The organism is Cognatundibacterium griseum, from assembly GCF_014284195.1.
GTDB lineage: Bacteria > Pseudomonadota > Gammaproteobacteria > Burkholderiales > Burkholderiaceae_D > Undibacterium > Undibacterium griseum.
This window is the reverse complement of sequence record NZ_JACOGC010000010.1, coordinates 1-57,371: the sequence shown is the minus strand read 5'-3', so window position 1 is coordinate 57,371 and position 57,371 is coordinate 1. Positions and strand designations below refer to the sequence as shown.

Here is a 57,371-nt window from a genome sequence, read left to right as displayed (position 1 = left end):
AAAAAATAGCAGGCTTCTGATTCCTTTATTCATTTCCTTATTGATTGTCCGCATACTTCCTCCCTTTAATCTTTTCGAAGATCGCTCTTCCTCTTTGCTGCAATTGCATTTACTGCTTGAATTATTTGCGGTGATTGTGGCGATTCTGATTGCAATTGTTTCCTGGTATGAGCATGAAATGCGTGCGCATTCAGACTCGGCTGTTTTGTTGATTGGTTTCAGCACGGTGGCGGTTGTGGATCTGTTGCATGCGTTGACCTATGATGGGATGCCGAAACTGGTCACGGAAAATTCGACTCAGCGCGCTATTTTTTTCTGGCTTGCCGGGCGGACATTGGTGTTGCTGACATTAGCATTGCTGGCTTTTCAGATAAAAATCAAAATCAGTAACTGGCTTGGATTGCTGCTCGCAGGCGGCTGTGCTGGCGTGATTTTTTGGCTTGGAACTTTTGAAATCAGCAATATGCCGGTTTTGTACGTTAAAGGTACTGGCGTGACGGGACTGAAGTCGGCATATGAATACACCTTATTAGGATTCGATGTTTTGCTGGCAGGAGTCTTTATCTGGGGTGCAGACCAGCGGGAACCGGCGCGGAATAATGCATTTGCAACGTCATGTTTGATCATGGCCTTAGGTGAAGCGGTTTTTTCTAACTACCTTGCACCCTCTGATTTTTTGAATAGTTTCGGGCATTTTTATAAAGTACTTTCCTATTATCTTCTGTACCAGAGTGTCTTTGTTTCTGCGATCAGGCAGCCCTACCAAAAAATTCGTGAAAGTGAAGAAAGATTCAGGGCGTTAACGGAATTATCGGCGGACTGGTTTTGGGAGCAGGATGAGCAGCTTCGTTTCAGTCAGATTTCAAAAGGGGTTTCTCCGGCTTTTTATCAATTTCTGATCAGGGTCCGGCCGTGGGAAATTGATGCGCTGATTCCTGTGAACTTTGAGTGGAGTGATTACCGGATGAAGTCGTCGCAGAGAGAATCTTTTAAGGATTTGATCTGCAAAATCGAGAAAAATAACGAGATTTATTGGATATCCTCCAGCGCAAGCCCTGTCTGCGACGAGCATGGCCAATTTTCCGGATATCGTGGCGTGACCAGTGATATCACCAAGCGAAAAATGTCTGAACTGCAAATTGAATTTCTGGCATATCATGATCCGCTGACGGCGCTTCCAAACAGGATTATGTTGCAGGATCGATTTGAACAGTTTAAATCGTATGCAATCACGAAAAAGGTCAAACTTGCCTTGTTGTTTTTGGATCTTGACCACTTTAAAAAAATTAATGATTCGTCTGGGCACGATATCGGCGATGCGATGCTGAAGGACGTGGCCAGACGTCTTGAAGAATGTGTGCGTAAGATTGATAGCGTCGCCAGAATCGGCGGAGATGAGTTTTTAATCCTGATTCCCGATCTGACTAAAACGGAAGACGTTGTGCAGGTGGTTGAGAAGATTATTGAAAATCTGCAAAAACCTTTTTACGTAAATCACCGGGAATTAACCACATCCGCTTCTGTCGGGATTTCAATTTTTCCTGATGATGCCGAGAATTTTGACAGCCTCAGAAAAAATGCGGATATCGCGATGTATCGCGCCAAAGACGCCGGGCGGAACATATACCGGTTTTTTGATGATGACATGAATGCAGATGCATCGAATTATATGGCGTTTCGTAATGGCTTAAGGCATGCCATCGAACGTCAGGAACTGGTGTTGCATTATCAGCCTCAGCTTGATCTGCATACAGGAGAAATTGTCGGCGTGGAAGCGCTGATAAGATGGAATCATCCCGAAATGGGGATCGTTTCCCCTGCAAAATTTATTCCAATTGCGGAAGAGAGCGGCCTGATTGTTCCGATTGGTGACTGGGTGCTGAGAGAAGCCTGCAAGCAGGCAATGATATGGAACCAGATAGCTGGATATCGCATACAGATGGCGGTGAATTTGTCCGGAGTTCAATTCAGGCGCGGTGATGTAGAGCAATCTGTATTCGCCGCACTGGATGAAACCGGGCTTGATCCTGCTTTGCTGGAACTTGAGCTGACTGAGTCCATCCTGATACAAAATGCAGAACATGCGCTTGCTTGCGTGAAACGCCTGAAGTCACGGGGTATCAAACTATCTATTGATGATTTTGGCACAGGCTATTCAAGCCTTTCTTATCTGAAGCGTTTTAATATTGATAAACTGAAAATTGACCAATCGTTTGTGCGGGAGCTGAATACGAACGGAAATGACGCCACCATTGTGCGGGCGATCGTGCAAATGGCACATGGCTTGAATCTGGTGACAATTGCAGAAGGGGTGGAGGAGAGTGAAGTCCTGGAGACTTTACGCTCCTTCGGTTGCGATCAGATCCAGGGGTATCTATTATCGAAACCATTGTCTGCAGCAGAACTTGAGAAATTCATGTCTGCATATATCGCCAGCCATCAGGAAGAGGTAGCTTCTGCCAGCTGAAGCAGGTTGACTCACATCAATAATTATTGATGGATTTCCGATAATATATCGACATACTGCATACTTATTTTGACATCATGATGGCAATGACTTTTCCTGAGTGGCTGAGCAATTTATGGACTCCCGCCAAAAATAAGACAGAGAAAATCACTTGCTATCATTGCGGGGAGAAATCCTTTCCCAAAAAAACGCTTTATGTGGTTTTTAACGGGACAGAACAACCTGTCTGCTGCCATGGTTGCCTGGCAGTTTTAAAGACCATCGAAAAAAATCACTTAATTCCCGAGTATCTGCAGACAAAAGCAGAGCGGGAAATGGAATAGATTGTGGATGCTCAGGGCACTAATCAAATTAATCACCACATGCCAAATCGTCACGACGAAAAAGACTTTTTAGAACATGAGAAACTGAATTTGTCCGGTATGCATTGTGCAGCTTGTGTGCAGCTGATTGAATTCCGTCTAAAACAACTTGCTGGCGTACACAGTTTCAGGATCAATGCTGCAAGTCACAAAGCCGACGTATCGTGGGAATCAGGCAAGACCAGTCTCAAAAACATTCTGGAAGCTATTACTCAGCTTGGGTATGGGGCATTTCCCCTGGCTCAGTCGGATAGCGAGCAGGAGCGGCAGGGAAAAAAGCTGGCGCTATGGCGTTTGTTTGTTGCTGGTTTTGCCATGATGCAGGTCATGATGTATGCCTTTCCGGCGTATCTTGTACCGGTACCGCAGATTGATGGTGATCTGACTCCCGATCTGGACAAACTTCTGAAAATTGCCAGCATGGTGATCGCCGTCCCGGTAATGGGATTTTCTGCCCTTCCTTTTTTTCAGTCGGCCTGGCGGGATATCCGCAACCATCATGTCGGGATGGATGTTCCGGTTTCTCTGGGTATTTTGCTGACGTTTTTTGCCAGCGTCTGGGCTACATTTAATGGCGGTGCTGTCTATTATGACTCAGTAATCATGTTTGTTTTTCTCCTGCTGGGAGCGAGACTGATTGAGGACCGGGTACAGAAAAAAACCACGGCTGCCTTGCGCATACTGACCGAATTGAGCCTGGTAAAGGCGCAGCGATTGCCAGATTATCCCGCTTCAATGCGGATCGAAGAGGTTGATGCAGACCAGTTAGCTGCCAATGATGTGTTGCTCATCACTCCCGGGCAGAATATTCCTGCAGATGGCATTGTTCTGGAGGGTAGCAGCGACTGTGATGAGGCGCTCATGACGGGTGAGTCTCAGCCCGTTGCAAAGACTGCGGGTGATGAACTGATCGCCGGGGCGATGAATGTCGGCGGCAGATTGATCATGCGGGCAGACAAAACAGGAAATCAGACTCGCTTGTCGTCATTGATTGAGATGATGGAAACCGCTGCGACTGAAAAGCCACCGATCGTCTTGCTGGCCGACCGACACGCCAGCAGATTCCTGACCTTGATTTTACTGATCGCGCTTATTACAGGATTAGTCTGGGCATATATCGAGCCTTCACGCGCACTTTGGATTGCGATCAGTGTGATTGTCGTCACTTGTCCTTGCGCGTTGTCGCTGGCAACTCCCGGTGTTATGTCTGCTGCTATTGGATTGATGGCAAAAAATGGTGTACTGATTAAACATGGCAAGGCAATTCAGACTTTATCCAAAGCGACTCATATTGTTTTCGATAAAACAGGTACGCTGACTGTTGGCAAGTTACGTTTGTCAGACACTATCCATCTCAGCACACAGGATGAATTGCTGGCAGAGAAATTAGCTTTTCTGCTGGCATCGGGTTCTTCGCACCCGGTGGCGCGGGCAATTGCGGATGGCCTTGCAAAACATGCCGGTGCTGTATCGGACATGGAGGTCACCGGATTACGGGAAATCGCAGGTGGCGGCGTGGAAGCCTGTGTGAATGGACGCGTTTATCGTTTGGGAAGTCTGGCATTTGCTGAAGCAATGAACCATCTCCCTGTCATACTTGCGGAAAATTTAAAGAACAGAACTATTTCTGTTTTGACAGAAGCCAGCAGTAATTTATTATTGTTTGCGCTGGAAGATGTGCTGCGGAATGATGCCGTCGACGCCGTTCATCAGCTTCAGCAATCGGGAAAAAAAGTGATGCTGATGTCTGGCGACCGCCGGGAAACCGTTGAAGAGGTAGCCGAGCGTTGCGGTATCCACGATGTATGGGCTGAGCGTAGCCCTGCTGATAAATTTGCCCAGATCAGGCAACTTCAGGAAGCGGGAGCCATTGTCGCAATGGTTGGTGATGGTATGAATGATGGTCCTGCACTGGCGCTGGCCGACGTGGCCGTGGCGATGGGGCAGGGCGCCCCCATTTCTCAGACACGCAGTGATTTGCTGCTAGTCTCCAATCGTTTGAGTGATCTGGTTTTTGCCTTCCGCATAGGCCGCCAGTCATTTCGCCTTATCCGTGAAAATCTGGCATGGGCGATTCTTTATAATGTGATTGCAATCCCTGCTGCGGTGGTCGGCTGGCTGGAACCATGGCATGCAGCTTTAGGAATGTCGCTCAGTTCATTAATTGTGGTACTCAATGCGTTGCGCTTATATCTTTTACCCCAGCCGGAATATGCAATGGCTGCTGATCAGACCTGAATATGGACATCTTGTATTTGCTTGTACCTTTAAGTTTATTGGTTGTCTTTGCTATCGGGGCAGTATTCTGGTGGGCCATCAGCCATCGCCAGTTCGATGAACTCGATCAGGAAGGGCAGCGTATCGTGGACGATGTTGATGGCTGACATCTGATTTTTGTTGATGAAGCTCAGGTATTTTTGCGGATAAAATCTGCAGCCTGTTGTAAATTTTCTTCCGTCAGGCGAGCCAGCTGAATGCACGTCGCATGGGGAAATTGCACAAAATTTCTTCTGATCGATTTATTGTAAGCAGGGTCATAGTGGAGTTGAAGTAAATCGGTGACCAGCTTCTCGATGGTGCCGGCATGTGCCCATTCTTTCCATTGCTGGATTTTCTCTTTGCCATGCAAATGCGCCAGATAGTCGAGCTGCCGATTGAGTTTCTCAGGTTGCTGAATAAAGTGTGGGTAATCTTCCATCAGAAACTGAACACGATATTCAATCGATGGTTCCAGTGAAATACAGGCAGCTTCCCTGATATTTGTCATGATGGATTCCGGTACGCGAAGATTACCCACCTTTTTACTTTCGGCTTCGACATAAACTTTTTTTGTTTTATCGAAGGTTCTGAGTTTTTCCCATAGCAGCGTTTCAAAATATTTTTGAGAGGGCTGTTTTTGACTTGGAATATCTCCCAGCACGGAACCTTTATGGCAAGCCAGTCCCTCCAGATCAAGCACCTGTTCTCCCATTTTTTCCAGACAATTTAGTAACCGACTTTTACCACTTCCTGTTGGGCCGCACAAAACACGCCACTGAATACCGTCCACCAAGCCTGCTAACTGTTGATTAACCAGATTCCGGTATGCCTTGTAACCACCGTCAAGTTGCGTTACGGGCCAGCCAATTTTCGCCAGTATGTGTGCCATAGAGCCGCTGCGGTTGCCACCTCGCCAGCAATAAATCAGGGGCCGCCACTCGCGGGGTTTCTGCGCCAGTGTCGTAGCAAGATGCTTGCTGATATTCATTGCAACCAGGCCGGCACCCAGTCTTTTCGCTTCAAAGGAACCGACCTGTTTATAAAGCGTTCCAACCTGAACCCGTTCCTCATCGTTCAAAACTGGGCAATTGATTGCACCGGGCAAATGATCTTCAGCGTATTCAGAGGGACTCCTGACATCTATGACGGTATCAAAATGCGCTAATTCGGGGACGACTTGGTCGATAGTGGAAATTGCAGGATATTTCATAGCTTATTTTTTAAGTAAGGGCTGCAGTTGCCCCCATATGTTTTGCAAAATAATTGGATGTGCTGCTGCCACAGGGTGAATTCTGTCAGGTTGAAATAGTTGATTATTATTTGCAACAGCTTCGAGTAAAAACGGCACCAGCCGGATTTTCTGTTCCTGCGCAAGCTTCTGATACATCGAGAAAAATTGTTGGGTATATGTTTTTCCGTAATTCGGCGGAACCTGCATTCCGGCAAGCAGCACTTTTGCATTCTGATTTTTTGCGTTAAGAATCATGGTGCGGAAATTGTCTTCAGTGTTATTGAGCGGTAATCCTCTCAATGCATCATTTCCACCCAGTTCGATAATCACAATATCGGGATGATGCTGATTTAACAGGTCCGGTAAGCGATTTTTACCACCGATGGATGTTTCACCGCTGATGCTGGCATTAATGACTCTGGCAGGTATTTTTTCTTCTACCAGTTTTTTTTCTAACAAACTGACCCAACCTTGTCCGCGTGCAAGACCATATTCTGCAGATAAACTATCCCCCAGCACCAGAATTGTTTTTGATGCAGAATAAGCGTCACTAATCACTAAGAATGAAAAAAGCAAAAACGACACTTTGAACAAGTTCAGAGTTATCCGGCGAACAGACAGAAAAGAATTCATGGAACATCCTATGCAAGCAGCAATTACAGTGAGTGGCCTGAGCAAGCAGGTTGAGGACGCATCGGGACATCTCACTATTTTGAATGGTATCGATTTTACAGTGCAGCCGGGAGAAACGCTTGCAATCGTCGGTGCATCGGGATCAGGTAAATCCACTTTACTTGGCATACTCGCAGGTCTGGATACGCCCAGCAAGGGGACTGTTCTGCTGGATGGCATCGATATTTTTACCCTGAACGAGGATCAGCGTGCAAAATTTCGCAAGGATAAGCTGGGTTTCGTTTTCCAGTCCTTTCAATTATTGGCGCATCTGACTGCCCTGGAAAATGTGATGCTTCCTTTGGAATTAAAAGGAGATAAATCCGCAAAAGAAAAGGCTGAACAAATGTTGACACATGTCGGCCTTTCTTCCAGGTTGCGTCATTACCCTAAATTTTTATCTGGCGGCGAGCAGCAGCGAGTGGCGTTAGCGCGTGCATTTGTCACTGAGCCGCCTTTACTGTTTGCTGATGAGCCGACTGGCAGTCTTGATGCCACAACGGGGGAGGCGATTATTCAACTGATGTTTGCACTGAACCGTGAACGCAATTCAACATTGGTTTTAGTCACGCACGATATGTCTATCGCTGAGCGTTGCGGCAGAATACTCACGATTACTGCGGGTCATTTATCCGAAGGTGATTCCGGTAGCCGGAGGTGAACGATACTCAGGCTGGATTATATGCCTGGTCCAGCGGGCAGGAAATTAGTTTTCCGTCATCATACAGCTCAAGCCAGCCACCTCTTGGATTTGCGGAGTCATAATCCCAATCCGGTAACACCAGTCTGCGGTAACTGTCACCGGCGTGTTCAGCTGGCCGGTGTGTGTGACCATGGATCATCAGATCGGCTCCGGCAGATTGAACGAGCCTTGCTATCGCATCCTGATTCACATCCATGATTTGCATACTTTTTTTCTGTTGCTCAGCCTGACTGCTTGCGCGCATTCCTTGCACCATAGATTTTCTTTGCTCCAATGGCAGCGCTAAAAAATTGCGCTGCCATTGAGCATGACGAACCTGCTGACGGAAAGCCATATAGTCAGTGTCATCAGTGCACTCCGCATCACCATGGCATAAAACGATTTTATGTCCTGCTGCCTGTAGCAGATATGGTTCCTGGAGAATTTCTGCGCCAGTTACCCTTGCGAATTCATCTGAAATCAGAAAATCCCTGTTCCCTGCCATAAAATAGATGTTGGTACCGCTGTTTTTTAATTTTTGCAGTGTTTCAACGATGTGCCGATGATATGGATCGCCAATATCATCGTCGCCGATCCAATATTCGAACAGATCTCCAAGAATAAACAGCATTGGTGTCTTGGGCGCATGTTGGTGGAGGAAGTCCAAAAAAGCAGCGGTTGTTAAGGGCTGGGTGGGACTGAGATGAATATCAGAAACAAATAACGCAACCGGCTCCGGTTGCGTTATTTTCAGGGAAGAATGCAGAGGTGTTGCCATCAAAAATAATCAGACGATTTCTGCTTTTTCGATGACGACATCTTCGACAGGCACATCCTGAAACATGCCTGAACGGGATGTTTTGACGCTTTTAATTTTATCGACAATTTCGGTGCCTTCGCTTACACGGCCAAATACGCAATATCCCCAGCCATCTTGTCCCGGATAGTCCAGGAAACTGTTGTTAGCAGTATTGATGAAGAACTGAGCGGTTGCCGAGTGTGGCGCACCTGTACGGGCCATTGCAATGGAGTAGCGCTCATTCTTCAGACCGTTATTGGCTTCGTTGTCAATCGGTGCCTGAGTCTCTTTTTGATTCATGCCAGGCTCAAAGCCGCCGCCCTGAATCATAAATCCATCAATCACGCGATGGAAAATCGTGCCTGCATAATGCCCCGCCTCCACATATGCCAGAAAATTGGCGACAGTTTTTGGGGCTTTTTCTGCGTTCAGCTCGATTTTGATGGTACCTAAATTTGTGGTCAGGATGACAGCCATGATGGTCCTTGTTGAGTAGTAGATAATTAAAAATGTAGTTATTTTATTACAGTCGCAGATTGAATAATGATCGGCTTTTGCGGGACGTTTTGCATCATATACGCATCGCCTGTTGGGACGGACTTGATTTGCTCTACAACTTCCATTCCTTTGATTACTTTGCCGAAAGGTGTGTACCCCGCAGTGGCGATTAACGCTTTGCTTCGCGGTGCTTTGACCATATTGCCACGATAATTAAATTCAACAGGATCACCTTCTGGCAATATCTGATGATTCAGAAAGTCATTATCTCTCACATTAATAAAAAACTGCGCCGTTGCTGAATTGGGGTCTTCTGTTCTTGCCATCGAAATCGTGCCCAGATCGTTCTTCAGGCCTTTTTCCAATGCTTGTGCAGCCTCCAGAGGAATCGGTTTACGGGTTGGCTTTTCTTTCATGTTTTTATCGTAACCACCACCCTGAATCATAAAATTATCAATGACCCGGTGAAAAATGGTTCCTTTATATTGGCCTGCTTTGACGTAGGATAAAAAATTTTCTACTGTTTTTGGCGCAGCATCCGGGTATAACTCAACAACAATTTCCCCTAAATTCGTTTTGATTGAAACCTTCGGAAAGCTCTGTGCCATCGACTGTCCGGGAAGCAGTGTGATTGTCAATGCCAGAATAAGTCCGCTTAAAAAAGTTTGCATAAATAAACCTTTCAGACGTTAATTTCGAAAATAATGCGCCATTTGGACGCTTCTTTGATCCAGTACTGACGCTTTCTATTACTTGATTTTATTTTTCCGCTCAGTGTTTCCTGGGTAAATGTACTGACAATCATTTCATCGTTGCCAGGGTAGCGAAAGTGTGTAATATCGCGCAATCTGATGACGGGCGTACCCCCGTCCGACCCCGTCTTCTGTTTTATGAACCAAGAGTTCAGCGTATCGCCTTGCATGGTCTTAAAGTTACGTGAATAGTTTGCCAGAATCCGGTTCATATTCTGGCTTTCCAGATCCAGGCGCCAGTCTTCCAGTAATTTATTTGCTAATTGTTTTTCTGCATTTGCTTTTGCTGCATGAATGAACTCAATCTGTTCTGCGATGATGACTGGAGTTTTTCCGATATCAACGGAAGCGGCAATTTTCAAAAAATCTGGATTGGTCAAAACTACACAACCATCCGAAGCCAAAGGGGGGCGGCTAAAACTGGTGGATGGCACGCCATGCAGCCAGATACCTGAGCCACCGCGGCCGTTGACCTTATCCCAGTCATTCGGATAGTTCAAGGGGAGTGCTCCGGGGCCATAAAAATCCGGCAATTTGCTTCCGGACAAATGGCTTGTGATGTAATAAACCCCGATCGGTGTTTTTTGATCACCTTCTTTGAATTTGTTTATACCGAATTTCCCGTGACTGACGTAATGATCGCTCAGTAATTTCAATTGCCCCGCATCATTCTCATACAAATATAACCGGGACTTCTTCGCGTCCACCAGAATAACCTGTTTCTGATCATCGCGAAGCTGGAGTACAGGGCGCGGAATCAATCCGGGAGCCGGTTTTTCTCTGAACGCATGAATTCTGGCTGCAGCTTCGTCACGCAATTCTTTTAATTTTTCACCTTGTGCCGCGCTGAACCCTGCACCGAAACTGGTAACCGGGCGCGTATGCATTAATAGCAAGTCTCCTTTAATGAGCTGGGCCAACTGGAAGTTAGGGTAAGCCTCGGTCAGCTCATCAATTTTTGTTTGTGCTAATTGTAATTTGTTCTCAGAGAGATTTTGATATACCTCAATCAGCAGCATATCGGGATTCACTGATGCTGCGCCAGATTCAGCCGGAATAATTCTGGATGAGCGCATCTTCGTCGCAGCATTGGCGACGGATGTGATGAAAGGGAGAATAGTCAGGCACAAAAAAAGGAAGAAAGCACCTGCCTGCCTCGAGTTCTTTCTGAGACCCGAAGTCATCATAAGCACAGCGGAAAACATCAGCTACCCGCGCGCTCCTGCTTGATGAGCCACTTTCCATCCTGTTTAATCATGAGAATGGTTTTGCGGCTATTCGCAGTCAACTGGTCGGAAGTATAAATCTGGCGAAATTTCACGGTGGCACTATTACCATCCAGGCTTACTTTCGGCGTTTCTATTTTTACGCTGATTCTGCCTTTGCCCTCAATCCGGTTTCGGCGTTCTTCTGCCCATGTTTTTCTTGATTCACCTTTGGGTGTTTGGAAATCTTTTGCGTAATGGGCGAGATAGGCATTGGTGTCTTTGTTGCTCCAGGCTTTGGCCCAGTTTTCGATTGCTTTGATTACCTCGTCATCTTCTTTATCCTGAGTTTGTTGGGCCTTAGATTTAGAAGCGCTGGCTGTTTCAACTGACTTCGCGGTTTCCGGTTCAATCTTCTCTATTTTGTTGGTGACGGCAGATTTTGGCTGCGCAGCAAGCTGAGCCACTTGTGTTGCAGGAGACGGATTGTTTTTGGGATTCGTTCCACCCGTAGTATTCCCAACCAGATTACGAACCAATGTCAATTTTAGCTTGGCCGTTGTATTTCCTGAATCAAGCTGTAACGCTTTGTCGTATGCCTGGCTGGCCAATTTTGCGTACACGTCGCCCAGATTTTCGTGTGCTGTCCCATAAGTAGGATTGGTGCGGATTGCCATTTCCAGTGACGCACGTGCCTTATCATATTGTCCGGAAGACGCATACAGCACCGCAAGGTTGTTATATGGTTCTGGCAACTCCGGATAATCGTCTGTGAGCTTCATAAAAACATTAATCGCTTCAGTCGTTTTGTTCTGTTCCGTCAGAATCAACCCTTTCAGAAAACGCATCTGAGCGTCTTTTGGACGAATTGCCAACGCGGCATCTACCTTTTGCAAAGCTTCAGAAGTTTGGCCGGATCGCAGTAATTTTCCAATATCCGCAGCATCGTCAGCATATGCAGCCACTGATAAAAAAGCGAAGGAGAGACTGGAAATGATAATAATTTTTTTTAAAGTCTGGCGCATGGTGTTCGAGCTTAGAATTATCTGAGGTTGACTGAACAGGAAGGCAGCAATGGTATACTAAAACTGGTACGGCATCATCTTATCAAAGATGTGCCCATCTTGGTTTCGTTATCCGGGAACATATCTGCTTTCAATAGTTTTATCAGATGAAAAATATCCATAATTGGTGACATATACTGATGGGTGTTGTTTCTGCAGGTAATTAAAAATAACCGGTCGTGCTTTTCTTGACTGTGAGTAAAAATTCTGCTTTGAATTCTGAGAAAAATAATACTAAAACTGGACAGAGTGACTGGTTTTGATATTTAATCTGCCCCGTTCTGATATTTTTCCGAGAATTTGCACACGTAGTCGGAATTTTTATCTGGTGATGTCTTGCTTTGCATCCTTGTCACACGCATCGCGCCGCCATGGCGGCAGCAAATGCTCTGCATTGGCACTGACGAGACAGGAATATTTTTAACTCGTGTGGACTTAAGGAGGCACGATGACTAAAACGACATTTTTGAGCTTTGAGCAACCAATTGCCGAGCTTGAATCCAAAATTGAAGAATTACGCTTTGTCCAAGATGATTCAGCGGTGGATATTTCAGAAGAAATAGACCGGCTGTCCAAAAAGAGTCAGATGCTGACAAAAGATATTTACGCAAAGCTGACTCCCTGGCAGGTTTCCCAAATATCGCGACACCCACAGCGGCCATATACTCTGGATTATATTAACCAGATTTTTACTGATTTCCATGAGTTGCATGGTGATCGTAGTTTTGCGGATGACTTGTCTATTGTGGGCGGCCTGGCTCGGTTTAATGGGCAATCCTGCATGGTAATTGGTCATCAGAAAGGACGCGACACCAAAGAACGTGCTTTGCGTAATTTCGGTATGCCAAAACCGGAAGGCTATCGCAAAGCGATGCGTCTGATGAAGCTGGCTGAGAAATTTGATATCCCGGTATTTACCTTCATTGATACAACCGGCGCATGGCCAGGCATTGATGCGGAAGAACGGGGACAATCCGAAGCAATTGGACATAATCTTTATGTCATGGCAGAACTGAAGGTGCCTCTGATTGCGACAATTATCGGTGAAGGTGGCTCTGGCGGCGCGCTGGCATTGGCTGTCGGGGATGCAGTTCTGATGTTGCAATATGCAACGTATTCAGTGATTTCGCCGGAAGGTTGCGCGTCCATTCTTTGGAAAACCTCGGATCGCGCTGCTGACGCGGCAGAGGCTCTGGGATTGACTGCGCACCGTCTCAAGGCAATGGGGCTGATCGATAAAATTATCAATGAGCCTTTAGGCGGGGCACATCGTGATCCGAAACAGATGTGCGCACTGGTTAAGCGCGCATTGGCAGATACCCTTCGCCAATTTCAAGGCGTTAAGACCAAGGATCTGCTTAGCGCCCGTCATGAGAAACTCATGAGCTATGGCAAATTCAAGGAAACCAAGATTGCCGAATGAAATCGGATCCTTATCGTAGTCATTTGCTCCAGCGTTTTACCAAAGAACTGGACTTTTATTTTGATCAACTGAAAGTCCTGCCCCCTCAGCAGGGCATAGCGATTGCTTATAGCGGTGGTCTTGATTCAACAGCATTGCTGCTTTTAAGTAAGGCTTATTGCCAGCAACGACACATTCCCCTGCATGCAATTCATGTCCATCATGGTTTGAGTCCAAATGCAGATGCATGGCTGACACATTGCCAGTCAATGTGCAATGTCCATGGGATTCATTTCCATTCCAGGAAAGTGAATCCGGAAAATATTGCCGCCACTGGTCTCGAAGCAAGTGCAAGAGAAGCGCGTTATCGTGCGTTGGGAGATATTTGCAATTCACTCCAGATATGTCACGTAATGACTGCGCATCATCTGGATGATCAGGCAGAAACTTTGCTGATGCAGCTGCTCAGGGGATCCGGTGTAGCTGGAATGTCGGGCATGGATTGTTTTAATTTTGCCCCATCTTTGCTGGGGACGCCGGACTTGATGCTAATGAGGCCATTGCTTGCCGAAACAAGGGAAAACCTTGAAGAGTGGGTCCGGGCAAGCGGTGCTTCCTGCATAAATGATGAATCAAATTCGGATACGCGTTTTTTGCGTAACGCACTGAGACATCAGGTGATGCCTGTTTTAGAGAAAATCTCTCCTGGTTTCCCCAAACGAATTGCAAGAACAGCTTTGCACATGCGTTCAGCGCGGAAGTTAATTGATGATTTGGCAGAGAAGGACTTCCAATATTGCCATACTGAAAATGTTTTGCTTGTTCCCAAACTCGAATCCTTGAGCGTGGAGAGAGCAAATAACGTATTTCGGTTCTGGTTGGCGCAATTGGATTCAAAAATGCCGACAACATCTCGTTTGAATGAAATTCGCAAGCAATTGTTTGAAGCACGTTGTGATGCAAAAATTACTGTATATCACGACAATCTCGCATTTCACCGTTATCAGGACAGGATTTATATTGTTGCGTCGATCTCCCGGGCAGAAAAAGAGCAAATTCCTGAGCTTCATTTTCGATGGTCAGGAGAGCCTTCACTGGATTTTGATCAATTTGGTGGAACTCTTTTTTTCAACAAGACAGATTATGGGCTGGAGCCCGACTGGCTCAGCCAGCAAATGCTGACATTGCATTTGCGACGTGGTGGCGAAAAACTAAAGCTGGCTGAAAACCGTCCAACCCGCGACATTAAAAATCATTACCAGTCAATGAAAATTCCATTTTGGGTCAGAGAAAGGCTGCCTTTCGTTTCTTTGAGAGGGGAGCTACTATTCGCCGCAAATGTTGGAATGCAGTCGAGTTACTGTCATTTTTCTGAAGGTAACCGGATTCAATTAGAATGGATCGAATATAAAACGACTGAAAGAGCAATGTGCAATGGATAAGATATTAAGACAGATCGTACTTGATACTGAAACAACAGGCCTGAGCCCCAGAGATGGAAACCGTATTATTGAAATTGGGTGTGTTGAGCTAATCAATCGTAAGCTCACTGGAAATAATTTCCACCAATACATTAATCCTGAGCGTGATTCTGAGGAAGGCGCATTGGCTGTTCATGGACTGACGACAGAGTTTCTGCGTGATAAGCCTAAATTCAGTGAGATTGCGGCCGAATTTCTGGCATATGTCAAAGATGCTGAGGTCATCATCCACAATGCACCTTTTGACCTGTCATTTCTGAATGCAGAATTGAATTTACTAGGGCTAGGCAATTTTTCTGATCACATTGACACTGTTACGGATACCTTGGTTCAGGCGAAAGAACTTCATCCTGGAAAGCGTAATTCCCTTGATGCTTTGTGTGATCGCTACGATGTTTCTAATTCTCATCGTAAATTGCACGGGGCGTTGCTGGATGCGGAATTATTGGCAGACGTATTTCTGGCGATGTCGCGAGGGCAGAACAGTTTTGAAATTGAGTTGCCGGAAGACGAACCTAAAATTATTGAAGAAACTGTAATCATTGATGTTGATTTGTCAGACATTATTGTTCAATCAGCTACTGCTGAAGAGCTTCTTGAGCATAATGCGGCATTAAACGGACTTGATAAGCAATTAAAAGAAAGCTGCATTTGGAGAAGTGAAAAAATATCTCCTGTTTAATCAAACCCAGTCAATTCCCCCCTTCGTAAATAGCGACGCGAAAATTCATAAATTTTCTTTTTGTCAATTTTTATGAATTTGCGCGTTGTCGCTTTCCCACACCAAAGCTAAAAAACTTAAATTCCAAAATAAAAAATTAAAGTTTTTTGAGACTTTGCCGTTACAGAATGTAGGAAAAATATTTTTGAAAATTTTTTCCGAAAACCCTAAAGTTCTGAATTTTCATGCCGTTAATGGTTATATCGCAGACACAGGTTTATGGATTTTTTTATCTAACCTGTTGATTTTAAGTGGTTTTTAAATTTGAAGCGCAAATCTTCAAATTATTTAAATTGCAGTGTATTTTTTTGTGATTTCTAATGTTTATTGTCTCGTAAGATTTTGTCTTACGGGATTCTTCCTGTTTTTCTGAATTAAAATCCCTCGTCCCGCCTATATCGATCAATTTTGTGCTCACTCACAATCTGTCTCATCGGCAACAAACGTTGCCCGGGAAATAGACTGGAGGGTACGAACATGACACAAAATGACATGATGGCTGAAATCCGCGATGCTAATTTGAGCTATCTGATGCTGGCTCAACAAATGATCCGTGCGGATAAAGCAACCGCCATTTTCCGACTTGGAATCGGTAAAGAAATTGCCGATTTGATCGAGGGGCTGAATAATTCGCAAATTCTGAAACTGGCAGGATCAAATATGATGCTGGCTCGGTTTCGTTTCGAGGACAGCTCAATTCTGTGTATGTTGACAAACTACAATAAAGAACGTGCGCTCGCTCATTCTCATGCTGCCATTTTAATGGCCGGTCAGCCTGTTGAAGAAATCCATTAATTCAACGTTTAATGATTGATGACAGGAGTTTAATATGGCTGGCAAAAGTGTTGTTAATGAAGCAAATGAAATTCAATTAGCGATTGAACTGGTCAATCTCGGAGCCAGACTGCAACTGCTCGAGTCTGAAACATCCCTGTCTCGCGAGCGATTACTGAAAATCTACAAAGAATTAAAAGGAGTTTCGCCGCCAAAAGGAATGCTGCCATTTTCAGCGGATTGGTTCACCACCTGGCAGCCGAATATTCATTCTTCTCTCTTTATGAATATTTATAAGTACCTGAACGATCATGCTGAAATATCGGGAATCGATGCAATCATTAAAGCGTATCGTCTTTATCTTGAACAGGTGGGATGCTCGCAGCCCGATGAAGCGATATTATCTTTGACCCGTGCCTGGACGTTGGTGCGTTTTTTTGAAGGTAAAATGCTAACTTTTGCAAAATGTTCTGAGTGTGGCGGGCATTTTGTTGCACATTCACTTGATTTGAATAATCATTATCAATGTGGTCTTTGCCATATGCCATCCAGGGCAGGGAAGACGAAAAAAATTAAAGAAACAGCTACTGATTTAGAAATGGTGGCTTGATATGTAGCGGAGGTTTGTTTGGATTTGTTGTCGCGAGAGTATCAAAAGAAAACTCAGTCTCAGAATATTGCCCGTTTCGTTATTATGAAAGCCATGATTATACAAATCATGGCTTTTTTATTTGCATTTTTTCTACTTTTTCTCTTGAAGTATCAATTTGCTCAGATATTCATCACATACCCGGTTTTTTTTCTTCCTTCATTATTGTCTTTGTGGTTTTCCATTCGATCCAAACTCGAATGGTGGTGGCACATACTGAATTTCATTTTTCCGGTTGCTTTGATATTTGCGCTTTATATGCAGTTATCTCCTTTGTTCAGTTTAGGTATTTTCTTTGGACTATTTTTAATTTTTGGAGCCACCTTGATGACAAGGGTTCCATTTTTTCCTTCTGGTAAATACTTGCCATACGAAATTGTAAAGATCATTCCAGATAGAGCGGATATTCGCTTTCTCGATATTGGCAGCGGTTTTGGAGGATTGAATTTTCAACTTAGTACGTTAAGAAGCGAATGGAATTTTTACGGGATTGAGGTTGCCGTTTTTCCATGGCTGTATAGCATGCTCAAATCAAAATGCTACCCGCATAGAAATTTCGAATTTCATTTTGGGCGATATGAAAATTTAAATTTTGAAAAATTTAATGTTGTTTTTGCTTATTTGTCCCCGATTGTCATGCCACAAATTTGGAAAAAGGTGCAAGATGAGATGCAACCGGGGAGCATATTTATGAGCTATGAATTTGCGATAGAGGATGCTGTTCCAGACATTAAAATCAGGTTAGAAAATGACGATCGTGTTTTGCATGTCTGGTATTTGTAAATATGTTGTGACTTCAGAAGTTTTTTGAAAGAAATATATATCAGTCCCTCGATTTACATCAATTTGTAATGAATCCTATGGAATGGACTGATATGATTGGCGTAAGATATTTAAATATAACTTTCCAATCGAGGAGTGTAATTCCGTGTTAGTCATCGTCGGCTATATCGTGGTACTGGGTTCAGTATTTGGCGGCTTTGTTATGTCAGGCGGTCACCTGGCTGTTTTGATTCAGCCATTGGAGTTGCTGATGATCGGTGGTGCCGCCATTGGCGCCTCCCTGGTTGGGAATAACGCAAAAAGTTTAAAAGCGACACTCAAAGCACTTCCTGCCGTTTTTAAGGGTTCTAAGTACAACAAAGCCTTGTATATGGAATTGATGACGATGCTGTTTGATGTGCTGACAAAAGTCAGGAAAGAGGGCTTGATGTCTATTGAAGGTGATATTGAAAAACCTGAAGAAAGCCCATTGTTCAGCAAATATCCGGCCATCGTTCATGATCATCACTTGATGGAATTTCTCTGTGACTATTTGCGTCTGATGGTATCTGGCAATATGGACGCCTTTCAAATCGAAAATCTGATGGATAACGAGCTCGACACGCACCATCATGAGGGCGCTGTTCCTTCTCATTTTATTGCAAAGCTGGGTGATGGTTTGCCTGCGTTTGGTATTGTTGCTGCAGTCATGGGCGTCGTTCATACGATGGAGTCCGTCGGTATTCCTCCGGCAGAATTGGGGATATTGATTGCACATGCGCTGGTGGGTACTTTCCTGGGTATTCTGCTGGCTTATGGTTTTGTCGGCCCTTTGGCCGGTTTGCTGGAGCAGCAACTCGACGAATCCTCAAAAACTTTTCAATGCATCAAAGTGACGCTGCTGGCAAGCCTTAATGGTTATGCGCCGGCATTGGCCGTAGAGTTTGGACGCAAGGTTCTGTACTCTACGGAGCGTCCGGCTTTTGCTGAACTGGAAGACCATATTAAACAATCAAAATCTAAATAATTGAATTGTTAGGCTTTTAAATGGCAAATGAAGAATTACGGCCGATCATCGTCAAGCGGATCAAAAAAGTAGCCGGCGGCCATCATGGCGGCGCCTGGAAAATTGCTTACGCTGATTTCGTTACCGCAATGATGGCGTTTTTTCTGTTGATGTGGCTCTTAGGTTCCACTGCAAAAGGGAATCTGCAGGGAATTGCTGAATATTTTCAAACTCCGCTCAAAGTGGCTATGGCCGGAGGGGATGGCAGCGGAGATAGTTCCAGTGTTATCAAAGGTGGCGGGAAAGATTTGAGTTTGCGTGAGGGGCAGAATCGCAAAGGTGACATTGAGGCGCAGCGAAAATCCTATAATCTGCAGGCAGCGGAAGCCGCACTGGCTAAGGCTGACGCTGAAAGATTGAAGGGTTTGAAAAGTAAAATTGAGGCTGCGATTGAGTCGAATCCAACGTTAAAACTCTATAAAAAACAGTTGTTGCTTGATATTACAACAGAGGGGCTGAGAATTCAGATGGTTGATGAGCAAAATCGCCCTATGTTCGCTTCTGCGAAAGCAGATCTGCAACCGTATACCAAAGAAATTCTCCATGAAATTGGCAAAGCATTAAACGAAGTTCCCAATAAAATCAGTTTATCTGGACATACGGATTCGGCACCCTATGGTATGGGGGAAAAGGGATACAGTAATTGGGAGTTATCTGCTGACCGCGCGAATGCTTCAAGAAGAGAGCTCATTTACGGTGGTATGGATGAGGCTAAAGTGCTGCGTGTAGTCGGCTTGTCTTCGTCCGTTCTGTTCGATAAACAAGATCCGCTCAATCCTATTAATCGACGTATCAGTATTATTGTCATGAATAAGAAAGCAGAAGAGTCTGCTTCTCAGGATGGTGGTTCCGTCGAGGTGGCAAGTCAGCCAAATGCTGAAACTGAAGTTTCTGTTAAGCAGCCTGGTAAGTAATGCATGATGAATGGCGCATCAGTGATAAAACTGAACGAATAGGATGCTGAGATGTCCCCCAAAAAAATGCTAGGGTCTCACGTAAAGCAGTTGTTATCAGGGGTCTCTGACCACGGGAATGCGCATTTGTCTGAAGTAGAGACTGACTTGGCTCAAACTGCTCTTTTGTTGGGGGAGGCGATTGAGAAACTGGGTATGAGTTTTCTCTCGTTACATTCTGCCGTTTTGAAAGAGCAGGATGAAATTAATCTGATTATTGATACGGGTTCAATCCCTCCTGAGAGTATTGAGCGAATCAGAACAATCCAGAGCGAGATTTCTCAGCATGTCAATGCAGCCGTGACTTGTCTGCAATTCCAGGACTTAACCAGTCAGTTAATTTCAAGAACACTGCAAAGATGTAATGGTCTGAGAGAGGTTTTGAGTACGCTCGGTGTCGTCGGAAATGATATTTCACATGATGCGCCCAGCGGTGATATTGAATCCCTTCTGAAGGAAACAACTCTGCGTCTTGAAAGACAAAGCGTTGATTTGCAAAACCTGCTCAGGAAGGCCGTTCATCAAAAGCATTTGGACAGCGGTGATATTGAACTATTTTAGTCTGTAACAGTGTTATGGATATATTGCGTTTTATTCGAAAAACGGAGTAATTATGGCTAAAACAATTTTAGCGGTGGATGATTCTGGTTCCTTGAGGCAGATGGTGGCGTTCAGTCTGAAGGCTGCCGGATATCAGGTTATTGAGGCGGTTGATGGGCAGGATGGCCTGGAAAAAGCCAGGATACAGGTCGTTGATCTGGTGTTGACTGACCAAAATATGCCACGGATGGATGGGCTGACTTTGATCAAATCACTGAGAGGCCTTGCGACATACCAGCGCGTGCCTATTTTGATGCTGACGACCGAATCCAGCGACGATATGAAGGCCAAGGGGCGGGCTGCGGGTGCGAATGGCTGGTTGGTGAAACCTTTTGATCCACAAAAGTTAACTGAAGTCGTAAAAAAAGTCATTGGCTGAGTTGGGAAATTGCCAGTTATTGCTTGCGCTAATTATGTAAATGCCGGAGTTGAATAATGACGATTGACATGAGTCAGTTTTTCCAGGTTTTTTTTGATGAGGCAGATGAACTTCTTGCCGAGATGGAAAAATTGTTGCTTGCAGTCGATGTTTCTGCACCTGACGCGGAAGATCTGAATGCGATTTTTCGCTCTGCGCATTCCATTAAAGGTGGTGCATCTACGTTTGGCCTGAATGATATGACTGAAGTGACTCACGTACTCGAGTCATTGTTAGACAAAATCAGAAAAGGCGAGATGTCGCTGACATCTGAGCATGTCGACGCATTCTTGAGCGCTAAAGATATCCTGAAAATGCAACTTGACGGACACCGTCTGGGGAGCGCTGTCGATCAGGATGCGGTAGGTGATGTACGGATGCTTTTGCAATCGCTATCGCATGAATCTGATCATCCGGCTAAACCAGCAGATCCGGTTGTGGTTGATCATAGTGATACCCATTTTCAGCAGACATTCAAAATTGAAATAGCTGCGATCAACGATGTAGATGCCAGTGCTTTGATGTCGGAACTGGGATTGCTTGGCTTAATTTCCAGAGAAAATTGCGATCCGGGAAAAGCAATTTTTCATCTCCAGACGAATGAGTCTAAAGACGACATTATTTCAATTTGCTCCTTCATTCTGGACCCAGATAATCTGAACATCACGCTTGAGTCATCGGTTCCTCATTCATCGGCAAAAAAAACACAGAGTCAAACTGAGGAAGACCTTGGTTACGGTTTTTTTGAGCCTCTTGATGCGATGTTTCCCCCTTTGGATGCCGCTACAGAGACGAGCGCTAAAACAGAAACACCCGCGCCGATGCCGGTATTGACACAGGAAAGTACTGCCGATAAAAAAAATCCAGCCACGAAAAAAGAAACAGAAAAACATGTCGCGTCGCAGGAGTCGTCCACTATCCGGGTTGGTATTGAAAAAGTTGACCAATTGATTAACCTGATTGGTGAACTGGTCATTACACAGGCAATGCTTGAGCAGCGGACTCGTGATTTGGATCCCATTCTGAATGAACGTCTTTTAGGCAGTGTCGCCCATCTCACGCGCAATACGCGCGATTTGCAAGAAGCGGTTATGTCCATCAGGATGATGCCGATGGATTATGTATTTTCCCGCTTTCCTCGTATGGTCCGGGATCTTGCAGGCAAATTGGGGAAGCGTGTCGAGTTAATTACTTATGGTGCCTCCACAGAATTAGATAAGGGGTTAATTGAGCGGATCGTTGATCCATTGACGCATCTGGTCCGGAATAGTATTGATCACGGCATTGAATTGCCTGCTACCCGTGCGCAGGCTGGCAAAAGCGAAGTCGGTAAATTATCGCTCTCCGCAGTTCATCAAGGCGGTAATATTGTCATCGAAGTCAGTGATGATGGCGGTGGTTTAAACAGGGAAAAAATTCTTGCCAAGGCGCGTCAAAATGGATTGACTGCTCCAGATTCGATGCAGGATGCCGAGGTCTGGCAGTTGATTTTCGCACCTGGTTTTTCTACCGCAGAGATTGTTACGGATGTTTCTGGCCGTGGCGTTGGTATGGATGTCGTTAAGCGGAACATCACAGCCATGGGCGGGGTCGTTGATATCCGTTCTGCCATGGGATTTGGAACGACTATCACGATTTCATTACCGTTAACATTGGCTATTCTTGATGGCATGTCCATCAAGCTTGGTGAGGAAATCTACATCTTGCCGCTTGGTTTTGTCATGGAGTCGTTGCAGCCTGCACGATCCGATGTGAAAGAAGTGAATGGTAAGGGCACTGTCATTAAGGTCAGGGATGAATATCTGCCGCTGATCCCACTTTATCAGCGCTTTGATCTGGAGCCCAAGTTTGTCCATCCTTCGGACGGTATTGTTGTGATTGTTGAGGTGGATGGTAAAAAAGCAGCTCTATTTGTAGATGACCTGGTCGGACAGCAGCAGGTTGTCGTTAAAAATATTGAATCTAATTATAAAAAAATCCCAGGAATTTCAGGCGCAACTATTTTAGGTGATGGCGGCGTCGCCTTGATTTTAGATGTGTCCGCATTACTTCGTTCGAATAAATAGTTCGGTTAAAAATAGATATTAAGGATCATATATGGCACAACTATCTCAATCATTGAATGACCAGAGTTCCAACTCGGAAAATGGTAATGCAGACATTGCCGGGCATGAATTCCTTGCCTTTACGCTTGGTAATGAAGAGTATGGAATTGATATCCTGAAAGTGCAGGAAATTCGCGGTTATGAAGCGGTGACCAGAATCGCCAATGCCCCTGACTTTCTCAAGGGAGTCATCAATCTCCGAGGCATTATTGTACCTGTCGTCGATATGCGTATTAAGTTTAATCTGGGAACGCCTACTTACGATCAGTTCACCGTCGTGATTATCCTCAATATTGAAGGGCGAATCGTTGGTATGGTGGTTGATAGCGTTTCAGATGTCACGACATTGACTCCAGATCAGGTGCGTCCGGCTCCGGAGATGGGGACAACGTTCAGTACAGATTTCCTGATTGGTTTGGGAACTTTAGAAGACAGGATGTTGATTTTGGTGGATATTGACAAGCTGATGTCCAGTCCAGAAATGGGATTGGTGGATGAGTTGGCTTAAATGAATTACCTGAAATAATCATAATTAAAAAGATAATGGTTCACTGTAGTGAGGAGATCTGTTTATGAATTTGCGTAACTTTAAAATCGGAACCCGCTTGGCTATTGGATTTGCCTTAATCCTGCTTGGTCTGGTCATTGTTTTGTTATTGGTAAATAGCTTGAGTGCCGGCGCCCGCAAAGAGTTGGCTGATAACTCCGGGTTGGCAAATCAAAAGCAGATTTTAGCGAACACAATGAAAAGCTCCCTTTATGAAGGGGGGATTGCAATGCGCAACATCGGCATTCAATCCGATGTGAGTGAGATGCAAAAAGAGGAAGGTAAAGTTAAATCGCAACGGCAGCTTTATGAGGATTCTAAAAATAAGCTGATCGCTTTAGGATTGACCGAGGACGAGAAAAAGGTTCTCGCAGAAATTGCGAAACTGGATAAGGACATGGAGCAGCCGTTTAAAGATGCTGTAGGGCAGGCGCTGGCATTTAACGGAGAAGGTGCCGTTAAAATCATCTCTACCGTCCTTGAGCCAATCAACAAAAAACAGATTTCTGAAATTAATAAACTGGTTGATTTGCAGACGCTGACCTCTAAGAATATTTTTGATGCGGCGGCAGCGGCAGGAAAGCGGCTTTCTTATATTTTGTACGGCATATTGACTCTGGCAGTTGCCATTGCCGCACTGTTTGCATGGCTGCTCACCAATAGTATTACCAAGCCACTGTCTGAGGCTTTGGGACTAGCGGAATCAGTTGCTAGCGGTGATTTGCGCAGTGATATCGTAGTCAGTGGTAACGATGAGGTTACTTCACTTTTGTCAGCCTTGAAGAATATGAATAGCAATCTGGCTGCCACTGTGGGACGAGTCCGGGAAGGGACGGAAACGATTACAGTGGCGGCACAGGAAATCGCTTCCGGCAATGCTGACTTATCAAGAAGGACGGAATCACAGGCAAGCTCTCTGGAAGAGACAGCCAGTTCTATCGAAGAGTTAACCGGCACTGTCCGGCAAAATGCCGATAATGCACGTCAGGCTAATCAACTGGTTGTCTCGGCAACCAATGTGGCGGTGAAGGGCGGCGCTGTGGTGGGGCAGGTTGTCGAGACAATGGGCTCGATTAAGGAAAGCTCTCGTAAAATTGTGGATATCATCGGCGTGATCGATGGTATTGCATTTCAAACCAATATTCTGGCTTTGAATGCAGCTGTTGAAGCTGCACGTGCCGGAGAGCAGGGACGTGGCTTCGCCGTGGTTGCAGCCGAAGTGCGGAATCTGGCGCAACGTAGTGCCAGCGCGGCGAAGGAAATCAAATCATTGATTGGTGATTCGGTCGATAAAGTGGATCAGGGTAGCAAGCTGGTTGATGAAGCAGGCAAAACAATGGATGAAATTGTTACCAGCGTCCAGCATGTCGCAGACATTATGAGCGAGATCACAGCGGCAAGCCAGGAGCAAAGCACAGGTATTGAGCAGGTGAATCTGGCTATTAATCAGATGGATGAGATGACCCAGCAAAATGCGGCTTTAGTTGAACAAGCCGCCGCCGCCGCAGAAAGTATGGAAGAACAGTCCGTTGTTCTTGCGGAGGCAGTCAGCGTTTTCAAGTTGAATCAGCAGTTTTCATCCGGTCTCGGTCAGCAAAGATTTGAGAAACCAAAAAGCTCTCTCAGAATTGAAAAGGCGGCCTCAATTGTTTCAAAGGCGGCTGCTTCAGATAAAAAACAAACTCCGAAAATTGCAAACAAAAAAACTGTTGCATCCGTTGAGACTGATGATTCCTGGGAAGAATTTTAAAATCCTGACGCTCTTGTAAAGTACGGCTAACCTAACCTGGACATCTTGATGAGGCAACCTGGTTCAAACGATAAATCGGAAACGTCGAAAGAATTTGAATTTAACTCACGGGATTTCGATCGGGTCAGAGGCATGATATACCAGCGTGCTGGTATATCTCTGGCTGACAGTAAGCAAGAAATGGTTTACAGCCGGTTGGCCCGGCGTTTACGTGCAACGGGAATTAATTCATTTTCAGATTATTTGAATAATCTGGAAAAAGAGCAGGATAGCGATGAGTGGGAGGCGTTTACGAATGCTTTGACTACCAATCTGACTTCGTTTTTCAGGGAGGAACATCATTTTCCGATTCTTGCTGAGCATGCCAAAAAATGCCAGCCGCCGGTTCAGGTATGGTGTTCAGCCAGTTCGACAGGTGAAGAGCCGTACTCAATTGCGATGACGCTTTGTGAAGTATTCGGAACGCTAAGGCCACCTGTACATATTATTGCTACCGATATTGATACGAATGTCCTGAATACTGCATCAAAAGGGGTTTATAACATTGAGCGAATTGAAAAACTATCTCCGGAACGGGTCAGAAAATTTTTTCTTAAAGGTAAGGGAAATCAAGAGGGATTGGTCCGGGTCCGGCAGGAATTGCGCGATCTGATCACATTTAAACAGCTGAATTTATTGGCTGATCATTGGTCACTGTCCGGTGAGTTCGATGCCATATTTTGCCGCAATGTGATGATTTATTTTGATAAGCCGACTCAAGGCAAGATACTGAAAAAATTTGTCCCTCTGATGAAACATGATGCTTTATTGTTTGCCGGGCATTCGGAAAATTTCTTATATGTGTCGGACGATTTTAAGCTAAAGGGAAAGACGGTTTATGAATTGTCGCAAAATCATGCTGCCAGGCATAAAGGCATGACGAATCATCTGCACAAAGGTAGCTTATGAGTCAATTAAGTGAAGAGCATTTTGCAACCAACGTCTATTTTGACCGGACGTTTGATTGCGATGCCGCGAAAATTTTACCCGGCGAGTTTTATTTCACGAATAAAGACATGCTGATTGTCACAGTGCTTGGTTCTTGTGTGTCCGCATGCATTCGTGACAGAGTTTCCGGTGTCGGGGGAATGAATCATTTCATGCTGCCTGATACAGGAGGAGATACGGATAATCCGGTATCCGCATCCATGCGATACGGTACGTACGCCATGGAAGTGCTGATTAATGAATTACTGAAAGCCGGTGCGAAACGAGAAAATCTGGAGGCAAAGGTTTTTGGCGGTGGAAATGTGCTCAGAGGATTTACTGCGATCAATGTAGGCGAAAGAAACGCCAAATTTGTTCTTGATTATTTAAAGGCAGAACGCATGCGGGTCATTGCTGAAGACCTGAATGATATTTACCCAAGAAAAGTTTATTTCTTTCCTAAGACGGGAAAAGTGTTGGTTAAAAAGCTCAAAGTCGAACATAACGATACCTTGAGAAAACGTGAGCAGGATTATGCAAGTCGTTTAAAAACAACATCAGTGGGTGGCGAGGTCGATCTGTTCTGATACGTGAAAGACACGGATCGAAGATTGATGGATATGAGGTTTTTGAATGAAAATTAAAGTTTTAGTGGTAGATGATTCTGCGTTGATACGCAGTGTAATGAGTGAAATTATCGGTAGCCAGCCTGATATGGAGGTGGTTGGCGTCGCGCCTGATCCGCTTGTCGCCAGGGAAATGATTAAGCAGCTCAATCCGGATGTGTTAACGCTGGATGTTGAAATGCCGAAAATGGATGGTCTGGACTTCCTTGAACGCTTAATGCGGTTGCGCCCTATGCCGGTCATTATGGTCTCCTCATTAACGGAACGTGGTTCTGAAATCACCATGCGAGCATTGGAGCTGGGAGCGGTTGATTTTGTGGCCAAACCCAAGTTGTCTATCCAGAGTGGAATGCTTGAGTATGCTGATTTGATTGCAGATAAAATCAGAATCGCTTCGAAAGCAAAAATTCGGCCGCGCCATATTGCCTCTGCAGAGCAGAGTAAGTTGCCGGCGGAAGTATTGCCTCTTGTGCGGAATCCATTAACCAGTAGTGAAAAACTGATCATTATCGGCGCATCTACAGGCGGAACGGAAGCAATTAAAAATTTCTTGGTTCAGATGCCATCGGATTGTCCGGGCATTCTCATCACTCAGCACATGCCGGAAGGATTTACCCGGTCATTTGCAAAGCGTCTGGACGGATTGTGCAAAATTTCAGTTTCGGAGGCAGTGGGTGGTGAGCGGGTATTGCCTGGTCATGCGTATATCGCTCCGGGACATTCGCATTTATTGTTGGCCCGTAGCGGCGCTAACTATGTGACCCAGCTTGACGCAGGTGAGCCTGTTAATCGCCACCGGCCTTCAGTTGATGTGTTATTCCGTTCGGCTGCAAATAATGCGGGTAAAAATGCAGTTGGCGTTATATTGACTGGAATGGGGAAGGATGGTGCTGTGGGAATGCTGGAAATGAAGAATGCCGGTGCTTATAATTTTGCGCAAGATGAAGCAAGTTGTGTAGTATTTGGAATGCCCAGAGAGGCTATTGCTATTGGTGCGGCCCATGAAGTTGCAGCACTCAATGAACTGCCGGCAAAAGTGTTGCATTATTTGGCAACACATGGCAGCAGGGCATTGAGGGTTTAACCATCAAATCATGCTTTGTTGCAATTTTAGTCCCCTTTGTTCTTAATTTGACCGATAATATTAACAACTGTATTTGAAGAAATAATGGAGTGATTTATGGCCGATCAGAATCTTAAATTTTTAGTTGTTGATGACTTTTCCACGATGCGTCGTATCGTCAGAAACCTGTTGAAAGAATTGGGTTACTCCAATGTTGATGAGGCAGAAGACGGTGCCATGGGACTGGCGAAATTAAAAAATGGCGATTTTGATTTTGTGATTTCTGACTGGAATATGCCAAACATGGACGGTCTGACCATGTTGCAGCACATCAGGGCTGATCCGGCATTGTCAAAAATGCCTGTGTTAATGGTGACCGCGGAAGCCAAAAAAGAAAACATTATTGCAGCAGCTCAGGCGGGCGCAAACGGATACGTGGTAAAGCCTTTTACTGCAGCAACGCTGGATGAGAAATTATCGAAAATTTTTGAAAAGTTGGGTAAAAGCGCATAACACTGTGTGCCGATTAAATAACCGACTGAACTCATGACAGATCAATCTATTCATCAACATATGCAACAGGACGAACTCATTTCGAGGGTCGGCCATATGACACGCCTGCTGCATGACAGTTTACGAGGGCTGGGGCTCGATAAATTGTTAGAGCGGGCAGCGGAAGATATTCCTGATGCCAGAGACCGCCTGGATTATGTCGCTAAAATGTCCGAACAGGCGGCTCAGCGAGTATTAAATGCAACGGATATTGCTATTCCATTACAGGAAAAGCTGGATTCAGAAGCTAAGAGGATTCGTGAGTCTGTTGCCCTGATTAGCCAGGGGGCAGTCACCATTGAGCAATATAAACAGGCGATGAATGACATCTCAAGTTACCTGACAATGGTAAGCAGCCATAGTATGGAAACTAAGTCACATTTAATGGACATTATGATGGCTCAGGATTTTCAGGATCTGACTGGTCAGGTGATTAAAAAAGTAACGTCGCTAGCTCAGAATCTGGAACAGCAGCTGGTTCAGTTATTGATCGATTATTCGCCAAATGATCTCAAAAAGGACGTGGTTGATGGCTTACTCAACGGGCCTCAGATTAATCCCGAAGGCAAGACTGATGTCGTTGCCAATCAAAGTCAAGTGGACGATTTGTTGGATAGCCTCGGCTTCTGAGTATTTCGATCTCGGCAATCAAATAAACAAAAAAGTCGTATGATTGAAAATAATTTTATCTTAAGAGAACCTTTGCTTGACCCTAAGCAAAAAGTAATTGGCTTTGAATTCTCCTGGCAGCAAACGAATTCCGAATCTAAGCTGGATGCGGAAAATCTAGATTATTTATTGGAATTTGTTGCCGGCCATCTTAATGATGAGGATGGTTTTTTACTGGGAAACAGTCTCGTCTTTTTGGAAGCATTGCCGGAATTACTGCATTCTGAGAGCCTCAAGTTATTTCCAGCAAAAAATACTGTTCTTATCCTGCATAAGAAATATTTTTCCGATGAATCCGTTTTGAATGCAGTCAAGCAATTGCGGGCGGATGGTTTTGGTATTTGCCTGAGAGGTGCAGAGGTAAGCACGTTAGAGCGTTCTTTTTTCACCTTCGTCTCTCATATAGAAGTCAAACTGAATGCCTCTAATTTTGCCTCCCAGGCGAAAATCTATGGTGCACTGAAACAGTCGTCTATCCGAATGGTGGCGCGGGATGTTGCAACATGGCAGGATTTTGATGCCTGTTCTGCTTTGGGGCTGGAAAGTTTTGTTGGAAAACTGCATTTGACACCCCGGCCAGGTTCTGCGCAGAAAAGCCTGAACCCATCTCAAACAACCATCTTGCAATTAATGGAGATGGTCAGGAAAAATGCGGATATCCAGCAACTCGAACTGGTTGTGAAACGGGATGCTACGCTCGCTTATAAATTACTGCGGTATATCAATTCTGCCGGATTTGGTTTGCGTACTGAAGTTCAGTCGTTAAAACATGCGGTTCAGATGTTAGGATACAGCCCGCTTTATCGCTGGCTGACTGTATTGCTGGCATCGGCCAACACAAGTGGTTATTCGCCAGTATTGCTTGAGACGGCGATTGTCAGGGGGCGTTTTGCAGAGCTGTTGGGGCAGATGCAAATGCCTAAGGCAGAAGCAGAAAACCTCTTTGTCGCTGGTATGTTTTCACTGCTGGATCGTTTGTTGGGATTGCCAATGGACGAAGTTCTGGGGACGATACAGCTTCCGGACGTGGTTACGGAAGCTTTGCTGACAAGAGGCGGTATTTATGGTCCCTACCTTGCTTTATCCGAAGCGTGCGAATTGAACAGTATGTTGGTCGGCTCTCTTGCCGAGTCCCTGAAAATCTCCGCGGAAGATCTCAATGCAGCACATCTGGCAGCATTGGTTTGGGCAAAAAATGTTGCTGATGCAGCGTAAATAATGCTCCGGATAAAAGCGGCAAGCAGTAATTGCTTGCCGCTTTTTTTATCTGTTTTTATCAGAAAAATACTTAAATGCAACAACGACATATCGCACAACTTCCGGTGATTCCTTTATGGCTGGTTTGGATCGCCGCCATCTATTTTGTCGGATATCGATTGGGTGCATATCCTGTTCTGAATAACAATGAAGGCCTTTATTCAGAAATCCCGAGAGAGATGTTGTTGGCAAGCAGCTGGAAAGACTGGGTTATTCCCCATCTGAATGGTCTTGCCTACATGGAGAAACCACCTTTGTTGTATTGGCTGACAGCATTTTTCTTCGCCATTTTCGGAGAACAGGATTGGGTTGTCAGACTGGTGCCAGTATTCTCTGCGCTTGGCTGTGTCGGTCTGATTTTGTGGTTTTCTACCCGTTTGCAACGACGTGAAGCTGGTCGCCTGGCTGCACTCATGTTTATCAGCTCTATTGGCGTGACGCTCATGTCGAGGACTTTGATGTTCGACATGCTGCTGACTTTTTTTCTGACGGCAGCCCTGATGAGTGGATATCTTTTCGTTGAGTTCAGCGACAGGCAGGCACACTATCTGTCCATGGCTATGCTGGCATTCGCCTTACTGGCAAAAGGCTTCGTTGCGTTGATACTGTTTGCGATCGTCATGTTTGTCCATACCGTATTCCGATCCGTTTCGTTAAAAGATTTTTTTACGAGAATCCGAACCTGGTTTTATTGGAAAGCGGCACTGATCTTTTTACTGATTGCTGTCCCATGGCATATTGCCGCCATGATTGCAGAGCCTATTTTTGCCTGGTTTTATTTCATCAACGAACATATTTTACGTTTCCTGGGTAAGCGGGAGCCGCACGATTATTATGCCGGTGCCTGGTGGTACTACCTGCCACGCGCATTTCTGTTTTTATTTCCATGGTCTTTCTTCTTACCTCTGCTGCTTGTCCGGCGATTTAAGACAATCTTGATGGGACATTTGCAGCTGTTTTTCTTTGCAGCGTGGCTCATGCCCTTATTGTTTTTTTCTGTGTCGAGTGCCAAAGCAAATTATTATCTGGTGATTATCATGCCATTTGCGGTTGTTCAAATGGCTTTCATATTGGACGAAATGCAATTTACGCAACGCTGGGTATTGGCAGTACCAGGGTTTTTGATTGTCTGTATCTCTGCACTTGTTTTGTGGTGGTTGGCGGGGGATGTCTCTGTTCCGGACTGGATAATACTTGGAATGCCGCTTAAAAAATTTGCGATCTATGGGGAATTGACTGTCTTGATGGCAGCGTTAATCGCATCTCTGATGTCAATGCGTGCTTCTGGGACGAAATTTATCAGCTACCTATTGATCCCAGCAGTATGTTTGCCACTATTGTTAGAAACTGCAATTTCCCGGGGAGACTCGATTTCAACAAAAGCCTTGTCTCAGATTCTGATTAATGACTTTCCTGGCAGAAGCGTGGTTGCATATCATTTTTTTGAGCAACAATCTTCACTCCCATTTTATTTGAAAAAGCCCGTTCAAATTATTGACAGCCGAAGCAGTGATTTATTTTGGGGGAATAAATTACATAAAAATCAGATTGTTATAGACGATGTCGGGTTCATTGAATTGATGCGGACATCCAAAATATCTTTACTGGTTTTATCTGATGATTTGCCTGATTTTTACAAAAAAAATTATGCTTCCGCTTTCCAGTTGGCAAAACAATCTGGAGAGGTTTCCATTTTTAATAATTGAAGCGAATATGCCTTAATCGAAATTTTTCGGTATCCACATAAAACAGCCGAACTGTCAGGAATTCACCACAACACAAAATACTGATTGCATATACAGTATTTTGTGTTAAAGTACTCCCATCAAAGACACATTGAATGAAGTACCGTGATACCTGACTAGGAGATTTTACTATGGCATACCTTGGACAATCTTTTGATACCCGCTTTAGTCTTCAGTTTTCCCCCACGTCTTTTTTAGTGCGCCTTGGCCGCCGCGAAATGTTTGTCTGTCGCGATTTTCGCCAACGAGCGTATCGCGTTAACCCTATTCTGGATTGCTCTACAGGTGTTCAGGCGGGTCACCTGGAGATCTTGGTATTCAAGAAATGGTTGATTATTCTATCTAAGGCAAATTGGTAATCAATTATCGCTGTGCGGCAATGCAGGCTCTCCGGTAATTATTGATCCAATGTAGGGAGCAGGTAAGTGAATCAGATATTGGTTTGCCTGTCTTATTTTCAGCAGCAATGCATCAGAAAAATCTTCACTGTATTCTTGCAATGGTATGCCAGCATATTTGCAGCTAGATTCCAGTATTGTCCAGTGTCTGGCAAATAAAGACATCTGCAAATCGCTTGGCTTTTCCAGAATCATGTCTGTCTTGATTTGCCCAAGATAAAGTCTGGAAGTCTCTACCCATTGACTGAATAGGGTGGTTTTCGGAAAGCAGACAATATCGATAGCGATGTTTGTATGAAGATGGATTGCAGCAGCCGATAAACCTGATTCATGACTAAACGATACGGCGAATTCTTTTTCTGGCATCTGAACTGTTACACGTTTACCTGCTTGCGAAATCAGACGGATTTTCGATGGCGGTAAATTAAATGTACGTGACAATAATTCAGTAACGGCAAGGCGCAGTTCCTGCCTCGCGATATCTCTTGTTAATGCTGATGGTAAATCAAGATAAATGATCACCCATTCTTGCGACAAAAGATGTCGAACGGCCTGCTCTTTCATCGCAGGCCATAACATCGCGGGCAAATAGGGACGTTTTCCTGATTGCATAAAGGTTCAGGGGGACTTAAATCAAATCTGGTTTTCAGGCCTCTGTCATCATTGCCGCGGGGCAGCCGCGCCAGTTGGAGCCCGCAGGAATATATTCCCCCTTCATTACCAATGTCAGGGCTCCAAGTGAGGCATTGTCCCCGACCACTGCACCATAGAGCACAGAGCTACGTGCACCCATATACACTCTCGAGCCAATGTTGACCTGGTCAATTTTCATGACCCTGTCTTCAAAGAGGTGAGTCTGGGGACACGCTAAAGCATTAATCTCACTGTAATCGCCGATACTGACGCAATCAAACTCGGTAATGTCGGTTGTGTCCATATACACACCACGTCCTATGCGACATCCCAGTAAATTAAATGCAACTGGTAACCACGGTGTCCCGCGCAGGTAACGCATAAAATTAGGAACAGCAATTCCTTCGTAAAGATTGGTAATCCCTTCGGAAAACCAGACAAAAGGCGTCCACATCGGCGCGCTGGCCTTCTGGTAACGGAAAATCAGCAGCCACTTGAGTATCAGGACAAACGTGAAACTTCCAATTCCATAAAGCAATCCGGCTGCGGACAGGTAATACAGCACCTCAGCCCAGCGATCATCACCTGCAAGCGGCATCAGATCCAGCACGATGGTATAACCAACCGCGATCACCATTGCGTGTGGCGCAATAATACGGAAAGTTTCAACAAGGGTGCGCCCAATTCTGCGGATCACGGATGGTGTAAATGTCAGGTTTTCTGGAAAGCCTTTGACTTCCTCCCTTGCAGGTAAGTGCATGGGGGGGGACCCCAGCCAGGTATCACCTGAGCGAATTTGCGCATTGTCCGGTGCACAGGTATGTACACCGATCAACACGTTTTCAGGCAGAATTGTTCCATCGGGAATGTAAGCACCATTGCCAATAAAACTGCGCCGCGAAATGATCGTTGGATGCATGGTCATCCAGCCCCGGTCAATCTGTTCGTCCCCCAGTAAAACAGCATCCGCGATGAATGTCTCGTCACCTAATGTCAGCATGTCAGGAACTACGCCCAGTGCTGTTGAAATTTCGGCACCTTTGCCAACTTTTGCTCCGAGTATCCGATACCAGAATGGTGCGTAGACGGTTGCATAGACTCCGTGAAGAACATTCAGGCTGGCTTCCTGAATCTGATTCACAAGCCATTTGCCATAATAGATTTTTCCATGTACGGCATAGAGTCCCGGCTTTAGTCTGGGCAGAATACTCCAGCGGATTGCTGCTGACAGCAATGCGGTGCAAACAATCAGTACGGCTGTTGCAGGGAAAGCCAGTAAAAAATATTTACCCAGTTGCATTGGTACGTTATTTGTTTGCATCCACGGAAAGTTATCTGCATTATCAAACCAGTCAATCGTTACAAAACTGGGAAATACAGGCATGAAAAAGAGGGCGCTGATAAATAGAGAACCCATCGTAAAAAAAGACAATTCCCACGCCGAACGCCATCTGCTGAGCGGTGGCCGGGCAGGGTAGGAGGATGGATCAAATGCTCCGCAATCTTTGGCAGGTGATCCCTTCCAGACTCTCCCGGAGGGAATGATTTGTCCTTCCGCAAGGGCCGATTGTCCCTCGAGATGTGCCGCATTTTCCAGCGTAACGCCACCCTCGAGAACCGAGTATGAACCGACATACGCTTCAATACCAAGATCGATGATTCCTAACCATAATTCATTATGTTGCACTCTCGCATTCTCGAAGTTCACAGCATTGCCGATACTGCAGCCGTCTCCAATCCTCAATAAGTCCGGTGCACGGAGTGAAATCGATCCGATCATCACATCCTTGCCGATTTGCGCTCCTAATGCACGCAGCCACCAGGAATACAGGGAAGATCCGCTCAGCATATAAGCTGGGGCGGCCTCCACCATGCGGTCTGCCAGCCACCAGCGGAAATAAGTCATTCCCCATAACGGATAGCGTCCCGGTTTCAGGCGTCCTGCGATCAGCCATTTACCCGCAATAGCAATTCCGAATTCGACCAGTGTCAACATTAAAAAAGCTACGACAGACAGTAGGATGGCGCGTGGGATAGAGTCTCCGGGATCACCGGTAAAATAATGGTAGGCAAAAAATGGTGCCAGCCATTGCACCATACGCATTGCCACCAGCCATGGAATGACAGCTGCCTGTGCGGCACCGCATAACCAGCGCTTCCAGTGTGGTGCAGGCAGCCATGTCTGCGAAACGTTTTCCGGATTGGCTGAATGCACATGGGCGGCAGCTTCCAATGTGACAGCGATTTGTCCAATGTTCCGCTGTTGATAAATGTCTGCGATTTTAAAGTAAGCAAAACGCGCGTCCTGCCTCAGAACAGAAACCAACCTCGCTGCCATTAACGAGTGTCCGCCAAGATCAGCAAAAAAGTCTGAATCTCTCCGAATTGGCTGTCCCGGGAAAAGCGTTTGAAGTGCCTGAAATAAATGTGTTTCAGCTTCTGATACCGGGGTATCTGATTCTCCGGCAATGGTGGTTGCACTCAGATCAAGCCGTTTCAGTACGTTCCGGTCTATTTTTCCTGAGGTCAGACGAGGCATTTCGTTGATCAGTTCAAACCTGGCAGGCAGCATGTAGGGAGGTAGACTGCTGCTCAGTTGTGATCTCAAACCGGTGATGAACTCCGCTGTGCTCACGGCGTCCTGCATATCACGCACGATAAACGCAACGATCTGGTCGATATCCTGATCTTTACGCAATACGACAGCCACGGTTCCTACGCCCGGTTGTTGTGCCAAAACCGATTCAATTTCCCCCAGCTCAACGCGAAAGCCACGTATTTTGATCTGATCATCGGCTCGGCCAAGGCACTGAATTGTTCCATCCTGCTCAATGCAGGCCAGATCACCAGTCCGGTACAGGCGCTGTTCTTCCTTTTTATCTGACCAGGGATTCGGTAAAAATTTCTCACTTGTCAGGTCAGGCCGTCCCAGATAACCGACAGCGACACCGGGACCCGTAATACATAACTCCCCGGTTTCCCCTTGTGACAAGAGACGTAAGCCATTTTCGACATCCGTGGCGATCACCATCAGCGAGTAATTAGGTAAAGGTCTGCCGATCGTGACGGTTTGCCCCGGAAGCAGGGGGGCAAGGCTTGCCGACACTGTTCCCTCTGTCGGGCCGTAGGTATTAAATATTTGTCGTCCGGCACGGCTCCAGCGTGTAACGAGAGACTCAGGGCACATTTCCCCGCCCAGATTAATCAGACGCAGGCTGTCAATTTCTTGTGAGAACAAAGCAAGTAAAGTCGGCACCGCATGCAATACCGTGATCTGATTGTTTGCTAACGCCAATGGCAATGCATCCGGATCGGCAGTAATTTCTTTTGGTGCGATCCATAACGTGGCGCCAACCAGATAGCTGATCCAGATTTCCTCGAAAGACATATCAAAAGCGACAGAAAATCCTTGGTATACCTTGTCTGAAGATCGTATCCCCAGTACATCATTTTCGCTTCGCAGAAAATGACAGATACTTCCCTGATTCACCAGAATACCCTTGGGTTTGCCTGTGGAACCCGAGGTGTAAATCACATAAGCGGGATCTGTCGGTGCGCCTTTAGCGCGTAATGCTGAAGGCTGATTTTCCTGAGACTGAATCCCCTCAACACTCCAGACAGTAATGTCCGTTACCTTCCATCCAGCCAGCATCGACTCGCAGCTCAGCAGACCCGATGCCTTTGCGTCCTGCAAGCAAACATGAATCCGGTCGACTGGTGTATCTGCATCAAATGGCAACCAGGCCGCACCGGTTTTTGCAATAGCTGCCTGCATGACCAGCAGTTCAAGTCCACGTGGCAGCCATAAGCCAATAATATGGCCGGGACGTACTCCGGCGTGTATCAGCACTGATGCGGCATGACTGGCCTGCGCATCAAGTTCTGCATAAGTCAGTTTTTGCTCCTGGAAAATCAGAGCAATTTTTTCTGGAAACTGAAGAGCGGTATGTTCGAGAATGTCTGCCAGAGTCTCATGGCGAATCAGATCCGGACGATTGGGGCCATGTAAAATGGGAAGTTGATCGAAATCGATCGGGGTGCTGCTGGACAGTGGCATAAAAGTCAGAAAATGGTTGCTGCGGTGATGAATTGTTATACCAAGTAACGAATATGGTCCGACCAGAAGAACTCCAGTCGATCGTCAGTTTGATGTGCAGCCAGTTTACCATTTTGACAAAGTAAAAATAAGGAGATATCCCTGAGATTTGTCATTGTTTTGTATAAATATCCGCATGCATTGATGTCTGCTGATTCTGCTGATGCAAATAAAAGAGAAAATAATTTTCTGAACTGATTTGAACGCGGTCGGATCTGCATTAAAATCTGCGCCTTGAATCAAACCGTTTGTATGAGTTCAAACAGATGGCGCGTACTGATGTCGCTGCCATTGACCGCTGATGATCGTCAGATTGCCAGGATTTACATTGAATGTATGCCTTGTCTGGTATGAACATCGGCTGATTTCCGATAACAGCGCGCCGGCTTTGACGACAGAATAAAGCCATTACCTTTTCCGCGTCATCATCAACATTGCTCATTGCAGGCGTCGGTGCGATATCCGGCATTCTCATCCGGCACGGAAATCATATGTTCATGACGATGACACATTCACTGTGTAAAAACGGGGTGTTGAATGGAGATATACGCCCGGCGCTTGTTTTTTTTCAGGGCGAATGCCAGGTAAATTCAATCATTGAAAGAGTTGATATGTTAATAATAAAAAAATTACCAATTATTTTGCTGTTCACATTATGTGCGGGAGTCAGCCTGGCATCGGGTGCCCAAGAGAGCAGGACGAGTACAGAGGACGCGGAAAAGGATTGGGGTGTCTATACGCAGCTCACGTATGTGAACCAATGGCACAACAGTTTCCGTGCACCTTATGCGGCCGACAACAGTATGGACTCAGCCAGCAGAAATAATCAGACAGCGGATATCACATTAATGATCGGCCGTCGTATTGGACGTCAGGGGGAACTCTGGCTGAATCCTGAAATCGATCAGGGATTCGGACTCAGTAATACTTTGGGAATGGCGGGCTTTCCGAGTGGAGAGGCTTATAAAGTCGGGCAAAACAGGCCGTACCCCCGGTTGCCGCGCGCATTTTTCCGCCAGACTGTGAATTTAAGTGGTGAAAACGAGCAGGTCGAGGCGGCCGTTAATCAATTATCGTCGACCAGGACGGCGAACAATCTGATTTTCACAGCCGGGCATTTTTCAGTGACCGATATTTTTGACAATAATACTTATGCGCACGACCCTCGTTCTGATTTTCTGAACTGGTCAATTATCGATGCAGGCAGTTTTGACTATGCCGCGGATGCATGGGGCTTTACCAATGGTATGACGATTGAATGGAATCAAGGCAGCTGGACATGGCGTGGTGGATTATTTCAGATGTCGGAAGTGCCCAATGCCAAAGTGACCGGTCTGCATTTGAATCACAGAAGCATGGTTTCTGAAATTGAAAAACGCTACGAATTGAATGGACACCCTGGAAAATTCAAATTATTAGCTTTTGTTAACCGGGCGATGATGGGCTCCTATCAGGATGCGGTTTTGCTGGGACAGCAGACAGGCGCAGTACCGGATACGGCACTGGTACGTAAAATGGATACTAATAAAGGGATTGCGCTCAATGTTGAGCAGGAATTGTCTGCTGATGCAGGTGTTTTTCTCCGGATCAGCAGCAATAGCGGTCAAAAAGAAGCGTATGAATTTACTGATATGAGTAAAAGCATTTCAGGTGGCGTCGTGGTGCAGGGTAATCGCTGGGGACGTAGCGACGATAAGATGGGGATAGGTTTTGCGCACAATATGCTGTCGTCAGATGCCAAAGCTTATTTTACTGCCGGAGGCATGGGTATTTTGATTGGCGATGGAAAAATGAACTATGGCGCAGAATCAGTCCTGGAATGGTTTTACTCCTTTCAGTTGAATAAAAACTGGAAGTTATCGCTGGATTATCAGCATGCTGCAAATCCGGCCTATAACAGAGACCGTGGTCCCATTACATTTTATGGTTTGCGTCTGCATGCAGAAATGTAAGCGCGCTCTGGAAACGGAAGGCGTTCTTTCGCTATCTGTTTCTGCAAAATCAGATACAGAGCAGGAAATCTTTTCTTTGCGTGTAGGGTTTGACTTAGTTTCGCCTGAGTCTCTTTAGTGGCATCTGGCTAAATAGGTATACATTCCCACGCTGGATGAGCAGTTTCAAATTGCAACTTATTTGGCGCCAGAGATATCAAAGAATTTCGGTCGAATTGAAGTTAAATCACCAATCGATCCCGTTGAATTCTTTTTTATATCGAGGTAATCAAGTCCATGAATAATTTGCTGACAATCCGAACCGTGCTGCCAAGTGATTACGAAGGCTGGCGTCCTCTTTGGGATGGTTATAACGCCTTTTATGGTCGCCAGGGTGATACCGCATTGCCAGAGGACATTACTCGCACCACATGGGAAAGGTTTTTCGATACATCAGAGCCGGTGCACGCATTGGTCGCTGAAAAAAATGGTCAACTGGTTGGCCTGGTGCATTATCTGTTTCACCGGAGTACCACGCGCCAGAACGATGTCTGTTACCTGCAGGATTTATTCACCGCAGAACAGACGCGCGGGCAAGGTGCAGGCAAGCAGCTGATCGAAGCTGTCTATGAAGCTGCCCGCCAAAAGGGAAGTTCCCGTGTGTATTGGCAAACGCACACAAATAACTTAACTGCACGGGCTTTGTACGACAAACTCGCAGAGCATCAGGGCTTTATTGTTTATTCCCATGCTGTTGAATAGTTGAATATACCGGTAAATTTTTAGTGCCAACCAAGAAGAGATGGCCGGCTTTTCAGATTTTTATGTAGGTTTGTCGTTATACCGCTGCTTTGGTGAAATAATGAATTGAAATCTTCGTTTCCAATTTTCACTTGTTCGCATCGTATCCGTCCCCTAAACACTGATGCCTGTGTCAAACTATCCCATTCTTTATCACCAAATAGTTTTATAGGCCTGATCTTTATGTGGCAACGTCAAGTAAGTGCACTTATCTTTGTCAGTATCTCAGGATTCGGATGCAGCACAGTTTTTGCGGACAGTAATAACGACAGTACAGTGAAATCTGGCGTGGCTGGCAATGTCAAGGTGTCACCGAGCTGCCCAGGTCCTCAACGTACCGGTCAGGAATGTGTTGCCCCTTATTCCGATGCACTCGTTCAATTACTGAACGCAGCTGGCGTTGTCGTGAGTAGTGCGACAACAGACAATGAAGGGCATTTTGTGATTCGTGCGCCAGCTGGCGACTATCAAGTTCGCGTCAATGTTGAGGGACTGTATCCACGTTGCGAGAGCACATCTGTTCGTATTCTCAACCAAACTTTTGTGCAAACTGTAATCCGCTGTGATAGCGGCATGCGCTAACCACGATTGCAGCGTTCCCCGCGTGTGAAGGTTTTTTTTGTAATGCGCTTAACTGAAAACCTCACACTCTCATAATCCGAGTGCGGACATGTCGTTTTCCCGGATGGCATCGGTGACACGCCGACTTTCCCGCAGTACGGCATCGCGATCCGGTTGGCTTGGTAATTCGCTCAAGTAGCGATCAACAACACTGCCAGTGCATGCTCCATTGTTCGCACACAGCAAAAGGGCGGTCAATGAGTCTGATCCGCACTCTAAACCTAGTTGGCAAGCCGCAATAGAAAATGCCATTGAGCGCAGTTCAGGATCAGCATGCACGGATGCGGCTGATGCTGTCATGTCAGCAATGAATTCACTCAAAGAGTTGATCGCATAGGCATCTTTTGAGGTGATAATAGAGCGTGCGACCGCCTTCGCTTCATTCATCTTTCCGGCGTTCAGATATTGGCGCGCGAGCTCTCCCGGTGATTGTGCTTCGCCTGTATTTCTGAAATTTTCCAGTTGCTGAGATTGCGACACAATGTCGTCATGAGGCAGGTCCAGGAAATTTTTACAGCGCCCCAGCAAACTACGATAAGCGTCAACGCGTTCTGAATAATTCGGCGCCTGCAGGGACAAGCCTTTGGTCACGCTATCCAAGGTCACCGCCTGTCCTTGTGGTGCCGTGAAATGGGGGAAACATGCTGTCCATGCCCGTAACGCAATATTACGTTCAGTGGGATTTTTACTGTTTTTGTTCTGTTCGAAGTTGACGCGTAAATCTGGGCTGCGCTCCAGAGGATTAGCTAAACGCTCGGTAACGGTAACAAATGGATTGGGTTCCGATCCTGCAAAAAAACGTGCCTGGCCTGGGATATGCGCCTGAATAGGAAATGTCAGATTACCGATATCCGTCTGGCGTTTCTGTGACGATGGATCATGGCTATTCACAAAATACAGTACCGCCATGCAGATCATCACTGCCGTAACTACGAGCAAACGCTGTTTTAATGTCATGGCATAAGTAGTGTAGTAAAAAACCCGGCATAAAGCCGGGGAGAGGGTAAATACAGCTTTTAATTTAACATCAGGTTTACACGCATCCGGCAATCTTGAACGATGTGATTCTCGTACTCCAATTGAAGGTGCCATCTGCTTTCAGGTATTGGCCGGTGTACCAGAATGTGCAATCATCGACCGGGTCCACGCTCATATGGGTGTAATCGCCCCAACGTTTTAGCGTGGTCAGTTGAGCGCCGGCACCTTCCACGATGGAGGTTTCATTGCTCAAGGTATTGATCGGATCGCTCGCCAAGCGGGTCGAGTAGCGCAGTGCGGGTTTCATTGTCGAGCTGGATACGCTATAGCCGACAGCCATATTTCCCATTTTATCCATCGCAACGCTTCCCATCCAGCGATAGGAAGCATCTGGTGCATAGGTAGCCTGCTGATAGATAGTTGGCGTGCTGCCTGGATTGCGGATTTCGTACCAACGCACACCAGATGATGTCGTTGAACCAGCTTGCACAGAGTGATTGACGACCAGCGATTCAGATGTGCCCAGATTGCGATATGCTAAACGGAACATCAGACGGTCGGCCAGAGAATCAAGTTGTTCGCTCGTACCAGCCTGCGGTATGCAAGTGCCGCCACTGCATGCTGCGGCAAATGCAGCTACAGGGATAGCGGTGGGGCCGGTTAAGCTGGTATTAGCAGTATTTGTCCAATCAACATGAAATTTCCACAAGTTCAATGCTGACGAACCTTTGTTGACCAGATAGTTTGGTGCACCGGCAGGAGGCAAGGTCTTTCCATCTAGGTCGGCCGGCAGTACGCCGCCATAGGTACTGCTTAACTGCACGCACTGTTGCGTTGCCAATTGACCTTGGAGCATCTTGGCGCGGTCGTAGGCACAGATTTTTGCACCGCTAAAAGCTTGGTGGCGACCGCCAAACATATTGAAGGTGACATAATAAGCATCGGGCCAGACACCTCCTTTGGGGTAATCATTAAAGGCACTGTACTGGAATGCATAACGATTATAGGCGCCAGTTGCATCCGAGGTCTGCGACACAGCAACGCATTGGTAATAAGGGCCGCCGGTCGGTACAGCAAACTGCATCAAGACCCAGCGATCAGCCAACTTGTCGTACAGGACTACCGGATCACCATCATTCTGGGTTTCGCAAGCGCCGCCAAAACCTTTCCACAAGGTGTTGCCAGCCACTGGTCCGTAAACAACATTGCCGGTTGTTTTGTCAAATACCGCAAAAGACGAATTCACCCATTGCACATACTGCGTTGCACCGACCGCACCAGTGGTGTCCGGCGGTGCCGATTGCACGGTAAAACTGCCTTGGGGGCCGGTAAAGCCAAGTCCGACGCCATCAAAACCTAAGCCTGCAGTCGTCGATGCGGCTGGATTATTGATGACGCTGGATTGGATCGCTGTATCCGTAATGCGACCCGGAGCATCAAGCTGAGGCAGAGGCTTAGCGCGCTTGTTATCAACCAGTAAAGGTTACACCGGTTGAGCTTGGCGAGATACTTTTCAAACTGGATAATTGATCGCTATAGACCGCATTGGTAACTTCTACCGTCTGGGCGTAAGCAATGAGGGGGATTGATGAAATGAACAGAGCTGCTGTCAGGGTGAGACGAGTACGTAAAATCATGAAACTCCTCCAAGGTGGTTGACTTCCTTATTATTGAGAGCTTGTGACTCGCTGGGGATTTCTTTTAATTTGACCAATGTAATGTAATCACAATTGGCTGCAGTAGTGTAAGTCTACATATTTACTATTGGCAAATAATTTATATTGATTTGTTGTTATTGCCCAGACCCAATTCGGCGTTTACATACAATCTTGACACTTTCACAGGCTGTTGCATGATTTTGCTTTTGAGAAATTTGTCTGTAGCTTAGAGTTATCGTCGGACCGCGTCATCCAAGGCTGGCGGACTCGTGCTGAACCGGCGGTCACCTACTTGCACCTCGATCCGGTACGCGGGCAGGGGGTAAGTGAAGATTTTGCTCAGCACTAGGCTTCTGGCGCTGTCCAGACCAGGTTCCACAGATGGCCATCGATATCTTCGAAACCCTGGTCATACATAAAGCCATGATCCTCGGGAGGATGTGGTGTGCGGCCACCAGCGGCAATGGCCTTGGCGATCAGGTCGTCTACCTCTGACCGGCTTTCACAACTGAGGCAAATGACGACTTCATTTGCTTCCTTCGCATTCGCGAGCGGCTTGTCGATCAGTGACTTGAAGAAAGGTTCGGTCGTCAGCATGGCTTGAATGGTACCGTCGACGATATTCATGAACGCCGCGTTTTCTCCGCTAAATCGGGAATTAAAGGTAAAGCCAAGGGCGGAAAAAAAAGCCTTGGATTTATCCAGGTCCTTCACGGGCAGATTGAGGATGATCTGTTTGTTCATAGCGCTTCCTTAATTAAGGTGAAATGGACAACCGATGCTTCATTCCAGCGGGGAATGATGGCGCACAAAAAATCGACAAGCTTGCGAAAAATATATTCCTCCAGAATAGCAATAAATCAAAGATCAAAAAGGAAATTTGTGGATCTGTTGTGTAATATCGTTGCACAAAAACAGGCGGATAATGCAACAGTTTAGAAACTACTTTAATTTCGCATAATTTATATTATGTCAAATAGAAGAAAAAGAACGACGCAGAAATTTAAACGCCAATAGTGCTCTAACGTAAAACTATCGGTTAGTTAAACGTAATCCTCAGTAGCAACTAAGTCTGTCGACGTAACTTCTCCACCGTGCAAATCCCTGCACTCTTCTGGAGAAGCATCATGTACCGCCACACCAAACTTTCCCTGCTGGCCATCGCCATTGCTACGACTGGAGCTGTCGCCTATGCCGCCAAGGGCGAGATGGAAAACGACACCCTGGCGATCACCAAGGCCAAGATTCCGCTCACCCAGGCCGTCACCATTGCCGAGCAGGACGTCAATGGCAAGGCATCGCGCGCCGAGTACGAAAAATCGAAGCAAGGTTGGGTCTATGACGTAGAGGTCGTCAGCGGGACCAAGGTCTTCGATGTCCGAGTCGATGCCGACAAGGGCACCGTCATCTCGTCTGCCGAGGACAAGGCGGATCACGATGACGACCACGACAAGCAAGATTGACCGCCTGCCAATGTGGCCGAATCACGCATGACCCGTGATCCGGCCTGGAGACTTCATGGAACACCTCAACCAAACATTCTTCCTATGGCTCAATGCGCCTGAACACCCGAATGCTCTGGTGGTGACGCTGGCCACCTTCTTTGCGGAATGGCTCATCTGGGCCGTCCCGATTCTGATCGGCATCGGCTGGCTGCGCGGCAATGTGAACACCCGCAAAGCGCTGCTGGTCGCTACCGCATCCGGCCTGCTTGGGCTGCTGGCCAACCAAATCATCGGCCTTGCTTGGTCGCATCCCCGGCCTTTCATGATCGGGCTGGGTCATACGCTCATTCCCCATGTTGCCGACTCGTCATTTCCCAGCGATCACCTGACGCTGTGGTGGTCGGTTGCCGTCAGCTTTCTGCTACAGCGAGGACTGCGAAGGGCTGGCGTCGCTTTGGCGCTGTTTGGCCTCCCCATCGCCTGGTCACGCATCTACCTGGGGGTTCACTTTCCCCTGGACATGCTTGGTGCCATTGCGGTCGCGGCGTTCAGTGCCGTGCTGACGTTGCACGAAGCACGCTGGTACATGGGGCCGATCTACCGGCTGGCGACCCGTATTCATTGCTTGTTGTTCGGCAGACTGATCGCGCTGGGATGGGTGCGCGAGTGAGCCTATGGATGGGCTAAGTCTGCCTGGTCAGACTGGCGGCAATCTCTTTTACTTCGCCAGGAAAACACCATGAACAATTTGCCCACGGTCAGAGCAAGCGACTGGCTCAACAAAGTCCCGGAAGTCACGCTGTCGTTCTGGATCATCAAGATCATGTCCACTACGGTGGGCGAGACGGGGGCTGACTTCCTGGCGGTCAACGCGGGCTTTGGCCAAGGTTTGACGCGCACCGTCATGGGTGCGTTGCTGGCAGTCGCCCTGTTCACGCACCTGCGCACCCGCCGTTACACCCCTTGGATTTACTGGCTCACGGTTGTGTTGGTCAGCGTGGTCGGTACCCAGATCACCGACCTGTTGACCGACGGCCTGGGCGTCAGCTTGTACATCAGCACTTCGGCGTTCGCCGTGGCGCTAGCCGCGATCTTCTTTGTTTGGTATCGGGTCGAACGTACCCTGTCCATCCACGACATCGTGACGCGCCGCCGGGAGCTGTTCTATTGGTCAGCCATCCTCTGCACATTTGCGCTGGGCACCGCTGCCGGTGATCTGGCGACCGAGGCGCTGGGTCTGGGCTTTACCTGGGGAGCTGTCGCCTTTGGTGCGCTGATCAGCATCACCTATGCCGCCTGGCGCATGGGCGGCAACGCCGTGCTGACCTTCTGGATCGGCTACATCCTGACCCGTCCCTTCGGCGCTGCGCTCGGCGACCTGCTGACGCAAGCCAAGACTTACGGTGGCCTCGGAATGGGGGCCATGTGGACCAGCGCCTTGTTCCTCTCAGTCATCGTCATGCTGGTGGCCGTTGCGCAGATCGGCATGAACGCAGGCCGCTCCGCCCAGGCCGCCGAGTAACCCTCTTCCCAATTTTCAAGGAGAAATCATGCCCAATAAGCACTCTATCGCTCGCCTTGTCGCCACCGTATCGGCGGTGGCGCTCGTGGCCCTGTCCACCGGCTGCTCCAAGCCTGCCGACCAAGGCCGCGCGAGCACCGCCTCTGCACCGTCTGCCAATGCCAGCACGGTATCGCTGAGCCAAGCCGCTTCCAAGCTGGGCGACTTGACCGCTTTTCGCAGCATCGCCACTGACGTGGCCACCATCGTAGACAAGGGTGATCTGCCCGCCGCCAAGACCCGCATCAAGGATTTGGAGGTGGCCTGGGATTCGGCCGAGGCCGGACTGAAACCGCGCGCTGCCGACGACTGGCATGTGCTCGATAAGGCCATTGACAAGGCGTTGTCTGCGTTACGTGCCGATGCACCGAACCAGGTCGATTGCAAGGCCGCGATGGGTGCCCTGCTGAAAACCTTCGACACGCTCGAAGGCAAAGCCTGATCCGTGAGCGTGCTCCATGAAAACATCCACTGAACACGCTCTGGCCAAGGTGCCAGAAGTCACGCTGGGCTTTTGGCTCATCAAGATTGCCGCAACCACGCTTGGCGAAACCGGCGGCGATGCCGTCTCGATGTCCATGAACCTGGGATATTTGGTTGGCACCGGCATCTTCGCCGTGATCTTCCTGGCTGCCGTCATCGCGCAGGTCAAGGCCAAGGGCTTCCATCCCTTCCTGTACTGGACAACCATCATCGCCACCACCACGGTTGGCACGACGTTGGCCGACTTTGCGGATCGTTCGCTCGGCATCGGGTACGCTGGCGGTTCGAGCTTGTTGCTGGCCTTGTTGCTCGGCTCGCTCTTCGTCTGGCATCGCACCCTCGGCTCCGTGTCGGTGAGCACCGTCAGCTCACCCAAGGCGGAAGCCTTCTACTGGCTGACGATCATGTTCTCGCAGACGCTGGGCACGGCGTTGGGTGACTGGATGGCGGATACGGCGGGCCTGGGCTACACAGGTGCGGCCGTCGTGTTCAGTGGGTTGCTTGCCCTGGTTGTGGCAGCCTACTACTGGACGGGCGTGTCCCGCACACTGCTGTTTTGGGCGGCGTTCATCCTGACCCGCCCGCTGGGAGCCGTGGTCGGCGACTTTCTGGACAAGCCGCTGAGCGCTGGCGGCTTGGCGCTGAGCCGCTATTCGGCCTCGGCCGCACTGCTGGCCTTCATGGTCATCGCAGTCCTGCTGTTCAAGCAGCGGGCGGCTAAGACCGCACATTGAAAATACGGTCATCCCAGCCAATATGGAGGAAACAATGCCATGAGAAATAGTCCTGATCAATATGACAAATTAAGCAAAGCATTTCATTGGATTACGGCCGGAATTGTTGTCACAGCATTCGTGTTAGGGCCCGGCGACTTCGGGCGAATAGTTGATGGTGGAGTCGATCCAGCCACACGAAATGACATCGTGTGGCATGAGTCTTTGGGTATCGCCGTATTTGTGCTCACATTCTTGCGCTTGATTTGGGCTGCAATACGTCCGGGTGCTCCACGGCATCAGATGTCGGTATGGATGTTTGGCCTTTCCCGATTGGCACATTTTGCACTGTGGGCTTTACTTCTTTTGCTGCCGATTTCTGCGCTGCTGGCTCTGGGAAGCGAATCTCATCCTTTGACGCTATTGGGCGGAATTCGAATTAACTTGTTTCCCTTTATTGGGAATTCTTATTTTTCCAACCTTGCAGACTGGGGCGAGATTCACAAACTGCTTGGTGATGTCATCATATGGTTGACAGGCATTCACGCGCTGGCTGCCATATATCACCACATCAGACTAAAAGATAAAGTTCTTGTCTCGATGTTACCGTAATGCTGGCGTAATAACTTTAAGCGGAGGGGAAATGCGGGTATTGCTGGTCGAAGACGACCCCATGATCGGCGAAGCGATTCAGGGCGCATTGAAGGATGCGTCCTATGCCACCGACTGGGTGAAGGACGGGCAGACCGCCCTCACGACGCTGGATTGCCAGCACTATGACCTGGTTCTGCTCGATCTGGGCTTGCCCGGCAAGGATGGCCTGGAGGTGCTGGCCAACATCCGCGCCAAGGACAACCCGGTTCCGCTGCTCATTATCACGGCACGTGATGGACTGGATGACCGCCTACGTGGCTTGGACGGCGGAGCCGACGACTACGTGTCCAAGCCCTTTCAGATGGCCGAGCTGTTGGCCCGGATGCGCGCCATTTTGCGGCGCAAGGGTGGCAACGCCGCGCCCGTGCTAAGCAACGGCATGGTGTCGCTTGATCCGGCCACGAAAGAGGCCAGCGTCAATGGAGTCTCCTCAGTGCAACTCTCCAACCGCGAATTCGCGCTGCTGCAAGCCTTGCTGGTTCGACCTGGGGCCATTCTCTCGCGCAGCGAACTGGAAGATCGCATCTACGGCTGGGGAGAAGAGGTCGAAAGCAATGCCGTCGAATTCCTGATCCATGCGCTGCGGCGCAAGCTGGGCAGCGAGGTCATCAAGAACGTCAGGGGGGTCGGATGGATGGTTTCAAAAGCCGCTTGAACGAATCGGTTCAGCTCAAACTGTCCCTCACCCTGTCGCTGGCCATCCTCGTGGTGGCCAGCGTGGCGGGTGTCTTTTCGTTCCTGTCGGCCTTCGATGAAGCCCATGAGCTACAGGACGATGTTCTACGCCAGGTGGTACAGCTCATGGATAGGCAGCACCTGTTACCGGCGACGCCGACGCCCGATGCACGCCCCAAAGATGGCGATGAAGAATCGCGCGTGATCGTCCGGCGCTTGGACCAGGCCAACCCCTCTACGGTAGGTGTGGATGCAGGCGGCACGCTTTCCCTGCCGACGACACTGGCTGATGGGTTGCACACGCTGGAGGTCGGCGGCGAGTCGTTCCGCGTGCTGGTCAAGACCATGGCGGCCGGAGAGCGCATCGCCGTGGCGCAGGAAACGGGCTTCCGCAATGAAATCGCCCGCGATGGAGCGCTGCGCACCGTGATGCCTTTCCTGATTCTCGTACCGGTACTACTGCTGATCGTTGCCGACCTGGTGCGCAAGATGTTCCGCCCCATTGCGGCACTTTCCAAAGAAATCGACCTGCGCACCGAGCAGGAACTGCACCCCGTCGAAGATCGTCATCTTCCGGTCGAGGTGCGCCCATTCGCCTTGGCGATCAACCGGCTGCTCGCCCGCGTCGGCCGGTCTATGGACTCTCAGCGCCGCTTTGTGGCGGATGCCGCGCACGAGCTGCGCTCGCCGTTGACCGCCCTTTCGCTGCAAGCGGAGAGGCTGGCAGAGGCAGAAATGTCCGCCCTGGCGTGCGAACGATTGACGGTGTTGCGCCAAGGAATCGAGCGCGGCCTAAGCCTTCTGGATCAACTCCTAACCTTGGCCAAGGCGCAGTCGGCTGCCGACTTACCGAAGTCACCGATATCCGTTCAGGCCATCTACCGTCGCGTGCTGGAAGACCTCATGCCGCTGGCCGAGGCCAAGCACATCGACATCGGGGTCGAAGGCACGCAAGACGCCGAAGTGTGGGCCAGCGAGCTGGACATGATCGCCGTGGTCAGGAATCTGGTCGATAACGCCATTCGCTATACACCAGAGGGTGGGCGGGTTGATCTTTCCGTAGGTATATCGGAAGGGAAAGCCGAGCTGCGTGTTCAGGACAGCGGGCCTGGCATTCCGTTGGCAGAACGGGATCGGGTTTTTGATCCCTTCTACCGCATACTGGGCAGCGAGCAGATCGGTTCGGGTCTCGGGCTTTCCATCATCCAAACAATTGCCCATCGCATCGATGCGGAAATTCGCCTCGATTTCGTGGACGAAACACAGCAAACCGGCTTAAAGGTTTCCGTTAGCGTTCCAATGAAGCAATGAATTGAGAAACGATGAGTGTAGCGAATTGGTTACTTCAACTGGATGGTTCTACTGCGCACTACTGTCAGTTGTGGTTGCGGCGCTGACGGCCATTTTTGCCAAGGTGGGCATTCAGGGCGTTGATTCCGATCTCGCCGACTCTAGTCCGGCAAACTAAATGTGATCAGTCCCGTTCGTGCATTGCGGTGCTGATCTGCGCCGCAGCCTGCAGCAATTCGGGAAGGAATTTGAGTTCGGCTTCCTTTTGGCTGACTGCGCGGTTAAGGAACACGACGTTGATGCTACCCCTGACCGAGCTCTCCGAATAAATGGGCACCGCCAGCGCGCCGATCTTCGCCTGCGCGTCCCAGTCGCCGTGATTGGAGCCGTAACCGTCCTCGATAATTCTCTTGATGAGCGCGCGTACCAAAGCATCGTTTTTCGCGATTGCCTGCTGCTGGCCGCCCACGCCAGCGCGCAGCAAGTTTAATATCTCCTCCTGCTCCGTCTCGTGGCACATGCCGAAGTATGCACGTCCCGCTGCTGTAAGCAACATCGGCAATCGACGTCCCACCATGGCACGGTGAAAGGATAAGGGACTGAATCGATGCGTCGTTTCTCGGATAATCATTGCGTCGCCGTCTGGCGTGGTCAGGTCCGACGGCCAGGTGATGCGTTGCAGCAGCCGTCCCATGATCGGCGGCGCCACGGTCGCGATACGCTCGACGTCTGTAAATCCTTCACTGAGTCCGCGCACCGACAGCATGAGCCGGAAACTGTCGTCGAAATTACTACGCCGGACATAACCTTCCTCAACAAGTGTCTCTAGCAGCCTGCGCACCGTGGTCCGGTGCATACCGGTCACATCGGCTATCTGCTGGCTCGTCGCGAGGCCGCCATCCATCGCGTTCAATGCTATGTGGCAGCTCGGTGTGCCGCTCAGCCTCCCCAACGCAGTGCTGCTGACGCATTTTCATTCCGACCATACCAGTGGGATTGCCGATATCTGGCTGACCGGTTGGGTCGACACGCCGTATGGGCGGCGCAAGACGCCGTTTCAGGTCATTGGGCCGATTGGCACGAAGCGCCTGATGCAGGGCTTGGAGCAGGCTTACGCCGACGACGTCAACATCCGTCTGAAAGATGAGAAAAATCCGCCGGCGGGCGTCAAGGTGGCGGTGAAGGAATTCAAATCGGAGGGTGTGGTATACCAGCAAGATGGGGTGGTCGTCACGGCGTTTGAAGTCGATCACGGAGATGCCATCAAACCGGCCTATGGCTATCGCATCGATTACAAGGGCCATTCCGTCGTGGTCTCGGGCGACACCCGTTATACGGAAAATGTTGTGAAATATGGCAAGAATACTGACCTGCTAATCCATGAGGTGGCAATTGCCAACCGTGATGCCCTTAACGGCAACGAGGGATTCAGGCGCATCTTCGCACATCATACTTCACCGCAGCAGGCTGGACTGATCTTCAGTCAGGCCAAGCCTCGCATGGCCGCCTACACCCATCTGGTATTCCTGCCCGACCCGCGCTTTCCGGTGCCATCCGTGGACGATGTCATGCATCAGACCCGCGAAACCTATGGCGGCCCCCTGCAGATAGGGGCCGATCTCATGACGTTCAGTATCGGGGAGACCATTGATGTCAAACCGTTTAGTCCGAAGCAATAAGGTCATTCCAAAGCGGTGCGCTTGAATGTAAGGTAAGCAGCAATTTAGGAAACCGCCTTCTCCCCTTCTCTAATAAACGTAATACCCGGGATTGAGGGGAAACCGGGATAAAGGTGGAAATGACACATAAGCCTAAAAGTAATAAAGATTGATTCCTTTATGCTTTTTTTTGTGAATTCACTTGCGGAGGCACCGGAATTGGGGAGTCTGATACATTCGAATGGATTAGCGATCCACTGGGCTGCCCACAACGTGTGACGCCAACCATCGGGGTGTCGCCGAGCGAAATGCTGGTAGTTCGTTTCGAAGTGCTCGGTATTCTTCCGCGCGATTTCTCCATAAATCACTGTCAACTCGACGAATACCTTTGACGTGGCAAAATCCAACGATCTTTGCGTTTCAAAATAGCGTGCTCGAATTAACTGCAAATATTCGACCAGTTAAAGACCATACAACTTAGTCAAGGCCTCGCCGACTTCATGCATCCGTTTGTTGGTCTGTTCCCAAGACTCGAAAATCTGATTCCAACGATCCTGTTCAAGGATAATGTGGGCGACTGCTAATTTCCCCATTTGATCGGCGATATCCTGCACGGTTTGATTCGTGATTTTTTGCAATTCCCAAAGGCGCTCGGCTTGTTGTTTTTGGCTAGGCGTCATAGTCTTCTCCAATCTATTTGTTCAAAGGGAAATGGGCACTTGCATTGTATCGCATGGTCTACCCCAGCGAGTCGGTGTATTGAGGCAATATTTCCGTCTCATAAGGTTGGATTTGTCTTTTCAAGACATGTCATCTTGAAAGTCTAGAGTCTAATGAGACAGAATCAGGCTCTTCGAGGGCTGGCCGGGATAATTACACTAAGCGATGCCACTTCTCGCTTGGTTAGACGCGACAGCAATATGACATTCCTTATCTACCAAATGCCCTCTATTAACGGTGCTCGCAACAGCCTATGTGTATCTGCTGACACAGTTATTTTGTGCGGTTCTGGCAGCTTTCGATAGTTATCTACACAGATTTCCATAAGTTGAAAAAAACGTGCTGTTTGGCTATCGAATACTAAGTTTGCTAATTCCGTGTTATGCCCAACCAAAAAATCACCAGCATGCAGAATTTCACCAAGGCTGTTCTTACTGTCTGCTAAGTTCTTTTGTAGCATGCGAGAAGGAACACTCCAGTTGGTGTTCGCTTTCCGTATTGCAACACCCAAAATAGGTGCCATAAAATCGATTAGCCAGCCATCACACTCCACCCAAGCATGAAACGCCTTTTCATCGCTCTGAAAACAACCGTTTTCAGAGCGACCGTAAATTACAACGTTTGGTTGTTGCTCATCAACCCTGAGTGCCATACAGCCAACACTGATTGTTGCAGGAACGTTGTAGTGTTCTCGCAGAATTGCAGCCCCAGTTGCTGCGAAAAAGACGCAGGATCTATATGTGATTGGACTTCCAGATGTTTCGAGGGCGTCAAAGATGAACTGGTAGATTCTTTGATAGTCAGGTAATGGTAACGGAGGTAGTGATTTCATATTTTCGTTGAACCATCTAGTTTTCGATGAACATAGGACAGGATTCCAAACACGTCAATTGCATCCTGCTCTGGCATTGCCCAGGTGGTTTTAGGCGCATGGGCCGTAGGGTTTCGAATCGCACCAAAGATACCAACTAACATATTAGCTATTCCCTTCTGTTCGCTCAGTTCGGTGTCGGACTTAAGCGAGTTAATGGCTAAGATGGGTGCTTTCACGGAAAATACTGTATTAACAAGTTCAGCACCATCTGAACCTAATCCTGACATGAGTCGCAATCGCTCTGCGAGGCCTTTAACCGCCTCTAGTACCGCATGAAAGTAATTTTCTTCAAGTAACTCTGCTTTACAATACTTGAGTACTTCTGTGTGAAGTCCCCGGCTTTCCATTAATAAATATAAACGACCAGCGCGCGCACGAGCCCCTTCTACGGTTGATTCTCGACTTGTATATGTCACTAAGCCGTCTTCGCGTACTCTGTAACCAGAAAAAGCAAGAGCAACATTAAGACCATCCTGACGCCACCGAAAAAGTTCTGGAGTCGATACATACCTGGCAGGCACCATAGCTTTATTGATGAATTGAATTAGGAAATTTCCTACTTGAACCTGATTCTGTTTACCTGCCATTGCATTGTATAAACGCTTCCACTTGGTAATAGTCGGATCTGTGTCGGTAACGCCAATTTCCAAAAGCAAGTGGGTAATCTCGCTTCCAGTGAGGCCGCACGTGGTGTCGGCGAGTACTTTGCATACAGCTTCAAGCTCAGCCGAAGCAAAACAGGAAAGATTTGCCATGTTTAGTTTTCTGCGGCGCAGTCTCTTAGGCGATGTAACTATCTTTGATCGCCTTTAGTAAATTGCTATTGTCGTCAAGAATTCTGTTACCTACAATTTCTCTGCCAACGGCCTCATTTAAGGTGATCAATTCGAGAAACAGGATAACGAGAGCGTTGAATTTATCTTCTGAGTTGATAATGCACCGTGTATTGTCTGGCGTACGTAAGCGCATCAACGCTTCTTTGTTATAGATATGATTACTAAGTGCGTTTTGGAGGTTCGCGAGTAATGACAATTCTTCCCATTGATAGACACTCAAAATAGATTGATCCATATGCCACACAAGACTTGCAATATCATAACTATTGAGTGTAATGCTATCCGACTTCTCAGAGTCAGCCTTGAGTGTTTTAAGAAGTCGGATAGCCTTTTTTGCCCCGCCCATAGTATCAGTATCTTTCTTCTGGATATGGTGCATGTGCAGAAATGGAAAATTTGTCACTGTTTGCTTCGTGGATGCATCAAAAATGCACACGGCTCGATCTTTACGGTCTCCGCTGATTTGGTAGCCAATAGTGTCGTGTCAATGTGACGGTACGACATCAACCTTTCTGGATAATGAACCACCATCGATAGCAATAGACTTAGATCCCGAGGTATCAACTCGCGCTTCAGGAAAAGTAGCACGAAGAATGCTTCCACATCTGTTCCTGAGCTGGGCTAATAACGTTTCCATGGATTCACCATGCCAACTTGCATATCCTCCACGCTGCCCCTTTGGGCCACTAGGATCATATGTACACGCATCCGTGCGTAGGACGAGGAGGTCCACGTCACTTACACCGCGTATGTGAACATTAAGTGGTACCGACCCTTGATATTCAAATTCGACTGGTATATCACCATCCAAATTGCGTTTGAGCTGATTTTTTACTCTTTCCCCTTGTTCAATCGAATTTTGCGTGTAGGTCGGATCGACTTGTTGCATCGCGCCAAGTGCATATTTGGTAGCCTTGTTCTGCGAACGTTTTTCATATGCCTCTTGGATGGAGCCTTTATACAAAGAATCCAATGAAAGAGCAGCGGTAGCTAATCGTCCTTGATCGCTACGCCTTTGCTTGAGGTTGTTGAGTTTGCTGTCAAAATCTATATTCAATTTTATGCCTTTGTGATCGACATGCGACCAAATGATTTTCTGCCTTTTGCAGTGAAGTACTCGCCGGAGGCGCTTTTTAAATCTCTTTCAAATTGTAGTTCGCAATAACCGAGATGAGATTTAAGTTCAGGTTCACCAGTACGTGGTTCGTTTCGATAGCTGTACATCAACAAATAAGTACCGTCACCGCAAGGAATCAGAGCAGCAGATACACTGTTTGATGACGATTGTTCAGTTTTTTGCTTGATGTGAATTTTTTCCCAGTCTTGCGATATTTTGATTGTCGAAGTCCAGTCAAATATTACTGTTCCATCATCATCCATTGATTGCCCAATGCACTTCCATTCGCCATCGATGCAAGGTATTTTCCATATCCGAGAAAGGACTTTCCACGCGTATTTATTAAAAATCCAGTATACAAAACCATATGCAAGCCCTGCTGAGATTGCAATGGTCGAATACGAATATGCCCAGCCGGGAAACCCTAACGCCATCATGATTTTGCCTAAGCTTGCCAGTAGAGTTGTGGCAGCGGTAGCTGCAATCGCCGCGATACCAGCCAGATATCTCCCGACCGAAGCACGGTTGTGACCTCCAATAGAATATTCGTGTGCCAGCATTATTCCTCTTTCTCTTCAGCGATTAGGTACTACATGAAAGTGATTTATGGTTTTCGATTTGATTGAGATACAACCGAACCAGCAAGTGATTTGGTTGTTGAGTTTGACTTCTGGCTATGCAGCGCCGATGACGCCTTGGTTTCTATTGATTTACTTGTCGTTTTAGATGTACCTGACTGTGCTAGAGCACTTCCAGCTAAACTTTTTTGAATTTGAGATGCATTGGCATTCCCAAGAGTTCTACCAGCTAATGAGGAACTTTTACTTCCGGTTTGTTTTTGATTCGTCATGTCACACCTTTAGCTTATTTAGATATCAATTGAAAATTTGTTTCAGATATTTTTTATAGAAAACACTAGATGCAGTTAATCGTTTTTATTTTTAACTATATATGGCACTGTATGAATAATCAAGTATTTTTTGTCATCATGTCTCAGGCGTAAATTGAACTTACTCATTCTTGGAGTTTGAGATGCCAAAATGATCTTGTAAATTGGCCATCATCGTTTTTTGTGTTTCAATAATCGCTAACGATTTGACTAGTTCCAATTGTTGTTCATGGAGTTGAGACCTCAAAATTTCGGTTTGAGTAGAAATTTCTATCAATTGACTTCGTAGTTCACCTATAGCAACATCTTTAGCGGCCGATTCAGATTCCAATAAAATGGCTCGACTAGTAGTGACCTTAAGTGACTCAATCTCACTAAACTGCTTGCGCTCGCTACTTTGTAGATCGTAAATCGACTTTTGAGCCTGAGAAAGTTCGGCAACCAACCTAGCGCCATCTTGGTTAAGTCCCGTAATCTCGTTTTGCTTATGCACTAGGCTTTGCTGCAGGAGGCGGATTTCACCTTGTAGCTGCTGGACTTGATGTTCGTGGCGCCGGATATCTTGGTCGCGCTGTTCCCTCACTGACTCACGATAATGTTCTAAGGCCTCGCGCGCATGCCGGTGCTTTTCTTCCAGCGATAAGCGGTAGATATCGTTTTCCGCCAGACGCTCCTTCAGATCAGCCACTTGTTGTTCCAGCGTATGATGGGTGATCGTCTCTTTCTGCAGCAATTCATGTGTTTGTGCGTGACTTTGTTTTTCTTGCGCCATCGCTTCATGACTTTGAATCAGTTCGGCTTTGACAGCAGCGATACTGGCCTCAAGCGCTGCCAAGGCATGAGCATGCGCCTGACCCATCTCCGCCTGTTGTTTCTCGATGCCAGCAATCCGTTCGTTGGCTTCGTCTTCCAGCTGGCCAGCAAGACGTTCTACCAGGTCGTGCAGTGCGTCGCTAATAGAAACTTTGCGTCCCTGAGGATCACCGTCTTCTTCAAGCTCTTTCAGGTATTTGTGGATGGTCGTTTTCGAGCCTGTGTTTCCCAGCACGATGCGGACCGCGTCGACCGACGGGTGTTTGCCCTGGACTAGGATGGCATCGCGTGCCTTTTTGACTTCTGATTTGTACAGTCCTGTTCTGGCCATGATCACTCCATCAAATTACGTAATAGGTTACATGCCACGTAATTACATACTACAGTATGCTTAAATTCAAGGCAGAATCTGCTGAAATTTCACACTGGA

At 47.4% G+C, this 57,371-nt stretch carries 60 protein-coding genes (1 of these 60 running past the window's edge); 38 read left to right on the top strand and 22 right to left on the bottom strand.

Annotation, left to right across the window (positions count from 1 at the left end):
- From H8K27_RS16255 to ccoS, 4 genes are all read left to right on the top strand, one after another.
- A protein-coding gene (locus tag H8K27_RS16255; protein WP_186864230.1) for a bifunctional diguanylate cyclase/phosphodiesterase crosses the window boundary here: on the top strand, positions 1-2,467 show its 3' portion. It extends 29 nt beyond the left edge of the window; only the last 2,467 of its 2,496 coding nucleotides appear in the window; its start codon lies off the left edge, out of view; its stop codon occupies positions 2,465-2,467.
- A 77-nt stretch (positions 2,468-2,544) separates the two neighbouring features.
- The gene (locus H8K27_RS16250) at positions 2,545-2,790 is read left to right on the top strand and encodes a heavy metal translocating P-type ATPase metal-binding domain-containing protein (RefSeq protein ID WP_186864229.1); all 246 of its coding nucleotides are present in this window, start codon (positions 2,545-2,547) and stop codon (positions 2,788-2,790) included.
- Between the two features lie 39 nt (positions 2,791-2,829).
- Positions 2,830-5,067 (top strand): heavy metal translocating P-type ATPase, encoded by a 2,238-nt coding sequence (locus H8K27_RS16245; protein ID WP_186864228.1) that lies wholly within the window; start codon positions 2,830-2,832, stop codon positions 5,065-5,067.
- 2 nt (positions 5,068-5,069) lie between these two features.
- Positions 5,070-5,213: a cbb3-type cytochrome oxidase assembly protein CcoS gene (gene ccoS, locus H8K27_RS16240; RefSeq protein ID WP_186864227.1), complete on the top strand. Its 144-nt coding sequence runs from the start codon at positions 5,070-5,072 to the stop codon at positions 5,211-5,213.
- A gap of 23 nt (positions 5,214-5,236) precedes the next feature.
- Here ccoS and mnmH read toward each other — a convergent pair whose 3' ends face one another.
- Together mnmH and H8K27_RS16230 are read right to left on the bottom strand one after the other, a co-directional pair.
- The gene (mnmH, locus tag H8K27_RS16235; protein ID WP_186864226.1) at positions 5,237-6,298 is read right to left on the bottom strand and encodes a tRNA 2-selenouridine(34) synthase MnmH; all 1,062 of its coding nucleotides are present in this window, start codon (positions 6,296-6,298) and stop codon (positions 5,237-5,239) included.
- Positions 6,299-6,301: 3 nt separating this feature from the next.
- Positions 6,302-6,952 (bottom strand): arylesterase, encoded by a 651-nt coding sequence (locus H8K27_RS16230; RefSeq protein WP_186864225.1) that lies wholly within the window; start codon positions 6,950-6,952, stop codon positions 6,302-6,304.
- 10 nt (positions 6,953-6,962) lie between these two features.
- Here H8K27_RS16230 and H8K27_RS16225 point away from each other — a divergent pair, with 10 nt between their 5' ends.
- Positions 6,963-7,652: an ABC transporter ATP-binding protein gene (locus H8K27_RS16225; protein ID WP_186864224.1), complete on the top strand. Its 690-nt coding sequence runs from the start codon at positions 6,963-6,965 to the stop codon at positions 7,650-7,652.
- 7 nt (positions 7,653-7,659) lie between these two features.
- Here the strand turns inward: H8K27_RS16225 and H8K27_RS16220 are convergent, their stop codons facing one another.
- Genes H8K27_RS16220 through H8K27_RS16200 form a run of 5 tightly spaced genes read right to left on the bottom strand, consistent with a single transcriptional unit; the run spans position 7,660 to position 11,952 of the window.
- On the bottom strand, positions 7,660-8,451 hold the full coding sequence (locus H8K27_RS16220; protein WP_186864223.1) for a UDP-2,3-diacylglucosamine diphosphatase: 792 nt from the start codon (positions 8,449-8,451) through the stop codon (positions 7,660-7,662).
- A gap of 9 nt (positions 8,452-8,460) precedes the next feature.
- Positions 8,461-8,949, bottom strand: coding sequence for a peptidylprolyl isomerase (locus tag H8K27_RS16215; RefSeq protein ID WP_176801933.1), 489 nt, complete (start codon positions 8,947-8,949; stop codon positions 8,461-8,463).
- Positions 8,950-8,987: 38 nt separating this feature from the next.
- Positions 8,988-9,641 (bottom strand): peptidylprolyl isomerase, encoded by a 654-nt coding sequence (locus H8K27_RS16210; protein WP_186864222.1) that lies wholly within the window; start codon positions 9,639-9,641, stop codon positions 8,988-8,990.
- A gap of 11 nt (positions 9,642-9,652) precedes the next feature.
- Complete coding sequence (locus H8K27_RS16205; RefSeq protein ID WP_230419446.1) at positions 9,653-10,909, bottom strand: L,D-transpeptidase family protein; 1,257 nt, start codon at positions 10,907-10,909, stop codon at positions 9,653-9,655.
- A gap of 17 nt (positions 10,910-10,926) precedes the next feature.
- The gene (locus tag H8K27_RS16200) at positions 10,927-11,952 is read right to left on the bottom strand and encodes a nuclear transport factor 2 family protein (RefSeq protein WP_186864221.1); all 1,026 of its coding nucleotides are present in this window, start codon (positions 11,950-11,952) and stop codon (positions 10,927-10,929) included.
- 487 nt (positions 11,953-12,439) lie between these two features.
- Here H8K27_RS16200 and H8K27_RS16195 point away from each other — a divergent pair, with 487 nt between their 5' ends.
- The 21 genes from H8K27_RS16195 (at position 12,440) to H8K27_RS16095 (ending at position 32,456) form a co-directional block, all read left to right on the top strand.
- On the top strand, positions 12,440-13,414 hold the full coding sequence (locus H8K27_RS16195; protein WP_186864220.1) for an acetyl-CoA carboxylase carboxyltransferase subunit alpha: 975 nt from the start codon (positions 12,440-12,442) through the stop codon (positions 13,412-13,414).
- Positions 13,411-14,835 carry a tRNA lysidine(34) synthetase TilS gene (gene tilS / locus H8K27_RS16190; RefSeq protein ID WP_186864219.1) on the top strand — a complete coding sequence of 475 codons (1,425 nt, stop codon included), beginning with the start codon at positions 13,411-13,413 and terminating at the stop codon, positions 14,833-14,835. Before H8K27_RS16195 ends, tilS begins: the two co-directional genes overlap by 4 nt.
- Positions 14,828-15,556, top strand: coding sequence for a DNA polymerase III subunit epsilon (gene dnaQ / locus H8K27_RS16185; RefSeq protein WP_186864218.1), 729 nt, complete (start codon positions 14,828-14,830; stop codon positions 15,554-15,556). The genes tilS and dnaQ overlap by 8 nt, the downstream gene beginning before the upstream one ends.
- Positions 15,557-16,072: 516 nt before the next feature.
- Positions 16,073-16,390 carry a flagellar transcriptional regulator FlhD gene (gene flhD / locus H8K27_RS16180; RefSeq protein WP_176801927.1) on the top strand — a complete coding sequence of 106 codons (318 nt, stop codon included), beginning with the start codon at positions 16,073-16,075 and terminating at the stop codon, positions 16,388-16,390.
- A gap of 34 nt (positions 16,391-16,424) precedes the next feature.
- A complete protein-coding gene (gene flhC, locus H8K27_RS16175; RefSeq protein WP_186864217.1) occupies positions 16,425-16,979 on the top strand; it encodes a flagellar transcriptional regulator FlhC in 555 nt (184 codons plus the stop codon).
- An 18-nt stretch (positions 16,980-16,997) separates the two neighbouring features.
- A complete protein-coding gene (locus tag H8K27_RS16170; RefSeq protein WP_186864216.1) occupies positions 16,998-17,801 on the top strand; it encodes a class I SAM-dependent methyltransferase in 804 nt (267 codons plus the stop codon).
- A gap of 145 nt (positions 17,802-17,946) precedes the next feature.
- Positions 17,947-18,807 carry a flagellar motor stator protein MotA gene (gene motA, locus H8K27_RS16165; RefSeq protein ID WP_186864215.1) on the top strand — a complete coding sequence of 287 codons (861 nt, stop codon included), beginning with the start codon at positions 17,947-17,949 and terminating at the stop codon, positions 18,805-18,807.
- Between the two features lie 20 nt (positions 18,808-18,827).
- Entirely contained in the window at positions 18,828-19,760 is a 933-nt protein-coding gene (gene motB / locus H8K27_RS16160; protein ID WP_186864214.1) for a flagellar motor protein MotB, read from the top strand.
- 51 nt (positions 19,761-19,811) lie between these two features.
- Positions 19,812-20,360, top strand: a complete 549-nt coding sequence (locus tag H8K27_RS16155) for a chemotaxis protein (RefSeq protein ID WP_186864213.1) — start codon at positions 19,812-19,814, stop codon at positions 20,358-20,360.
- Positions 20,361-20,412: 52 nt separating this feature from the next.
- Entirely contained in the window at positions 20,413-20,778 is a 366-nt protein-coding gene (locus H8K27_RS16150) for a response regulator (protein ID WP_186864212.1), read from the top strand.
- Between the two features lie 56 nt (positions 20,779-20,834).
- Positions 20,835-22,883: a chemotaxis protein CheA gene (gene cheA / locus H8K27_RS16145; protein ID WP_186864211.1), complete on the top strand. Its 2,049-nt coding sequence runs from the start codon at positions 20,835-20,837 to the stop codon at positions 22,881-22,883.
- Positions 22,884-22,914: 31 nt separating this feature from the next.
- A complete protein-coding gene (locus tag H8K27_RS16140; RefSeq protein ID WP_186864210.1) occupies positions 22,915-23,430 on the top strand; it encodes a chemotaxis protein CheW in 516 nt (171 codons plus the stop codon).
- A 64-nt stretch (positions 23,431-23,494) separates the two neighbouring features.
- The gene (locus tag H8K27_RS16135) at positions 23,495-25,219 is read left to right on the top strand and encodes a methyl-accepting chemotaxis protein (RefSeq protein WP_186864209.1); all 1,725 of its coding nucleotides are present in this window, start codon (positions 23,495-23,497) and stop codon (positions 25,217-25,219) included.
- Between the two features lie 48 nt (positions 25,220-25,267).
- Complete coding sequence (locus H8K27_RS16130; protein ID WP_186864208.1) at positions 25,268-26,167, top strand: CheR family methyltransferase; 900 nt, start codon at positions 25,268-25,270, stop codon at positions 26,165-26,167.
- On the top strand, positions 26,164-26,772 hold the full coding sequence (gene cheD / locus H8K27_RS16125; protein WP_186864207.1) for a chemoreceptor glutamine deamidase CheD: 609 nt from the start codon (positions 26,164-26,166) through the stop codon (positions 26,770-26,772). Before H8K27_RS16130 ends, cheD begins: the two co-directional genes overlap by 4 nt.
- A 46-nt stretch (positions 26,773-26,818) precedes the next feature.
- Complete coding sequence (locus H8K27_RS16120) at positions 26,819-27,895, top strand: protein-glutamate methylesterase/protein-glutamine glutaminase (RefSeq protein WP_186864206.1); 1,077 nt, start codon at positions 26,819-26,821, stop codon at positions 27,893-27,895.
- Positions 27,896-27,991: 96 nt separating this feature from the next.
- A complete protein-coding gene (gene cheY / locus H8K27_RS16115; RefSeq protein WP_186864205.1) occupies positions 27,992-28,387 on the top strand; it encodes a chemotaxis response regulator CheY in 396 nt (131 codons plus the stop codon).
- 33 nt (positions 28,388-28,420) lie between these two features.
- The gene (gene cheZ / locus H8K27_RS16110; RefSeq protein WP_186864204.1) at positions 28,421-29,056 is read left to right on the top strand and encodes a protein phosphatase CheZ; all 636 of its coding nucleotides are present in this window, start codon (positions 28,421-28,423) and stop codon (positions 29,054-29,056) included.
- 39 nt (positions 29,057-29,095) lie between these two features.
- Positions 29,096-30,310 (top strand): EAL and HDOD domain-containing protein, encoded by a 1,215-nt coding sequence (locus H8K27_RS16105; RefSeq protein ID WP_186864203.1) that lies wholly within the window; start codon positions 29,096-29,098, stop codon positions 30,308-30,310.
- Positions 30,311-30,387: 77 nt separating this feature from the next.
- Positions 30,388-32,058, top strand: coding sequence for a glycosyltransferase family 39 protein (locus H8K27_RS16100; protein ID WP_186864202.1), 1,671 nt, complete (start codon positions 30,388-30,390; stop codon positions 32,056-32,058).
- Positions 32,059-32,228: 170 nt separating this feature from the next.
- Positions 32,229-32,456, top strand: coding sequence for a hypothetical protein (locus tag H8K27_RS16095; protein ID WP_186864201.1), 228 nt, complete (start codon positions 32,229-32,231; stop codon positions 32,454-32,456).
- Here the strand turns inward: H8K27_RS16095 and H8K27_RS16090 are convergent, their stop codons facing one another.
- Positions 32,457-33,107: a hypothetical protein gene (locus tag H8K27_RS16090; RefSeq protein ID WP_186864200.1), complete on the bottom strand. Its 651-nt coding sequence runs from the start codon at positions 33,105-33,107 to the stop codon at positions 32,457-32,459. It abuts the gene before it with no gap.
- Between the two features lie 34 nt (positions 33,108-33,141).
- The gene (locus H8K27_RS16085) at positions 33,142-37,185 is read right to left on the bottom strand and encodes a Pls/PosA family non-ribosomal peptide synthetase (protein WP_186864199.1); all 4,044 of its coding nucleotides are present in this window, start codon (positions 37,183-37,185) and stop codon (positions 33,142-33,144) included.
- A 530-nt stretch (positions 37,186-37,715) separates the two neighbouring features.
- Here H8K27_RS16085 and H8K27_RS16080 point away from each other — a divergent pair.
- The 3 genes from H8K27_RS16080 to H8K27_RS16070 all read left to right on the top strand — a co-directional run bounded on the left by H8K27_RS16080 (position 37,716) and on the right by H8K27_RS16070 (position 40,538).
- The gene (locus H8K27_RS16080; RefSeq protein ID WP_230419440.1) at positions 37,716-39,176 is read left to right on the top strand and encodes a carbohydrate porin; all 1,461 of its coding nucleotides are present in this window, start codon (positions 37,716-37,718) and stop codon (positions 39,174-39,176) included.
- A gap of 276 nt (positions 39,177-39,452) precedes the next feature.
- Positions 39,453-39,917 carry a GNAT family N-acetyltransferase gene (locus tag H8K27_RS16075; protein WP_186864198.1) on the top strand — a complete coding sequence of 155 codons (465 nt, stop codon included), beginning with the start codon at positions 39,453-39,455 and terminating at the stop codon, positions 39,915-39,917.
- Between the two features lie 222 nt (positions 39,918-40,139).
- Positions 40,140-40,538 (top strand): carboxypeptidase-like regulatory domain-containing protein, encoded by a 399-nt coding sequence (locus H8K27_RS16070; protein WP_186864197.1) that lies wholly within the window; start codon positions 40,140-40,142, stop codon positions 40,536-40,538.
- 69 nt (positions 40,539-40,607) lie between these two features.
- Here H8K27_RS16070 and H8K27_RS16065 read toward each other — a convergent pair whose 3' ends face one another.
- The 4 genes from H8K27_RS16065 to H8K27_RS16050 form a co-directional block, all read right to left on the bottom strand.
- Entirely contained in the window at positions 40,608-41,669 is a 1,062-nt protein-coding gene (locus H8K27_RS16065; protein WP_186864196.1) for a hypothetical protein, read from the bottom strand.
- Positions 41,611-42,861, bottom strand: a complete 1,251-nt coding sequence (locus tag H8K27_RS16060) for a hypothetical protein (RefSeq protein ID WP_186864195.1) — start codon at positions 42,859-42,861, stop codon at positions 41,611-41,613. The genes H8K27_RS16065 and H8K27_RS16060 overlap by 59 nt, the downstream gene beginning before the upstream one ends.
- A 163-nt stretch (positions 42,862-43,024) precedes the next feature.
- The gene (locus H8K27_RS16055; protein WP_186864194.1) at positions 43,025-43,192 is read right to left on the bottom strand and encodes a hypothetical protein; all 168 of its coding nucleotides are present in this window, start codon (positions 43,190-43,192) and stop codon (positions 43,025-43,027) included.
- A gap of 366 nt (positions 43,193-43,558) precedes the next feature.
- Positions 43,559-43,957: a VOC family protein gene (locus H8K27_RS16050; protein WP_186864193.1), complete on the bottom strand. Its 399-nt coding sequence runs from the start codon at positions 43,955-43,957 to the stop codon at positions 43,559-43,561.
- Positions 43,958-44,340: 383 nt separating this feature from the next.
- Between H8K27_RS16050 and H8K27_RS16045 the strand changes: the two genes are divergently transcribed.
- From H8K27_RS16045 to H8K27_RS16010, 8 genes are all read left to right on the top strand, one after another.
- Complete coding sequence (locus tag H8K27_RS16045; protein WP_186864192.1) at positions 44,341-44,676, top strand: PepSY domain-containing protein; 336 nt, start codon at positions 44,341-44,343, stop codon at positions 44,674-44,676.
- Between the two features lie 55 nt (positions 44,677-44,731).
- Positions 44,732-45,328: an undecaprenyl-diphosphatase gene (locus H8K27_RS16040; protein WP_186864191.1), complete on the top strand. Its 597-nt coding sequence runs from the start codon at positions 44,732-44,734 to the stop codon at positions 45,326-45,328.
- Positions 45,329-45,397: 69 nt separating this feature from the next.
- Positions 45,398-46,180, top strand: coding sequence for a COG4705 family protein (locus tag H8K27_RS16035; protein WP_186864190.1), 783 nt, complete (start codon positions 45,398-45,400; stop codon positions 46,178-46,180).
- A gap of 28 nt (positions 46,181-46,208) precedes the next feature.
- Positions 46,209-46,661: a hypothetical protein gene (locus H8K27_RS16030; RefSeq protein WP_186864189.1), complete on the top strand. Its 453-nt coding sequence runs from the start codon at positions 46,209-46,211 to the stop codon at positions 46,659-46,661.
- Between the two features lie 16 nt (positions 46,662-46,677).
- Positions 46,678-47,436, top strand: a complete 759-nt coding sequence (locus H8K27_RS16025) for a COG4705 family protein (RefSeq protein WP_186864188.1) — start codon at positions 46,678-46,680, stop codon at positions 47,434-47,436.
- Between the two features lie 39 nt (positions 47,437-47,475).
- Positions 47,476-48,027 carry a cytochrome b gene (locus H8K27_RS16020; protein WP_186864187.1) on the top strand — a complete coding sequence of 184 codons (552 nt, stop codon included), beginning with the start codon at positions 47,476-47,478 and terminating at the stop codon, positions 48,025-48,027.
- A gap of 31 nt (positions 48,028-48,058) precedes the next feature.
- Positions 48,059-48,724: a response regulator transcription factor gene (locus H8K27_RS16015; protein WP_186864186.1), complete on the top strand. Its 666-nt coding sequence runs from the start codon at positions 48,059-48,061 to the stop codon at positions 48,722-48,724.
- The gene (locus tag H8K27_RS16010) at positions 48,700-50,055 is read left to right on the top strand and encodes a sensor histidine kinase (RefSeq protein WP_186864185.1); all 1,356 of its coding nucleotides are present in this window, start codon (positions 48,700-48,702) and stop codon (positions 50,053-50,055) included. The genes H8K27_RS16015 and H8K27_RS16010 overlap by 25 nt, the downstream gene beginning before the upstream one ends.
- A gap of 163 nt (positions 50,056-50,218) precedes the next feature.
- On the opposite strand, the gene H8K27_RS16005 is transcribed toward H8K27_RS16010, so the two are convergent.
- Positions 50,219-50,986: a DNA-binding transcriptional regulator gene (locus tag H8K27_RS16005; RefSeq protein WP_230419439.1), complete on the bottom strand. Its 768-nt coding sequence runs from the start codon at positions 50,984-50,986 to the stop codon at positions 50,219-50,221.
- On the opposite strand from H8K27_RS16005, the gene H8K27_RS16000 reads away from it, so the two are divergent.
- Positions 50,952-51,713, top strand: coding sequence for an MBL fold metallo-hydrolase (locus H8K27_RS16000; protein ID WP_186864183.1), 762 nt, complete (start codon positions 50,952-50,954; stop codon positions 51,711-51,713). The two genes, H8K27_RS16005 and H8K27_RS16000, sit on opposite strands and share 35 nt — an antisense overlap.
- A gap of 440 nt (positions 51,714-52,153) precedes the next feature.
- On the opposite strand, the gene H8K27_RS15995 is transcribed toward H8K27_RS16000, so the two are convergent.
- From H8K27_RS15995 to H8K27_RS15960, 8 genes are all read right to left on the bottom strand, one after another.
- On the bottom strand, positions 52,154-52,372 hold the full coding sequence (locus H8K27_RS15995; protein ID WP_186864182.1) for a hypothetical protein: 219 nt from the start codon (positions 52,370-52,372) through the stop codon (positions 52,154-52,156).
- Between the two features lie 254 nt (positions 52,373-52,626).
- The gene (locus H8K27_RS15990; RefSeq protein WP_186864181.1) at positions 52,627-53,244 is read right to left on the bottom strand and encodes a DUF2026 family protein; all 618 of its coding nucleotides are present in this window, start codon (positions 53,242-53,244) and stop codon (positions 52,627-52,629) included.
- Positions 53,241-54,041, bottom strand: a complete 801-nt coding sequence (locus H8K27_RS15985; RefSeq protein ID WP_186864180.1) for a TIGR02391 family protein — start codon at positions 54,039-54,041, stop codon at positions 53,241-53,243. The genes H8K27_RS15990 and H8K27_RS15985 overlap by 4 nt, the downstream gene beginning before the upstream one ends.
- Positions 54,042-54,066: 25 nt before the next feature.
- Positions 54,067-54,525: a hypothetical protein gene (locus H8K27_RS15980; RefSeq protein ID WP_186864179.1), complete on the bottom strand. Its 459-nt coding sequence runs from the start codon at positions 54,523-54,525 to the stop codon at positions 54,067-54,069.
- 81 nt (positions 54,526-54,606) lie between these two features.
- Complete coding sequence (locus H8K27_RS15975) at positions 54,607-55,179, bottom strand: nucleotidyltransferase family protein (RefSeq protein WP_186864178.1); 573 nt, start codon at positions 55,177-55,179, stop codon at positions 54,607-54,609.
- A 2-nt stretch (positions 55,180-55,181) separates the two neighbouring features.
- Positions 55,182-55,799, bottom strand: coding sequence for a Cap15 family cyclic dinucleotide receptor domain-containing protein (locus tag H8K27_RS15970; RefSeq protein ID WP_186864177.1), 618 nt, complete (start codon positions 55,797-55,799; stop codon positions 55,182-55,184).
- 44 nt (positions 55,800-55,843) lie between these two features.
- On the bottom strand, positions 55,844-56,089 hold the full coding sequence (locus H8K27_RS15965) for a hypothetical protein (protein ID WP_186864176.1): 246 nt from the start codon (positions 56,087-56,089) through the stop codon (positions 55,844-55,846).
- Positions 56,090-56,249: 160 nt separating this feature from the next.
- A complete protein-coding gene (locus tag H8K27_RS15960) occupies positions 56,250-57,272 on the bottom strand; it encodes a DNA-binding protein (protein ID WP_186864175.1) in 1,023 nt (340 codons plus the stop codon).
- Positions 57,273-57,371: the final 99 nt, after the last annotated feature.

Coding starts and splice junctions, on each gene's coding strand:
- H8K27_RS16025 (WP_186864188.1), top strand. CDS start 46,678: ATGAAAACATCCACTGAACACGCTCTGGCCAAGGTGCCAGAAGTCACG.
- H8K27_RS16090 (WP_186864200.1), bottom strand. CDS start 33,107: ATGCAATCAGGAAAACGTCCCTATTTGCCCGCGATGTTATGGCCTGCG.
- tilS (WP_186864219.1), top strand. CDS start 13,411: ATGAAATCGGATCCTTATCGTAGTCATTTGCTCCAGCGTTTTACCAAA.
- H8K27_RS16070 (WP_186864197.1), top strand. CDS start 40,140: ATGTGGCAACGTCAAGTAAGTGCACTTATCTTTGTCAGTATCTCAGGA.
- H8K27_RS16095 (WP_186864201.1), top strand. CDS start 32,229: ATGGCATACCTTGGACAATCTTTTGATACCCGCTTTAGTCTTCAGTTT.
- H8K27_RS16045 (WP_186864192.1), top strand. CDS start 44,341: ATGTACCGCCACACCAAACTTTCCCTGCTGGCCATCGCCATTGCTACG.
- H8K27_RS15985 (WP_186864180.1), bottom strand. CDS start 54,041: ATGGCAAATCTTTCCTGTTTTGCTTCGGCTGAGCTTGAAGCTGTATGC.
- flhC (WP_186864217.1), top strand. CDS start 16,425: ATGGCTGGCAAAAGTGTTGTTAATGAAGCAAATGAAATTCAATTAGCG.
- cheZ (WP_186864204.1), top strand. CDS start 28,421: ATGACAGATCAATCTATTCATCAACATATGCAACAGGACGAACTCATT.
- H8K27_RS15990 (WP_186864181.1), bottom strand. CDS start 53,244: ATGAAATCACTACCTCCGTTACCATTACCTGACTATCAAAGAATCTAC.
- H8K27_RS16150 (WP_186864212.1), top strand. CDS start 20,413: ATGGCTAAAACAATTTTAGCGGTGGATGATTCTGGTTCCTTGAGGCAG.
- H8K27_RS16105 (WP_186864203.1), top strand. CDS start 29,096: ATGATTGAAAATAATTTTATCTTAAGAGAACCTTTGCTTGACCCTAAG.
- H8K27_RS16245 (WP_186864228.1), top strand. CDS start 2,830: ATGCCAAATCGTCACGACGAAAAAGACTTTTTAGAACATGAGAAACTG.
- H8K27_RS16195 (WP_186864220.1), top strand. CDS start 12,440: ATGACTAAAACGACATTTTTGAGCTTTGAGCAACCAATTGCCGAGCTT.
- H8K27_RS16100 (WP_186864202.1), top strand. CDS start 30,388: ATGCAACAACGACATATCGCACAACTTCCGGTGATTCCTTTATGGCTG.
- H8K27_RS15995 (WP_186864182.1), bottom strand. CDS start 52,372: ATGACGCCTAGCCAAAAACAACAAGCCGAGCGCCTTTGGGAATTGCAA.
- H8K27_RS16020 (WP_186864187.1), top strand. CDS start 47,476: ATGAGAAATAGTCCTGATCAATATGACAAATTAAGCAAAGCATTTCAT.
- H8K27_RS16055 (WP_186864194.1), bottom strand. CDS start 43,192: ATGATTTTACGTACTCGTCTCACCCTGACAGCAGCTCTGTTCATTTCA.
- cheA (WP_186864211.1), top strand. CDS start 20,835: ATGACGATTGACATGAGTCAGTTTTTCCAGGTTTTTTTTGATGAGGCA.
- ccoS (WP_186864227.1), top strand. CDS start 5,070: ATGGACATCTTGTATTTGCTTGTACCTTTAAGTTTATTGGTTGTCTTT.
- H8K27_RS16010 (WP_186864185.1), top strand. CDS start 48,700: ATGGATGGTTTCAAAAGCCGCTTGAACGAATCGGTTCAGCTCAAACTG.
- cheD (WP_186864207.1), top strand. CDS start 26,164: ATGAGTCAATTAAGTGAAGAGCATTTTGCAACCAACGTCTATTTTGAC.
- H8K27_RS16225 (WP_186864224.1), top strand. CDS start 6,963: ATGCAAGCAGCAATTACAGTGAGTGGCCTGAGCAAGCAGGTTGAGGAC.
- H8K27_RS16035 (WP_186864190.1), top strand. CDS start 45,398: ATGAACAATTTGCCCACGGTCAGAGCAAGCGACTGGCTCAACAAAGTC.
- H8K27_RS16205 (WP_230419446.1), bottom strand. CDS start 10,909: ATGATGACTTCGGGTCTCAGAAAGAACTCGAGGCAGGCAGGTGCTTTC.
- H8K27_RS16210 (WP_186864222.1), bottom strand. CDS start 9,641: ATGCAAACTTTTTTAAGCGGACTTATTCTGGCATTGACAATCACACTG.
- H8K27_RS15965 (WP_186864176.1), bottom strand. CDS start 56,089: ATGACGAATCAAAAACAAACCGGAAGTAAAAGTTCCTCATTAGCTGGT.
- H8K27_RS16065 (WP_186864196.1), bottom strand. CDS start 41,669: ATGGCACCTTCAATTGGAGTACGAGAATCACATCGTTCAAGATTGCCG.
- mnmH (WP_186864226.1), bottom strand. CDS start 6,298: ATGAAATATCCTGCAATTTCCACTATCGACCAAGTCGTCCCCGAATTA.
- H8K27_RS16140 (WP_186864210.1), top strand. CDS start 22,915: ATGGCACAACTATCTCAATCATTGAATGACCAGAGTTCCAACTCGGAA.
- H8K27_RS16130 (WP_186864208.1), top strand. CDS start 25,268: ATGAGGCAACCTGGTTCAAACGATAAATCGGAAACGTCGAAAGAATTT.
- H8K27_RS16075 (WP_186864198.1), top strand. CDS start 39,453: ATGAATAATTTGCTGACAATCCGAACCGTGCTGCCAAGTGATTACGAA.
- H8K27_RS16050 (WP_186864193.1), bottom strand. CDS start 43,957: ATGAACAAACAGATCATCCTCAATCTGCCCGTGAAGGACCTGGATAAA.
- H8K27_RS16215 (WP_176801933.1), bottom strand. CDS start 8,949: ATGGCTGTCATCCTGACCACAAATTTAGGTACCATCAAAATCGAGCTG.
- motB (WP_186864214.1), top strand. CDS start 18,828: ATGGCAAATGAAGAATTACGGCCGATCATCGTCAAGCGGATCAAAAAA.
- H8K27_RS16200 (WP_186864221.1), bottom strand. CDS start 11,952: ATGCGCCAGACTTTAAAAAAAATTATTATCATTTCCAGTCTCTCCTTC.
- H8K27_RS16040 (WP_186864191.1), top strand. CDS start 44,732: ATGGAACACCTCAACCAAACATTCTTCCTATGGCTCAATGCGCCTGAA.
- H8K27_RS16015 (WP_186864186.1), top strand. CDS start 48,059: ATGCGGGTATTGCTGGTCGAAGACGACCCCATGATCGGCGAAGCGATT.
- flhD (WP_176801927.1), top strand. CDS start 16,073: ATGACACAAAATGACATGATGGCTGAAATCCGCGATGCTAATTTGAGC.
- dnaQ (WP_186864218.1), top strand. CDS start 14,828: ATGGATAAGATATTAAGACAGATCGTACTTGATACTGAAACAACAGGC.
- H8K27_RS16230 (WP_186864225.1), bottom strand. CDS start 6,952: ATGAATTCTTTTCTGTCTGTTCGCCGGATAACTCTGAACTTGTTCAAA.
- H8K27_RS16085 (WP_186864199.1), bottom strand. CDS start 37,185: ATGCCACTGTCCAGCAGCACCCCGATCGATTTCGATCAACTTCCCATT.
- H8K27_RS16155 (WP_186864213.1), top strand. CDS start 19,812: ATGTCCCCCAAAAAAATGCTAGGGTCTCACGTAAAGCAGTTGTTATCA.
- H8K27_RS15970 (WP_186864177.1), bottom strand. CDS start 55,799: ATGCTGGCACACGAATATTCTATTGGAGGTCACAACCGTGCTTCGGTC.
- H8K27_RS16000 (WP_186864183.1), top strand. CDS start 50,952: ATGTGGCAGCTCGGTGTGCCGCTCAGCCTCCCCAACGCAGTGCTGCTG.
- H8K27_RS15960 (WP_186864175.1), bottom strand. CDS start 57,272: ATGGCCAGAACAGGACTGTACAAATCAGAAGTCAAAAAGGCACGCGAT.
- H8K27_RS16080 (WP_230419440.1), top strand. CDS start 37,716: ATGTTCATGACGATGACACATTCACTGTGTAAAAACGGGGTGTTGAAT.
- cheY (WP_186864205.1), top strand. CDS start 27,992: ATGGCCGATCAGAATCTTAAATTTTTAGTTGTTGATGACTTTTCCACG.
- H8K27_RS16135 (WP_186864209.1), top strand. CDS start 23,495: ATGAATTTGCGTAACTTTAAAATCGGAACCCGCTTGGCTATTGGATTT.
- H8K27_RS16220 (WP_186864223.1), bottom strand. CDS start 8,451: ATGGCAACACCTCTGCATTCTTCCCTGAAAATAACGCAACCGGAGCCG.
- H8K27_RS16030 (WP_186864189.1), top strand. CDS start 46,209: ATGCCCAATAAGCACTCTATCGCTCGCCTTGTCGCCACCGTATCGGCG.
- H8K27_RS16120 (WP_186864206.1), top strand. CDS start 26,819: ATGAAAATTAAAGTTTTAGTGGTAGATGATTCTGCGTTGATACGCAGT.
- H8K27_RS16250 (WP_186864229.1), top strand. CDS start 2,545: ATGATGGCAATGACTTTTCCTGAGTGGCTGAGCAATTTATGGACTCCC.